The 57,671-nt window shown below is 57.6% G+C and carries 38 protein-coding genes, 2 tRNA genes and 1 other RNA gene (1 of these 41 running past the window's edge); 8 read left to right on the top strand and 33 right to left on the bottom strand.

The window, feature by feature from the left end; translation table 11 throughout:
• Positions 1 to 1,209 carry the 5' portion of a glycoside hydrolase family 97 protein gene (locus EPD60_RS00200; RefSeq protein ID WP_131445460.1) on the bottom strand. 672 nt of this gene lie to the left of the window's left edge, so the window shows 1,209 of its 1,881 coding nt (coding positions 1-1,209); it begins with the start codon at positions 1,207 to 1,209; the stop codon falls past the left edge of the window.
• Between the two features lie 158 nt (positions 1,210 to 1,367).
• Here EPD60_RS00200 and EPD60_RS00195 point away from each other — a divergent pair, with 158 nt between their 5' ends.
• Positions 1,368 to 2,888: a pectate lyase family protein gene (locus EPD60_RS00195; RefSeq protein WP_131445457.1), complete on the top strand. Its 1,521-nt coding sequence runs from the start codon at positions 1,368 to 1,370 to the stop codon at positions 2,886 to 2,888.
• Here EPD60_RS00195 and EPD60_RS00190 read toward each other — a convergent pair.
• The 18 genes from EPD60_RS00190 to uxuA form a co-directional block, all read right to left on the bottom strand.
• Positions 2,885 to 4,024: a glycoside hydrolase family 88/105 protein gene (locus EPD60_RS00190; RefSeq protein WP_131445454.1), complete on the bottom strand. Its 1,140-nt coding sequence runs from the start codon at positions 4,022 to 4,024 to the stop codon at positions 2,885 to 2,887. The two genes, EPD60_RS00195 and EPD60_RS00190, sit on opposite strands and share 4 nt — an antisense overlap.
• A gap of 10 nt (positions 4,025 to 4,034) precedes the next feature.
• The gene (locus EPD60_RS00185) at positions 4,035 to 5,615 is read right to left on the bottom strand and encodes a hypothetical protein (RefSeq protein WP_131445451.1); all 1,581 of its coding nucleotides are present in this window, start codon (positions 5,613 to 5,615) and stop codon (positions 4,035 to 4,037) included.
• The gene (locus tag EPD60_RS00180) at positions 5,612 to 8,566 is read right to left on the bottom strand and encodes an endopygalactorunase (RefSeq protein ID WP_131445448.1); all 2,955 of its coding nucleotides are present in this window, start codon (positions 8,564 to 8,566) and stop codon (positions 5,612 to 5,614) included. Before EPD60_RS00180 ends, EPD60_RS00185 begins: the two co-directional genes overlap by 4 nt.
• 51 nt (positions 8,567 to 8,617) lie before the next feature.
• Entirely contained in the window at positions 8,618 to 10,159 is a 1,542-nt protein-coding gene (locus EPD60_RS00175) for a DUF4955 domain-containing protein (protein ID WP_131445445.1), read from the bottom strand.
• 4 nt (positions 10,160 to 10,163) lie between these two features.
• The gene (locus EPD60_RS00170) at positions 10,164 to 11,759 is read right to left on the bottom strand and encodes a glycoside hydrolase family 28 protein (RefSeq protein ID WP_131445442.1); all 1,596 of its coding nucleotides are present in this window, start codon (positions 11,757 to 11,759) and stop codon (positions 10,164 to 10,166) included.
• 23 nt (positions 11,760 to 11,782) lie between these two features.
• Positions 11,783 to 13,207, bottom strand: a complete 1,425-nt coding sequence (locus EPD60_RS00165; RefSeq protein ID WP_131445438.1) for an alpha-L-fucosidase — start codon at positions 13,205 to 13,207, stop codon at positions 11,783 to 11,785.
• Between the two features lie 144 nt (positions 13,208 to 13,351).
• A complete protein-coding gene (locus tag EPD60_RS00160; protein WP_131445435.1) occupies positions 13,352 to 14,716 on the bottom strand; it encodes a polysaccharide lyase 6 family protein in 1,365 nt (454 codons plus the stop codon).
• Positions 14,717 to 14,744: 28 nt separating this feature from the next.
• Complete coding sequence (locus EPD60_RS17190) at positions 14,745 to 17,795, bottom strand: alpha-L-fucosidase (RefSeq protein ID WP_243647729.1); 3,051 nt, start codon at positions 17,793 to 17,795, stop codon at positions 14,745 to 14,747.
• A gap of 30 nt (positions 17,796 to 17,825) precedes the next feature.
• The gene (locus tag EPD60_RS00150) at positions 17,826 to 19,004 is read right to left on the bottom strand and encodes an alginate lyase family protein (protein ID WP_131445432.1); all 1,179 of its coding nucleotides are present in this window, start codon (positions 19,002 to 19,004) and stop codon (positions 17,826 to 17,828) included.
• On the bottom strand, positions 19,004 to 21,136 hold the full coding sequence (locus EPD60_RS00145; RefSeq protein WP_243647728.1) for a glycoside hydrolase family 31 protein: 2,133 nt from the start codon (positions 21,134 to 21,136) through the stop codon (positions 19,004 to 19,006). Before EPD60_RS00145 ends, EPD60_RS00150 begins: the two co-directional genes overlap by 1 nt.
• A gap of 36 nt (positions 21,137 to 21,172) precedes the next feature.
• Positions 21,173 to 23,722, bottom strand: a complete 2,550-nt coding sequence (locus EPD60_RS00140) for a glycoside hydrolase family 95 protein (protein WP_131445426.1) — start codon at positions 23,720 to 23,722, stop codon at positions 21,173 to 21,175.
• Between the two features lie 9 nt (positions 23,723 to 23,731).
• Positions 23,732 to 26,185 carry a glycoside hydrolase family 2 protein gene (locus tag EPD60_RS00135; protein ID WP_131445424.1) on the bottom strand — a complete coding sequence of 818 codons (2,454 nt, stop codon included), beginning with the start codon at positions 26,183 to 26,185 and terminating at the stop codon, positions 23,732 to 23,734.
• Between the two features lie 2 nt (positions 26,186 to 26,187).
• Entirely contained in the window at positions 26,188 to 28,407 is a 2,220-nt protein-coding gene (locus EPD60_RS00130) for a glycosyl hydrolase family 95 catalytic domain-containing protein (protein ID WP_131445421.1), read from the bottom strand.
• Positions 28,408 to 28,589: 182 nt separating this feature from the next.
• Positions 28,590 to 29,414 (bottom strand): hypothetical protein, encoded by an 825-nt coding sequence (locus tag EPD60_RS00125; protein WP_131445418.1) that lies wholly within the window; start codon positions 29,412 to 29,414, stop codon positions 28,590 to 28,592.
• Between the two features lie 32 nt (positions 29,415 to 29,446).
• Positions 29,447 to 31,036: a RagB/SusD family nutrient uptake outer membrane protein gene (locus EPD60_RS00120; RefSeq protein WP_131445415.1), complete on the bottom strand. Its 1,590-nt coding sequence runs from the start codon at positions 31,034 to 31,036 to the stop codon at positions 29,447 to 29,449.
• Positions 31,037 to 31,049: 13 nt separating this feature from the next.
• Positions 31,050 to 34,199, bottom strand: a complete 3,150-nt coding sequence (locus EPD60_RS00115; RefSeq protein ID WP_131445412.1) for a SusC/RagA family TonB-linked outer membrane protein — start codon at positions 34,197 to 34,199, stop codon at positions 31,050 to 31,052.
• A 215-nt stretch (positions 34,200 to 34,414) separates the two neighbouring features.
• The gene (locus tag EPD60_RS00110; RefSeq protein ID WP_131445409.1) at positions 34,415 to 36,805 is read right to left on the bottom strand and encodes a glycoside hydrolase family 3 N-terminal domain-containing protein; all 2,391 of its coding nucleotides are present in this window, start codon (positions 36,803 to 36,805) and stop codon (positions 34,415 to 34,417) included.
• Between the two features lie 52 nt (positions 36,806 to 36,857).
• Positions 36,858 to 38,039 carry a mannonate dehydratase gene (gene uxuA / locus EPD60_RS00105; protein ID WP_243647727.1) on the bottom strand — a complete coding sequence of 394 codons (1,182 nt, stop codon included), beginning with the start codon at positions 38,037 to 38,039 and terminating at the stop codon, positions 36,858 to 36,860.
• 254 nt (positions 38,040 to 38,293) lie between these two features.
• On the opposite strand from uxuA, the gene EPD60_RS00100 reads away from it, so the two are divergent.
• Positions 38,294 to 39,307, top strand: a complete 1,014-nt coding sequence (locus tag EPD60_RS00100; RefSeq protein WP_131445406.1) for a LacI family DNA-binding transcriptional regulator — start codon at positions 38,294 to 38,296, stop codon at positions 39,305 to 39,307.
• Between the two features lie 114 nt (positions 39,308 to 39,421).
• On the opposite strand, the gene ssrA is transcribed toward EPD60_RS00100, so the two are convergent.
• The 4 genes from ssrA to EPD60_RS00080 form a co-directional block, all read right to left on the bottom strand.
• Positions 39,422 to 39,794, bottom strand: a transfer-messenger RNA (tmRNA) gene (gene ssrA / locus EPD60_RS00095).
• Between the two features lie 141 nt (positions 39,795 to 39,935).
• A complete protein-coding gene (gene rseP, locus EPD60_RS00090) occupies positions 39,936 to 41,297 on the bottom strand; it encodes an RIP metalloprotease RseP (protein ID WP_243647726.1) in 1,362 nt (453 codons plus the stop codon).
• A gap of 217 nt (positions 41,298 to 41,514) precedes the next feature.
• The gene (locus tag EPD60_RS00085) at positions 41,515 to 42,681 is read right to left on the bottom strand and encodes a 1-deoxy-D-xylulose-5-phosphate reductoisomerase (RefSeq protein ID WP_131445404.1); all 1,167 of its coding nucleotides are present in this window, start codon (positions 42,679 to 42,681) and stop codon (positions 41,515 to 41,517) included.
• A gap of 170 nt (positions 42,682 to 42,851) precedes the next feature.
• Entirely contained in the window at positions 42,852 to 44,348 is a 1,497-nt protein-coding gene (locus tag EPD60_RS00080; protein ID WP_131445401.1) for a GH3 auxin-responsive promoter family protein, read from the bottom strand.
• A 263-nt stretch (positions 44,349 to 44,611) separates the two neighbouring features.
• Between EPD60_RS00080 and rplU the strand changes: the two genes are divergently transcribed.
• From rplU to EPD60_RS00060, 4 genes are all read left to right on the top strand, one after another.
• On the top strand, positions 44,612 to 44,914 hold the full coding sequence (gene rplU, locus EPD60_RS00075) for a 50S ribosomal protein L21 (protein WP_131445398.1): 303 nt from the start codon (positions 44,612 to 44,614) through the stop codon (positions 44,912 to 44,914).
• Positions 44,915 to 44,973: 59 nt separating this feature from the next.
• Positions 44,974 to 45,234: a 50S ribosomal protein L27 gene (rpmA, locus tag EPD60_RS00070; RefSeq protein WP_131445395.1), complete on the top strand. Its 261-nt coding sequence runs from the start codon at positions 44,974 to 44,976 to the stop codon at positions 45,232 to 45,234.
• A 104-nt stretch (positions 45,235 to 45,338) separates the two neighbouring features.
• Complete coding sequence (locus EPD60_RS00065; protein WP_131445392.1) at positions 45,339 to 45,584, top strand: hypothetical protein; 246 nt, start codon at positions 45,339 to 45,341, stop codon at positions 45,582 to 45,584.
• Positions 45,585 to 45,773: 189 nt separating this feature from the next.
• Positions 45,774 to 47,429, top strand: a complete 1,656-nt coding sequence (locus EPD60_RS00060) for a helix-hairpin-helix domain-containing protein (RefSeq protein ID WP_131445389.1) — start codon at positions 45,774 to 45,776, stop codon at positions 47,427 to 47,429.
• Positions 47,430 to 47,820: 391 nt separating this feature from the next.
• On the opposite strand, the gene EPD60_RS00055 is transcribed toward EPD60_RS00060, so the two are convergent.
• From EPD60_RS00055 to EPD60_RS00045, 3 genes are read right to left on the bottom strand one after another with little or no spacing between them, the layout of a single operon-like run.
• Positions 47,821 to 51,588 (bottom strand): sensor histidine kinase, encoded by a 3,768-nt coding sequence (locus EPD60_RS00055; RefSeq protein WP_131445386.1) that lies wholly within the window; start codon positions 51,586 to 51,588, stop codon positions 47,821 to 47,823.
• Positions 51,585 to 52,355: a nucleoside triphosphate pyrophosphohydrolase gene (gene mazG / locus EPD60_RS00050; protein ID WP_131445383.1), complete on the bottom strand. Its 771-nt coding sequence runs from the start codon at positions 52,353 to 52,355 to the stop codon at positions 51,585 to 51,587. The genes EPD60_RS00055 and mazG overlap by 4 nt, the downstream gene beginning before the upstream one ends.
• Position 52,356: 1 nt before the next feature.
• The gene (locus EPD60_RS00045) at positions 52,357 to 53,424 is read right to left on the bottom strand and encodes a DUF3667 domain-containing protein (protein WP_165871346.1); all 1,068 of its coding nucleotides are present in this window, start codon (positions 53,422 to 53,424) and stop codon (positions 52,357 to 52,359) included.
• A 102-nt stretch (positions 53,425 to 53,526) separates the two neighbouring features.
• Here EPD60_RS00045 and EPD60_RS00040 point away from each other — a divergent pair, with 102 nt between their 5' ends.
• Complete coding sequence (locus EPD60_RS00040) at positions 53,527 to 54,348, top strand: hypothetical protein (RefSeq protein ID WP_131445377.1); 822 nt, start codon at positions 53,527 to 53,529, stop codon at positions 54,346 to 54,348.
• Positions 54,349 to 54,418: 70 nt separating this feature from the next.
• On the top strand, positions 54,419 to 54,607 hold the full coding sequence (locus tag EPD60_RS00035) for a hypothetical protein (protein WP_131445375.1): 189 nt from the start codon (positions 54,419 to 54,421) through the stop codon (positions 54,605 to 54,607).
• A gap of 3 nt (positions 54,608 to 54,610) precedes the next feature.
• Here the strand turns inward: EPD60_RS00035 and EPD60_RS17085 are convergent, their stop codons facing one another.
• The 7 genes from EPD60_RS17085 to EPD60_RS00005 all read right to left on the bottom strand — a co-directional run.
• Positions 54,611 to 54,946, bottom strand: a complete 336-nt coding sequence (locus EPD60_RS17085; RefSeq protein ID WP_207896504.1) for a hypothetical protein — start codon at positions 54,944 to 54,946, stop codon at positions 54,611 to 54,613.
• 15 nt (positions 54,947 to 54,961) lie between these two features.
• On the bottom strand, positions 54,962 to 55,255 hold the full coding sequence (locus EPD60_RS17080) for a DNA alkylation repair protein (RefSeq protein WP_207896503.1): 294 nt from the start codon (positions 55,253 to 55,255) through the stop codon (positions 54,962 to 54,964).
• Between the two features lie 76 nt (positions 55,256 to 55,331).
• A tRNA-Leu gene (locus EPD60_RS00025) sits at positions 55,332 to 55,417 on the bottom strand.
• Between the two features lie 55 nt (positions 55,418 to 55,472).
• Positions 55,473 to 55,545: transfer RNA gene (locus EPD60_RS00020), tRNA-Gly, on the bottom strand.
• 110 nt (positions 55,546 to 55,655) lie between these two features.
• Positions 55,656 to 55,883, bottom strand: a complete 228-nt coding sequence (locus EPD60_RS00015) for a hypothetical protein (protein ID WP_131445372.1) — start codon at positions 55,881 to 55,883, stop codon at positions 55,656 to 55,658.
• 129 nt (positions 55,884 to 56,012) lie between these two features.
• The gene (locus EPD60_RS00010; RefSeq protein WP_131445369.1) at positions 56,013 to 57,041 is read right to left on the bottom strand and encodes a glycosyltransferase family 2 protein; all 1,029 of its coding nucleotides are present in this window, start codon (positions 57,039 to 57,041) and stop codon (positions 56,013 to 56,015) included.
• A gap of 100 nt (positions 57,042 to 57,141) precedes the next feature.
• Positions 57,142 to 57,671: IS256 family transposase (locus EPD60_RS00005; protein ID WP_165871345.1), on the bottom strand; the 530-nt coding region annotated here is incomplete at its 5' end.

Below are 57,671 nucleotides of genomic sequence, written 5' to 3'. Positions count from 1 at the left end.
CTCGTGATCGAAGAAATCGATCTTGGCGCCGGCAATTCCCAGCTCGCTGCACATCGTAAAAAAAGAGTCGCGGGAAGCGCGGGTGCGCAGGCCTTTGGAGTGCTTCCAGAGCCATATGCCAACGCCTTTGGCCCGCGAATAATCCACCAGGTCTTTCAGCTCGGCGCGCGACCAGCGGCTCCAGAACCCTTCAAGGATATTGTGCTCGAAGCCAAGGGCAGCTGCTCCATCGGTAAAGTGCCGCATTACTTCCGGCGTACCCTCGCCCCCGCCATCGAGGTACTTCCACACCGCCCGGCCAGGCCGCACCCAGGGCGTTTGCGCTCCCTGTGGAAACAGCTTCCGGTCCGGTGCTGCATTGAGGTTACTTACGATATCGTTGTTCACGAGCGTATTCAGGTTGGCACCGACAATAACCACGCGCCAGGGCGTTTGAAACGAGTTTCCCGCAAGGCGGGCGGGCTGCCGCAGGCGCATCGTATCCTCCGGGCTGTAGCGCAATTTGTAAGGGTAGGATGTGGGCTGCTCGTGCGCCAGGCGCAGGACAGCGCCGCCGCTGCCATCGCTTTGAAGGGCCATGCCCGGGTATCGGAGCAGCGCCGCTTCAGTGATCGCCGCATAATTGCCATCCGGCGTTTTAAAAACCGCCGGTGGGGCCAGCCACGCTCCTGCCGCAATTTCATCCAGCTTCTTTTTGACATGCACGCTTTCGTAATGCATGTTCAGGTCGTGATACCAGACCGTGCTGCCGGGAGCCATGCGGAAAACGGTATTCTCTTCGGGAATTAGTTCGGATGCCTTGCCCGTTACCAGGTGGCGGTAAGCCGCACCGTCGTTGAAGACCCGGATATCGAGGCTCATGCTCCATCCGCCCCGCCCCACAACCGGCACGCGCGCCCCGGTAAAGGAGTTGCTGGCCACGGCATGTGCTCCGGCGAGCTCATAGCGTTCATTACCGCGGTAAAAGGCAGCGGCACCGGTGTGCACGCCCCGGCACAGGTCCGTACCATTAACACCGAGGCCGATCGGCGAAGCCGCAACAATCCGCTGCCCACCGCGGGTAATCGAAAAGTGCAGTTGGTGCTGGCGCAGAAAGAGCTGGAAGCGCAGGTTGCCATCCGGACTTTTAACGGTGATGGTATCAGCCGCATGGGCTGCTATGCCCAGGCAGCAAGCAACGACAAAGACAGTAAGGGTGCGCAGTTTCATATAGCTAAAGCGATTTTGCTGGAGCGCTCTTGTGGCGCAAGTGAATTATTATTCCTTCATCCGCCTTTTGCGCCATTGGCCAATTATTCAGCAATTCTGGCAAGGGCGCGCGCCGCTCTGTTTTTTTACCGAACATTAATGGCACTAACGATCCGCACATGTATACACGAACCCTCGCTTCGCTGCTCCTCCTCCTGGGCACCACCGCCTTTATACGTTCCGACAACTGGCAATCGAAATGGGTACAGCAGGAAAGTTCCGGCGCCCTGCACTACACGCCCGACGAGAAAGGAAATATCATCCCCGACTTCAGCCGCGTGGGCTTTTACTCCGGCGATCGCGCCATTCCGGACGTGCCGGTAGTGGCCACTATAAGCCCTTCCGGCGCCGCGGATGACCGCGCGCGCATCCAGGCTGTCATCGACGAAGTGACCCGGCGAACGCCCGATGCATCGGGGTATCGGGGTACCGTACTACTAAAGAAGGGCAGCTATCGCATCAATGGCAGTGTGCGCATACCGGCAAGCGGCATCGTGCTTCGCGGCGAAGGCAACGGCGCCGACGGCACGCGGCTTATTGCTACCGCCCGTGAAAAAAGCGAATTGATCTCGGTTTCAGGCAGCGGCAATGCCATCGAAATACGGAACAGCAGAACCGCCATTACGGACACTTACGTGCCGACAGGCAGCTTCTCCTTCCACGTGGCCAACGGAGCCGGCTTTCAAAAAGGCGACGCCATTATCGTGCTGCGCCCCGGCACGCAAGAATGGGTCCACGACCTCAAGATGGACCAGATCGTAGAAAGAAACGGCACCAAGCAATGGCAGGCGGAAGAATTCACGTTTCGCTTCGAAAGGGTGGTGACCAAAGTGGAAGGGAATACCGTGTTTATCGACAACCCGATCGTGATGCCGTTGGAAACAAAATATGGAGGCGGCTTCGTGTATAAATATGCCTTCGACGGACGCATTCGTCATGTAGGCGTGGAGAACCTGTATTGCGAATCAGAATACGACAGCGACACCTCGGAGAACCATGCCTGGGACGCGGTGAAATTCAGCCGCGCCGAGCAGGGCTGGGTACGCTCGGTAACGGCGCGCCACTTCGCCTACTCCTGCGTCAACCTTGCTTCTACGGCCACGCATATCACCGTTATGAACTCCAACTGCTTCGACCATAAATCAGTGATCACTGGTGGCCGGCGCTATTCGTTCAACAACGACGGACAGCTGAATCTCTTTATGAACTGCACCGCTACTGATGGCCGTCACGATTTTGTTACCGGCGCCCGGGTGCACGGACCGAATGTATTTGTCAACTGCTCCGCAAAACGCACGCATGCCGATATCGGGCCGCACCACCGTTGGGCTATGGGAACGCTCTACGATAATATCGTGACCGATGGCGAGATCAACGTACAGGACCGCGGCAATATGGGCAGCGGCCATGGCTGGGTGGGCACCACCCAGGTGCTCTGGAACTGTACGGCAAAACGCGCCGCGGTGCAAAGTCCTTATGGCATTTCCGGCAACAACTATTGCATCGGCCTCAAAGGCGAGCATGGTGCCGGGCATTTCCCGGACCGCCCGGACGGTATCTGGGAAGGGCTTAACCGCAACGGGCTCACACCTGCATCCCTTTACGAGGCACAGCTGAAAGCCCGTCGCGGCGGCCATTAACGAAGCATGGCGTTGGCGCACCAGAGCAAGGGCGCCTGTCCGTGCAGGTCGCCGGTATTGCGCTTCCGGTCGAGGTAGTATTTGCGGTCGTTACGCTTATTGGTGCCTTCGCAAACGTCGGTAATGTCGCCGTCGGCATTGATGTAGCGCACCAGGGAGAGCCAGGCCTTGCGCGCGGCGGGCCCGTATGTGCGGGCATCAAGCCATCCTTCGCGCACGCCGGTAATGAATGCGGTTGTGAACATGCCGGTGCAGGAGGTTTCCTTCCACGATTCGGGATCATCGATCAGCTGGCGCCACATGCCGTCTTCGGCCTGGTAACGCAGCAGGGAGGCCATCATTTTATGATAGCCTTCCATGATCCGGGGGCGGTCCGGATTCTCCTTCGGCAGCGAGCGCAGCAGCTCGCTCATGCCCACCGCCATCCAGCCATCGCCACGGCCCCAGAAGAAAGGAACGTCGGGTGCATGGTAGAAGAGGCCGTTGGGACGCTGCAGCGTATCCAGGTACAGCACCATTTCGCGGGCTGCGCGGTTGACATAAGCCGTGTCATGGGTGGCGCGATAGGCCTGCGCCTGCACGGCGGTGATCATGAACATATCATCAATCCACATGCGGGTCTGCCAGGTCATTCCTTTGTTATAATAATGCCAGGAGAGCGCATTGGCACGCGAACCCTCGGGCTGCCCCCATTGCTTGTCGGCATAGCGCTTTCCGAGCTGGAGGTAACGGTCCTCCCCTGTTTGGCGGTACAGCTCCAGGGGCACCGATCCGAATACGGTATAATCCACGTGATCCGGCTTGGGCAACAGCGAATCGCGCGAGCCGAAGAGCGGCTCGAAGCGGTCCACCAGTCCACCCTTCAGCGAATCGTTCTTCGTAAGCTGTGAAAAGACGAGCGCACCGTACCAGGTGCAGGTTTCCGGGTAGGTGATCACGCGCGGCGGCGTGCTGCGGTTGAAATTCTGGTAGGGAACGGCCAGGAAGCGCCGCGCGATCGTCTGGCCCACCTCCTGCGGTGATGTTCCGGCAGGGAAATTGGCGAAATAGGCGGTCGTCGATTTTTTAGTGGCCGTACAGCCTGCGCCGGCAATGGCGATCAGCAGGGAGAGGCGTAGCAGGTTTCGTGTGTGCATAACAGTTATCTTATTTTCTGGTGCTTGTTTCATAACCGGTGTTGACCACCGCCTGGCGGCCGAGGCGTGCCTGCAGCTGCGCGAGGTACAGGCTCGAGGGGCTTACCCGCTTGCCATGGGCGTCATAGATCCCTTCGGGAAGAATGGGTTGTTCAAGAAAAGGGATGGCCTTGTGCTGGCGCTCGCCGCTGCTGCCGATGACCCAGTTGGCTGCTCCCGGCGGCTGCTGGTTGAGGAAGCTTCGTGCCGTACAATTCCAGGCAACAGCCCAGCCTATGGCCCAGCCATGTCCCGACCCCATCGAGCCGCGATTCATGAAATCGATACCTCCTTCCGGTACTGTGCAATTATCGACCAAAAGGCCGGTAGCCCAGCGCTGATGCGGCTGAATCCAGCCATTGCCCCGGAACGTACAATTCAGGAGCACCACCGGGCCGCTGGCCTTGGCACCTGTGCCGAAAAAAAAGAGGTTGTCGCCTTCGATGCGGCAGCGGTCGAAGAGCAACTGCTGCCCGCTGCCGTTGATATCGGCGGGTTTGGCCGCGCCTTTCGTTGCCAGCTCATGAGCGATATGGAGTCCCTGCACCGTGATGCGCCGTCCGGTGATGCTCACGCTGTTCACCGTATTGAATACTTCGATGTCGCGAAGCCAGCCGTCGGCAATGCCGCCCATCGTAATGGCACGGTGGTGGCCCTCGCTGATCGTTACCGATTGTGCCGGCGACACGATCCGCAGCCGTTCGATCCCAACTTCCGACAGTTCGCCCGAGCCGGTGATCTTTACCACGGTGGCGCCGGTGGGCCCGAGGTAGCGTTCGTCGTAGCTGTCCGTAAGCGGTACGTCGACCGTAATCCGGCTGCCGGCCACTTTTGTAATCACGCGGTCAACGCTGATCTCGCCGGTGATCCAGGTTTGCGGCTTTCCGTCCCGCACCATAGAGTCCATGCCCATGAAGTGCACCCAGCGCTCCGTTACCGGGCGGGCGATGCGCACCGTATCACCGGCTACGAACGTACGGGCGTCGGCAACCTGCAGGCTGATGCTGCCGGACGGCACATAGGCATTGGCGATCCGCACGGGAGCGCCTACCGGCCGCATGCTTACCTTTCCGCTCACCGAGATGCAAACGTGTTCTTTGCCCACCATGGTCAGTACCGTTCCCGAAGTACCGGAACCACTGCCGCGCAGCACGATGCCGCTTGCCGGGATCAGGATGGTTTTCTCGCAGGGATAATTGCCCGGCGCGAGCAGCAAGGCACCCCGGAAGCCGTTGCGGAGCGGCCTGCGGGCAAGCTCGTTGAGCGCGTCCTGTATTGCGGCGGACTGGTCTCCATCGCCCGGACCCAGAGTGAGTACCACGGGTACGTTGGGAAGGGCCACCCCGCCGCCCCGGTAGCCGGCATAGGAGAAATCAAGGATCCGGTCGCCGGCAGGCAACGTTTTATAAGTGAGCTTCCCGTCAGGGGCTGCTGTCACCCATTCACTGACCGTAGCGGCAGCGGCAACCGGCAGGTCCTGCGCGGAGCTCAATTGCGTAAGGGTGGTGAGCAGCGCAACAGCGACTGCCGACCGTAGTTGTACTGGATTCATTGTATCTGCGAAGTAGTTACGTTTTTACTTTTCGCGGCGGCGGGACGACGCGGCGGCACTGGTTCATGTTCCCGCTGCTGCACGTTGGCAACCGGGCGCTGCACCTGCAGGCCCGTTGTCTTTTTCATCCCGATAGCGGAGGGCAATGCACCGGATTTTTCCCAGGCAACGCCGCTGAAGCGGGCCCCGGCCACATCATCGAGGTATATAACATAGCGGCCGTCCTCCTTCTCATATTTAAACGAGCAGTTCTCTACTGCAAGGTTCCGCACGTGACGGGCCCAAAGCCCGTACGAAGGCTGCACCTTCAGGTTGGAGACATTGTACTGGCCCACACCCAGCTCCGGCGGTACGGCGGCGGTATCGCTCGCCGGGTGTCCGCCTTTCACTGTTACCCGCACATCGGTGAAACGGATATTCCGCACCGTTCCGGTATGCCGGCCATCAGCCAGGCGGAAGGGCAACCTGCCGCCTGCAACCTGGCTGCTGTCGGGCAGCGCGTAGCCAGCCACGATCGGGGTGGCGCTGCGTTGCTTGCCATCGAAAGGCTTCCACCGTGCACCGGCATCGCCGAAAGAGCTGCCCCCGTATACTTCGCTCACATCAACCCCGTTGATGAATACATTTTCAACAATTCCGATGTTGATGTTATTGATCAGCAGCTCGTCGTGAGCAACGCCGTCTTCGGTGAACTGAACGCGTGATGCCTTTGCACCAAGCACCCGGCCACGGTTGGAGATGGAGATAAAAAACGGCGTGGTGGTGCGGCGCATCTGCGAGCGCGCATGCAGCGGGCCGGTGTGGCCGCAGTTCAGGTGAATATCGCTCACGCGGGCCCCGTCGTTGGCGGAAATCGAAAAGCCTGCTTTGTTGGCGCCCAGCACGTAGATATTATCCACGCAGGCATCCCGGATGTCGTCGGCGGTTTCCGACCCGACCTGGAACAGGTTGCAATTGGTATCGCCGATAATATTACGAACCCGGAAGCGGCGCGCCGGCCGGGTAAAGCCCAGCGAGCAGTCCGACCCGGGCTTCACAATATCATCCGAGCTCACCTTCGAATAAATATTGGCGACGGTGACATCATTGCATTGCATGAAGTCGTAGATGTCACGGGCATTGCCGCTATGGGCTTTAGCGAAATAAGTATCGTGAACGAAGAGACTATCGGTGCCCGTCGCCAGCAGCGCGAAGTGTCCCGCCCGGTCGATGTGCAACATGTTCTCCACTTCAAAATCTTTGTTGCCGTTCTTCCCGATATAATAAGGCGCATCCTTTGCCTCATCGTACCAAAGGTCTTCAGCGCGTGCGAGCCCGCCGATCTCGACGTTCGTGCACAGCTTCAGCGCGAACATCTTGTCGCAGCGGTTATCAGGCGCATTATTCATCACCTTGTCGCTCGTCACCAGAACGCCGGCCCCGGTGATGCGGCCATTGCCGACGATCTTTACATTATCGAGCCGCTCACCGAAGAACATGCTGTTGCGGAAATAGTGATGCCCCACATCCTGCTTTGTAAGCCAGTTGTCGGGTTCCTCGTAAGGACCTGCATCGGTAGGCGAAAGGCCCGAGCGGTATTTGCGGTCGCTGAACCAGGTTGCCTCGGGCGCATCGCCGCCCTTTATTGCCTGCAGCGTGGCGTCACTGGCTATATAAAGGAACACATTGCTCCGGAGCTGCACGGTACGCAGGCGATAGGTGCCGCCGGCAAACAGCAGGGTACCGCCACCTAATCGGTAGAGGGAATCGATCGCAGCATTCACCGCCCGCGTATCGTCGAGGGTATCGGCGCCATCGGCGCCGAAGCGGCGCACGTCTAACTTTCCGCTGAAAAAGCGCACTTCGTTTGAGTAGCCTTTTTGGGGTCCGTCCTTAATATAAACTCGGAAACGGTAAAGTCGGTCCGGTACAAGGCCGGAGATATCAGCTGTATTTCCCCGCGTATTGCGCACATTTTTTACGGGCGTCCACTCCCCGCTCCCATCCACTGATTGCTCCACCACAAAGGGTCCGGCAGCGCCGCCCCAGCGCAGTCGGGTGCTGGTATAGAAGCCCGGATCTTCCCGGTAGCGTTTCGGTGCTTCGGCAACGCGCTCCAGGTCGGAAATGCTGCTGGTCACAGTCATTTCGGCCGTTTCACTGCCGGCGCCCGGGCTGCTATACCGGGCAGGTTCCGCCGTTTCGTAAACGGCTCGGAAGGTATACGTACCCGGGCGACCCATCCGTACGCCGGTAATACGAAGCACGATATCCGCCCCGTTTGCCGGACGCAGGTCGAGGTGACGCAGGGTCAGCACGGTGCTTCCGTCACTTCCGGGCCCAAGCACAAAACTGCCGACACGCTTGTACGAGTAAGCCGAGCCGGCGCGCCCGATCGATTGCGTGGGAAGATCGCGTAAAAGCACCTCGCCGCGCCCGATAACATTGATGTAGGTATTGTTGGGCGTAACGCGGATGCCGGCCGGTATGCTGATGCGCACTGTAGCATCGGGCGTGCGCTGGCCCGCCGTAAACAGGAGCCGGATCGGTGCAGTTGCGGATGCAGTGCGTTTGGATTGCTCCAGTTGCAGGGTGCCGCCAATGGCAGCCGGAGCCAGGGCAAGCACATAGCTGCGCAGTCTTCCGCCGGAAGACTGCAAAAGGCGATCGCCACGCTGCACCGCCCCGGTGCGTACGGCGCCGGCACGATCCAACAGGGTAACCGTACCCGTGCGCGCATGAAACTGCGCAAGCAGGGCGGCTGCCGTTGGAGTGGTGGATACAAGCCCCTGCCCTTCCTTCGTATCGACGGTGTAGGCGTAAGTGCTGCCACTCACAACGTAGACAGTGTCTTCTGTTACGCGGAGCACGTGTGTGGCGCCCTCGGAAACAGTAAGCTGCGGGGCGATCTGTGTGTAACCTTTGTAAGCCGCAGCAAAAAGAATCGTAAAGAGGATCGTGCGCTTCATCATAGCCGGGATTGAGAAACAGGGCGATTGATAATCGATCGATGCGAAAAAATATCATTTGCTTTTCGGGGAAGCGATGTCCTTCCCGGTCAGGCGTAAGGCGAGCTGCGCCTCAAACAGTGATCGCGGCATCACTTCCTTGCCTTGCTCTTCGTTGACCTGATAGTTTTCGAAGGTCACCGGGTTGTCGGAGCGGAAGCCTACCATCAGCGGGGCAGCAATCGTGTAATTACGGCGCCGCGACATATCCCAGAAGTTATAATGCTGCTCCTTGGCGGAACTGTGCTGAAAATTCCAGAGCACCAGGTATTTGCCGTGGTGCGGATGGCCCGGCTCCGGCCCACCCAGGTTGTAAAAAACGCCGCCCTTGATATCATCGTACAGGGTAGCATAGGGCTGTCCCGAGTGAATGTCGAAGTTCTGGTCGGTGCCGAGGCTGCATTGGGTAATGACGGTGCCCACGGCGCTGTAGCCGGTGCCGGCTCCATGATGCTGGGCCCCGTTAAAGCTGCAGTTCTTTACCAGCACGCCGTAGCCGGTGCGGGCATGCACCGAAGCGTGCCCTTTCTTGCCGCGGAAATGCGTGTTGGTCACGGTAACGCCATAGCCCGAGCGGATAAAGATGCCTTCGTTCCAATCCTCGAATACGCAGTTACGCACCCAGCTGTTCTTTACGAACTCCATGCCCACGGCTTCGTAGGCATAGTCGTGGATCTCGTTCTTGTGGTGGATGAATTCCTCGGGATAATTTTTCCAGTTGCTGGTGAAGCGGATGTCTTCGATACCCACTTCCTCGAGTGCCGTATATGGTACCAGCTCCCAGTTGGCGCCGGGCACGAGGCGCACGTCGAGGTGCAGCGGGTTGCGGAACGTTACCCGGTTGCCTTCAATCTTTTGAATGGTGTGGATCTCGAAGATCTGCATGCCGCCCTTTTCGCCGAAGAGGCGCGTCCATTGCGGCTTCAGGTCGAGCGGGGCAAAATACAGGCGCGTGAAGGCCTCGCTGCGGTGACGCAGCACTACGTCCTGCCCGGTCTTCAATTTGCCCGCGTCCTGTACTTCTACGGTAAAGGTTTCGCGCCCGGCGTCCTTTGAAAGGATCGCAAGGGCGGGTGATGGTGTGTCTTCCGGACGAAACAGGAACTGCCGCCCGTTGATGCGCATCGTTACCTGGTGAATGACGGTACCACCCGTTTCTGCTCCACTTCCTTTAAGCACGATGCCGCTTTTGGAAATGCGGATCTGCTTTTTGTTGTTGCTGTCCGGGGCGATCAGGAAGCGGCCGGGCGCAAAGAATACCACGCCACCGCCGGGGTTTGCCTCCGCAGCGTCAATGGCTTTCTGAATGGCCTCGTCGTCGAACACGTCATCATCAGGCTTGGCACCGTAATCAGTAACGTTGAATTGCTTTTTCCCGCGCAGATCGGGCAGGGCCTTTTCCGAAAAATGATAGCCGGCGTAGGAGAAGTCCGGAAGCACCGGCGTCTTGCCGGTATGCTTTGCCGAAACAAAGTCCTGCCACAGGGGCGTTACGGACTGTGCCCGTGCCGTGAGTGCCGAAGCGGGCAAAAGGAGCAGGAGTAGAAACTGTTTCATGATATTAGGGGCGGGCAATCCCGGCAGCAGTGCCGGTTGCCGTTGCTGTTTTTTGTGAGATACCGGGCGCTTTGATCTTCGACAGCTTCACGTTGCTGCTGCGACCCTCCAGCCGCACCACGGAGCCTGCCGAGCCACCCACCTGCACTTTCGAGATGCGCGCGCCGCTAACATCCTGCAGTCGGATAATGGTTTCTGCTCCCTCTGTTTCCGGAAGGGTCCAGGATTGCAGTTCAATGTCCGCCCCGTCCTCGCAGACAAAGGCAGGGCGCAGGTCGTTCTGCTTTATCCGGAAGGTGATATTCTTCATTTTCAGGCCGCGTACATGGCGCGCCCACACACCATAGGCCGGGATGATCGGGCCAAAGGTTTTCACTTCAGGGTATTGGTCGATCGCTTCGGGTACGGCATGGCGGGAAGCCTCTTTGTCACCGCTTCCGAGCAGGTCGATCTCGATGTTTTCAAGCGTCAGCCCGGTGATGTAGTGCCCGGGAATGCCGGTGATGAGGATCCCGGAAGGCGGCTTCAGCTGCGCCGAGTCGGCGGCTTTTGCCTTTACATTGCGGACTACCACATTTTCGAGGGTCCCGATGGGTTGCTGCGTGTCCTGTCCCTTGCGGAAAACGCTCAGCCGGGCACCCAGCCGGAAGAGCATCGGCGTGCGCACGTTATCCATGGTGATATCGCTGATGATGACATTACGCAGGTGCGCGCCGTCTACTGTCAGCAGCTTGATGCCCCCGTTGCGGGTGTCGTAGATATAGCAATTGGAAATGCGGATGTTCTCGAAAGGCGCCATCGATTCGGTGCCCATCTTGATGCCGGCCTGGTTGCTTTTAAGCCGCAGGTCTTTCACCTCGATATTGCTGCAGGCCATTTTGCTCGACGTTGTCTTGAACACGATAGCGTCATCGCCGCTTACGATATCGCAGCCGCTGATGCGCATATCCTGGCAGCCATCGATGTCGATACCGTCGTTGTGCGCTACGCCCACGCTCTGGATTTTTATGTTGCTGATGCGGATATTGCGCGACTGGAAATAATGCGAGGTCCAGGCGGCAGCATAATTGAGGGTGACATCCTGCACCCGCACGCCCTCGCAGCGCACGATGCGCAGCAGGAAGGGTCGGCGCCCCCAGCGCTTTCCTTCGGGACGGGTATCCTTCAGAATGTGTTCTTCTTTGAGCTTGGCACCCTGCCCGTCAATGATGCCTTCACCCTCGATGGCGATGTTCTTCAGGTCTACGGCAACCAGGAGGGCCCAGCCCACATCGATGCCCAGACCTTCGGTGAACGGATCCAGGTTGCGGTAGTCTTCAATATTGGTGCTGCCGAGCAGGCGGGCGCCTTTATTGAAGTGGAGGGTCACGCCGGAGCGTAGTGCGATAGTGCCCGACAGGTAGTTGCCTTCGGGAAAGAAAACGGTGCCGCCGCCCGACGCGCCGCAGGCGTCGATCGCGCGCTGCAGGGCATCGGAGGTCAGTGTCTTTCCATCGGCTATGGCACCAAAGTCCGTGACGGTTACATCGGTGGCTTCTGCCTGCACCAGGAGCAGGCTGCCTGTGCAAAGGGCTGAAAGGCGTTTCAGAAATGGGATCATCGGATAGTATTATCAGGGACCACTTAATCGAGCGCCCCGGTTTTCATCTTTTGTTTGCCCGGCAGGTTCACGTTCTCAAACTGCCCGCGGAAGGTAACGCGAATGACGGAGGCTACCGGGTCGGGTGCTGTAGCAGGCACTTGCAGCTTCAGGCCTTCCGGGGTCAGCTCGGTTTTTACCTTACCGCCGCCCAGTATGCTTGCCGAAACCACCTCCTTGCTGATGCCGGGCACCAGCAGGCGCCCGTCCTGCGGCCAGTCGAATACGGAGAAATAAAGAGTTGTCGTTTTTGCACCTTCCTTTCGCGTCACGCGGCCCCAGGGCAGCGGTGCAAGCGGGCTGGCCTTGGAGGCGTAGATCGCTTCGCCGTTCACCTTCATCCAGGCACCGATTTGCTTGAGGCGGCCGATGCTTTCCTGGGGTATGGTACCATCTTCCTTCGGGCCGATATTAAGCAGGTAGTTGCCGCCTTTAGAGGCAATATCCACCAGGTTGCGAATCAGCGTTTCCGTCGGCTTCCACTTGTCGTCCCAGCTTTTGTAGCCCCAGCTGCCGTTCATGGTCATGCAGGTTTCCCAGTCCTGTCCGTCGAGCTCGGCCTGTGTCGGGATCTTCTGCTCCGGGGTTTTGGTATCGCCCGGGAAGTTGGGGCGCTTCAATCGGTCGTTGGTAATGATCATCGGCTGAGAAGCCAGGGCGGCCTTCAGCTTGCCGGCGGCCTCATCGGTCATGCCGGTGGGCGTATCCCACCACAGCACGGCTACCTCGCCATAGTTGGTCATGAGCTCGCGTACCTGGGGCACCGCCACTTCGTCGATGTATTGCTCGAAGCTGCGGGTCTCCTGCGCGGGATCCCAGTGCCCCTTATGGGCGGCCGTGTAGGCATCGATGCGGGCAGAGTCGGGGTTGGCCCATCCCTCGCGCATTTCCTTACGCGCCACAGAGCCCCCGGGGTTGTTCCAGTCCTGTGCCTGCGAGTAATAAAATCCGAGCTTCATACCATGACGGCGGCAGGCTTCTGCCAGCGGCTTCAGCAGGTCTTTGCCATAGGCGGTGGCATCGGTGATGTCCCATTTGCTCGCTTTGGAATTGAACAGGGCAAAGCCGTCGTGGTGCTTGGCGGTGATGATGATATACTTCATACCCGCCTCCTTGGCGAGGCGCACCCAGGCGTCGGCATCATAGGCCGTAGGGTTGAAGGAGCGTGCCCGCTGCTGGTATTCGGCCACGGGAATTTTGGAGCGGTTCATGATCCACTCGGCACCACCACGAGCCTGCTGGTGGCCGTGGTATACACCTGCCCACTGCGAATACACGCCCCAGTGGATGAACATGCCAAAGCGCGCTTCGCGCCACCATTGCATGCGGGCATTTTTGGAGGTATCCTGTGCGAGCGCGGAAAGGCTCAGGAAGAAGAGGCCGCTGACGGCGAGCAGAAATTTTTTCATACAGCATTGCATTTTACCCGGACCGAGGAAGCCCGGCTGCCAGGTTGCAACTAACTACTTTTTACTGCGATGCAGCCGCAGCAGATTGGCCGTTTATTCAATGATTTTAACGCCGAGACGCGATGACGGCAGGAAAAACGGCTTTTATTGGAAAGATGCGCCTACTTCGGATGGCTGCAGCATATGGGCCGGCTTCTCCCCTTTGGCCACTTCATCCGCGCCGACGTCATAGCGTCCCTCGCGTCCCTGGCCATCCATATCGGTGGCCACGCGCTTATTGGCTTCGGCTGCATCAATGGCGGGACTCCCCTTGCGCAGGTGCCAGGTACCGTTCTTGTCCTGTTCGAGCTTCGGATCGGCAACGCGGAAGGATCCTTCCGGCATGGAGCCCGGCGCCGTTTCAAAAATCAGGTTGCCCTCCCAGGTATGGTGGTCTGCAGGCCCAACGATCGAGGCGGCGACCGGGCCGCCCACAATCAGGTTGTTCACCACCGCGATATAGGTTGATCCAAGGCCGTCCTTACGCGCCGTCTGCACGATGTTGGCTTTATTGTGCACCAGCGTATTGAAGGCGATCAGCACGCGGTCGGGGCGATCGTGTGAAGTAAGAGGCGCACCATCGGCCACCTCGGCGCCGCCATTGCCGATATTGATTCCCATGGAGCAGCTGTCGAAATAATTGCTGTGTACCAGGTGATCGTCGCCGAAGATGCGGAGGCCGGGCGTATGGGTGAAGTAGTTGCCATATACCTCGTTGAAGTTGCCATGGCGCAGGGTGAACTGTGCCGGGCAGTTACGGATGGTATTGTAGCGCAGCACGATGCCGGAAGCTTTGATCGAAATGAGCTCGTTCTCACCGGCGCACTCTTCGAAAAGATTATGCTCCACGATGCTTTTGCTCAGCGACAGGCTGAACCCGCTGAGTCCGAACTGCAAGGTCTCCGCACCATTCTTACCGCCCTGGTCCGCTTGTCCTTTGAAATAATTGTGGTGGATCCAGAGGCGTTCGGCGATCTGCTTGCCGGCGCCACGGATCGCCAGGAAGCGCCCCATGGCGTGCTTGTTGCGGAAGGTATTGTGGTCAACTTCCGTGTCGTTGCCGGCGATGGTGAGGTTTTCACCGTCCCCGGGTGTTTCGAAAATATTCTGTGTCCAGCGGCAGAAGCGGCTGCCCGCGTCCGAACGCGCTTTGGAGGCGGCATGCGTGAACCGGAAGCCGCTGATTACGATATAGCGCGCGGCGCTGTCAAGACGGAATCCGCACTTGCCGGTAATCTCCGCCGCACCGGCCTTGGCAGCGGCAATGTTAATGCGTCCCTTTTCGGTGCCGGCGGCATGTACCACGATATCGGCATTCGCATCATAGACGCCGGGCTTGAGTAACACTACATCGCCGGGTGCCGCGTGATCGATGGCAGATTGTAATTCGGCCAGGGAGGCCACGGTGATCGTGCGGGCAAAACAAGGTTGCATGCCGGCGAGGAGGAGAAGCGTTAATAGTTTCTTCATTGTTTTTCGGATTGTGGTGGCTGATGAATCAGAAAAGTTTTTTGCCCTCCTGCAGTTTCTTCCGCCGCAGGAGTGCTTCGAGATAATAATAGTCTGCGTAGTTGAGGGGCACATCCACCTCGCTGTTCGAGGGTTTGGACCCGGTGCTGTGCAGCAGCAGGAAACCGCGCGCGGTGCCCACCGGGGCGCGGTAGCTGCGCGTCAGGTTTTCTACGATCCTGTCCGCGGCGGCGCGATACTTTTTACCGTCTTTGCTGTAGGTGCTCAACTCGTATAGTCCCGAGGCGATCACGGCTGCCGCCGAAGCATCGCGCGGCTCGGCCGGAATAGCCGGTGCATTGAAGTCCCAGTAGGGCACTCCGTCTTCAGGCATATTGGGATGCGACAGGATATATGCCGCGATCTTTTCAGCCTGCTGCAGGTAGCGCGGGTTGCGGGTTTCGCGGAAGCACATGGTGTAGCCATATAGCCCCCAGCCCTGTCCGCGCGCCCAGGCAGAAGCATCGGCGTAGCCCTGGTGTGTTGTCTTTTTGTTGATGCGCCCGAATGCCGTGGAATCGTAGTCCACTACATGGTAAGAGCTGTAGTCGGGGCGGAAGTGATTCTTCATCGTATTGTCGGCATGGCTCACCGCGATGCGGTAAAAAGAGGAGTCGCCGGAAAGACGGGTGGCGGCAAAAAGCAGTTCGAGGTTCATCATATTGTCGATAATCACCGGGAAGTCCCACTTCTGCTTGCTGTGGTCCCAGGAGCGGATCACGCCGGCGGTCTTGTTGAACCGGGTGCTGAGCGTGCGTGCCGACTGCAGGATCACTTCTTTGTAATGCGCATCGCCCGTGAGCGCGTACCCGGTACCGAAGCTGCAATAGACCTTGAAGCCCATGTCGTGTGTGGTGGCGTTGGTCTTTTCTTTTTCGATGGGAGCTGTAAAGCGTGCTGCGACAGCTTTCCATTCCGGCTTTTGCGTGTAGGCATATAGTTGCCACAGCACGCCGGGAAAAAAGCCGCTGGTCCAGTCGCGCGCCGTAACGAGGCGGAGGCGCCCGCTGTCGAGGGTGCGCGGCGACACGAGGTCGACACCCGCGCTTCCCGGCGTGCCGCCTGTTGTGAGTGAAGAGCGTGCTGCCTGGGCCCTCGGAATCTCGCCGAGCATTACGCGCGTCTGTGCTTCCGCATCGGCAAAGACTTTCGGCAGGCTGAAGGCTTCCGCTACCGGCTCGAGTTGCAGCTCGAGGGGTTTCATCAGCTCGCTGCCACCGATTTGTACCGGCTTCAGCTCAATGCGGTTGAGGCCGTTCTTCAGCCACAGGTAGCCCAGGTCCTGCGTGACCACACCTTTGGACGTACTCACCGCTTGCTGCGTATAAAAGTCTCCGCCGGTAAGGGCATAGGTGCCGCCGCTGGTTTCTGCGGGAGCAAGGTAGCGGATGCGCAGGTGGTAGTTAGCGGCTGTGGGTGTGCGGAAAGTCCAGCTGAGCCACTGGTCCTTGCTTTTCCAGCCCTCTACGTAATAGCGGTCGGTTTTGCCGTCGCCGAAGGAAAATCCTTTGCCCTGCTGCCCGGCATCAAAAGCCAGGAGCCGCGTGCGCGCCACATTCGGGGAAAGGTACCGAACCGTATCAGCAGCGGGCTTGCCCTTGAAATCGAGCACGAGTACTGTATTTATACTGTCGATGGGCAGTGCAGGCAGTGAAATGACCAGACCGTTGTTCGTGCCGCGTGCCGTGAAGCTTTTCTTCGGGTCGGCCAGCAGCGACACGCGCGTGGGAGCCGTACGCAGGCCACCGACTTCGAGCTGTCCATTGCGTGGCCATTGGAAAACGTGCAGGTAAATGCGCGACCCGCGTGTTGTAGACACGCCCCAGCTTTGCGGGGCAATGCTGCTTTTTTCGGTTCCGTAAATGCTTTCCCCGTTCCGCTTCAGCCAGGAGCCGATGCCGGCCAGGATGCGCTGGTCCTTGTCATCGATGGCGCCGTCCCCTTTCGGGCCGATGTTCATCAGCAGGTTGCCGCCGCGGGAGGCAGCGCTGGCCAGCAGCTGCACAAAGTGGCCAACAGGCTTATGGCTGCTGTCGAACTTGTGGTAGCCATACGATTCGTTGGTAGTGGGAATCGCTTCCCAGTCGCCTTCTACGGGAAAGAACTCGGCGGGACGGTCGGCGGTGTTGCGGTAGTCGCCGAGGTTGGCGCCCGCGGTACGTACCAGGCGTCCGTTCACCACCACGTTCGGGTCGATGGCGCGGATGGCTTTGAGGATCCGGATGTTTTCCGACAGCGGCAGCTTTTGCGGCGTGTCGAACCAGAGGATGTCGGGATGGTATTTCGTCAGCAGCTCGCGCAGCTGCGGGATAACCTTTTCATCCACATAGTGCCGCGCCTTTTCGAGCATATCGGGATGCAGGTCGTACCAATCGCGGCCGCCATGCAGGTTCTTATCACCACCGGGATTATTGTATTCCCAGTCGTTGCCCGGCGCATCGGGATGCTCCCAGTCGAAGGCGTGCGAGTAATAAAAGCCGAAGCGGATCCCTTGCTTGCGTGCCGCCGCAGCCAGTTCGGCCATCGGGTCGCGCTTGAAAGGCGTGCGGTCCACGATATCGAAATCGGAGACTTTCGAGTCGAACATGGCGAATCCATCGTGGTGCTTGGCGGTAATGATGAAATAGCGCATGCCGGCGCCCTTTGCCTGGCGGATCCACTCGTCGGCATTGAAGCGCACCGGGTTGAAGTGGCTTGCCAGCTCCAGGTAATCGGCGCGCGAGATCTTTTCCTTGCGCATCAGGTGCTCGGCATAGCCGCTTACACGCTGCCCTTTCCACTCGCCGCCGGGCAATGAGTAGATGCCCCAGTGCATGAACATACCGAAGCGTGCTTCGCGCCACCACTGGATGCGTTTATCATGCGTCTTCATCGACACAGGCCACCAGGTCTGCTGCGCCTCATCGAGCGCCTGCTGGTCGCGGGCACGGCCGCGGTTGAACATTTCCTTGTCCTCGTCACCTACTGGTGTTGTCTGCGCGCCAACGGTCAGGCTGCCGCAAAGCAGGGCGGCCATCGCCCATATAAATCTCTTCATCATTGCCAAAGCTTTTCTATTAGAGTGTTCGTTTTATTCCATCCAGATCAGCGGGTGCCGTACCGGCAGGTTCCGCAATACTTCTTCCACCTGCGGCGCGTGGTCGAGGCGCTGCCAGGTGCTGAACCAATGTTGTTCGTTGTAAGCCGCCGCCCCAAAGACGAGCGCCGGTTGTGCCACCGGCCACTGCTCCCAGTACATCACGTCTTTCTGATAGGGCCACCGGCCCTTATCGTCGATGTAGGGAAACAGGAACGCAATGCCTTTCCGGATCGAGCGGCCGTCCGTAGTCGTATAATTCCAGAGGTTATCTTCTTTTGTCGAAAGCACCTGGCAAATGGCGGCCATCGCGTCAAGATTAAACAGTGAATACCCGTAAGGCTTTGTACGACGCAGCTCGCGCGGGAAGCTGCCATCGGCGGCCATCTGCCCGGGCAGCAGCACCTGCTTGTAGCGGGTGCGGCAAAAGTCGAGCAACTTTTCGTTGCCGGTAAACCGGGCGAACGCCGCTACCTGCATCACCCAGCAGGTGCCGTGGTTGTTCTCCGCATTCATCTCGTCCTTCCCGTATTTATGCGTGGTGAGCCAGGTGAGGTATTCACCGAACCAGTTACGGATAGCCACGAAATCACGGGGGGCCGCGCCTTTGGCGTGCTCCATACGCAGCAGGCCCTGCACCACTTCCATAAAATGGATCGTATCGATGATGCCGATGCCGCGCCCGGTGAAGCGCCCTTTGATGGCTTGTGCATAGAGCAGGCTCGGGTTCATGCGGGTGGCCGTATCCACAAACCAGGCACGGCAATGCTTCAGCGCGTGCTGCACATAGCGTTCATCGCCCGTTAGCAGGTAAGCCTGTGCCAGCGCGCCCACGATGCGGCTGAGGCGCATGACGGCCTGTCGGTGCGCCACGAAGTTGTCGGGGTTGGTAAGACCATCCTTCTGGATGTAGGGACTATCCGGGCTCGCCGGATTGGGCCACCAGTAATCACCTTCCGAAAAGAAATCATGACGACCTCCTGCACTGCGCGGCGAGCTGTGCGCCGTTACGGTTTCCGGTTCCTGCGCCAGCGCCCAGGCCGCTTCGGTGAGGGTCGTGCTGCGCAGCGTCGCGGCCGCTTGCTCCCCGATCGATGACGGAGTGCTTCTCCCGGCACGCTGTGGCGCGCAGGAAAAGAAGGAAAGGACCGCTATCAGAAAAAAAGTACGCATCAGGGCTTAGTCATAAAAGTGAAGCGCACGTTACCAACCGTATTGGGCTTCCCGGTCACCGGCGCCGAGATGCTGCCCTTAAGGCTTCCATCGGAACTCCGCTCCACGCGGATCTCGCGCCAGCTGTAGGCACCCTTTTCGTAGTTGAATGTTTCGCCGTCGTCGTCATAAAGCTTATAGGCAGAAGGCGCCGTTCCGTAGTGCCGGATTTCCAGGTCGACCTTTTCGCCAGCGCCGGGCGCATGCAGGCGGGGCGTCATCATCGGGATGATACCACCGTCCTTCACGTATACCGGTATTTTATCACGGCCGGGGCGCACGGTAAGTACGGTGCCGTCGCCGGCGAATTCACCCGTATAGAAGTCGTACCATTTCCCACGTGGCAGCACCACCTTACGTACCGTGTCGCCGGTAAAGAGCGGCGCCACCAGCAGGTATTCGCCCGCCATATACTGGTCTTTGATCTCGCGCGAAGTAGCTTCCGCATAGGGGTTTTCTTCGAGGTTGGCGGAGCCTGCTTCCTTCTTCACTTCCTGCTTGAAGCCGGCTTCCAGCGCCATACCGCGGAAGGGCGGCGTGCCCTCGAAATGGTATTTGGCAAACTCGCTGTACCAATACGGCATCATCCGCATGCGCAACAGCGCGAGCTCCTTCACCTGGTCAGCCACTTCCGGATACGACCAGGGCTTCGTACCGCTCGACCAGGCATTGATCATGGCCATGGGCGAAAAGACCACGGTCTGGAAGCGGCGCAGCCACTCCTCTCCTGTCTTGGAGGCCCGCACTTCGGGTGTCCACAGAACGCCCGCGGTGCCGCTGTTGATCAGGGCCGTAATGAAATCCTGGTGGTTGTAATAATCATTGTAGATCACGTAAGGCAGCGATACGCCGCCACCGTTGTTGGCACGTACGAGCCCGTAGGTACGCTGGTTCTTTTTGCGGAACATATCTACGCTGTAGCGCATGGCCAGCATACCGAAGGTCTGGCGCATCTGCTCGGCGCTGGTACCCGAGGGGAACGTAGCCACATCAGGCCACAGGTAATGGTCATATCCATCCACCTCATCGATCTTATAGCCGCTCACGCCAATGTCCACCTGGTCTTTTTGCAATTGCCCAAAGAAGGCACTGCGTGCCTGCGGCATGTTGAAGTCGGGCACTTCGCCCGTCCATACCGTATGCGAGCCCGTGTAGGGCTTGATGGCGGGATAAAACGAAGCGGCCTTCGAAACGTAGGGGTTGATCCAGAGGTTGAGACGAACGCCCTTTTTGCGCATAGCGTCTACAAAGCTGCCTGGGTTGGGATAACGGGTTTTGTCCCATTCAAAGGTGCCGGGATAGGCGCGGCTTTGCCAGCCGGGCTCGAGGCCCACGAAGTCGAGCGGGAAGCCCTTCTCTTCAAAGAGGGCCACTTCTTTTGCCACTTCATCGGCCGTGTAGAGCGAGCGCACACGCTGCGTGAAGCCAAGGCCCCAGCGCGGCGGCAGCGGGCCGCCGCCGTTGAACAGGTTGAAGCGGCGAACGGCGTCTAACGGTGTAGGACCAGCGAAAACGTATACTTCCACGCCACCCGCGGGAACCAGCATTTCAACGGCGTCGGAATAAGGCCGCGAGCTCCACGACTTATCCGTGTTGCGGTCCTTCTCCACCGGCGGGTTCTTGCTGTCTTTGCGCACGCCGCTGCCGGCATATACGTTGAGGTAGCGTGCCGTGTTTACAAATACACCATACCCGGCCGAAGACACATAGAAAGGCGTCGGGGCATGGGTGCGGCCGTTATCCTTGCCACCATAGTGGTCCATGTGCAGCTGCAGGATCTTTCCGCGCTGGTGCACCGTCTGGAAGTTGAGGCCGAAGCCATAGAGCTGCTCGTCGCGCTGCAGCGGAAAGCGCAGGTAGGTCTTGCCATCGGCTACCTTACCGGCAATCTCGGATTGCTGCAGCGGGAAGGCACCTTTCGGAAGCCGCGCAAGGGCCTCGCGCGCAGGCTGTGCGCCGGAGGCCTTGATGAGGTCATAGGCTTCGGGACGTCCGGCCACGCCCTTCCAGACGCCAGGCGCCACTTCGGTCCAGGTAATGCCCTGGGCGAGTGCAGCGCGGGAAGCAAAAAGACCAACTAACAGGAGAAGCAATGAGGTTATTTTCTTCATGAGAATCACGTTCAATGGTTATTGGGGTACGATCGTATAGGTCTTTCCTTTTTCAGTTTGTATCGTCACGGAATAGCGGGTCGGAGCCGAAAGTGGCTCCAGCGAAGCAGCCGGGTCTTTGCCGTAAGGCGGCTTGGGCACCGGAAGCTGGAGGACATTGGCGGCCGCTCCCTTCAAGGTTGCTGCCTCCCGTACGCGGATGGGCACCGGAGCGCTGATGCGGCAGGGCCCGCCGATGGCGGAGAAGATTCGGGCTTCGGTAAGCTTCCCTGCGGCCCAAATCATATTCACGGTAAAGTTGCCGCGTGCCTTGATGCCGGAGACGGCTCCGCGTTGCCATGCTTTCGGAAGTGCAGGAAGCAGCGCCAGCTCGCCATCGTGGCTTTGCAGCAGCATCTCGGTGATGCCGGCGGTGGCGCCGAAGTTGCCATCAATCTGGAAGGGCGGATGCGCGTCAAAGAGGTTGGGATAGGTGCCGCCGCCACCCATCACCTCCCGTTTAGCCTTCGGGTCGATGAAGGTGAAGGCGGAGCTGAGAATGGAGTAGGCATGCTCTGCATCGCGCAGCCGCGCCCACCAGTTGATCTTCCAGGCCATCGACCAGCCGGTGCTTACATCGCCGCGGTGCTGCAGTGAGCGCTTGGCAGCCGCAGCCAGTTCGGGCGTGCGGTCTACCGAGATCTGGTTGCCCGGGTAAAGCCCGAACAGGTGCGAGAGGTGGCGGTGCTTGTCGGCCGGATCATCCCAGTCTTTGAACCACTCCTGCAGCTGCCCGTGCTTGCCGATATGAAAGGGATAGAGCTTCGCCAGTGCGGCCTGCAGTTCCTTCCGGAAAGCGGCATCTACTTGCAGCACATCAGTCGCCCTGACGGTTGCGGTAAAGAGCTCGCGGATGATCGACATGTCCATCGTGGATGCGATACTGAGCTGGTATTCCTTGCCGTTGATCTTGATCGTGTTTTCGGGCGAGGTTGCCGGCGCGGTGACGAGGTAGCCGGTAGTGGGATCTTTAACCAGCCATTTCAGCAGGAATTGCGCGGCGCCCTTCATCAACGGGTAAGCCGTATCGCGCAGGAAGCGGGTATCGCCGGTGAAGCGGTAGTGCTCCCAAAGGTGTGTACTGAGCCAGCCGCCGGCCATGGGCCAGGCCGACCAGCGGGGCATTCCTTTGGGGTCATCCCAACCTTTGCCACCGGGCGGCGAGGTTTTGGCCCAGAGGTCGGTGTTGTGGTGCGCCACCCATCCCTGATTGATGCCGTAGTTGGTGCGCGCGGTCACAGCGCCGTTCACGGCGAGTTCTTTGAGGAAATCGAACAGCGGCCGGTGGCACTCGGAGAGATTCGTGTTCTCCGCCAGCCAGTAGTTCATTTCGGTGTTGATGTTGGTAGTATAATTACTGCCCCAGGGTGGCTGCACCTGGTCGTTCCAGATGCCCTGCAGGTTGGTGGGGCGTCCCCCCGGCCGGGAGGAAGCGATCATAAGGTAACGGCCATACTGGTAGTACAGGGCCACCAGCTGTGCGTCGGGGTTCCTCGCGAAGTTGCGGAGGCGCACGTCGGTCGGCCGCTTCAGGGCTTCGGCGTCCGACCCAAGGTCGAGGTTCACGCGACCAAATAGGCGCTGGTAGTCCTGCTGGTGCCGCTGCCGCAGATCCGTATAACTACGGGAAAGCAGGGCGGTCATCGCGGCCCGGGCAATAGGTGCAGGATCTTTTCCGTCGAGACCGGGCGAGCGGTTGAAGCCGTTGAAGCTCGTGGCTTCAGTAAGATACAGGGTTACTTCATCGGCACCGCTTACCACAAGCCCGCTGTCGGCAGCCTGAACCGAGCCGCCGCGTGCAACCAGGCGTACGTGCACCTCGAAATTCATACCCTCCCCTTTCCAGTCATCGTAACCAACCTGTATGGGCTCGTAATCGCGGTTGGCTACATATTTCGGAGCCTTGCCGCGCAGCACGAGGTAATTGCCTGCCGGGGCCGATACGCGGTAGTGAAGCTTGCTGGTAAGGTCGGTGCGGAAGTTCAGGGCGCCCTTGCTGCTGGCGCTGAGGCGCACCACGAGTGCTTTGTCGGGATAGCTGATGAAAGACTCGCGCTGATAACGCACGCCGCCGGCTTCGTAGCGCACGGTGGCAACAGCGGTTTCAAGATCGAGGTCGCGGTAATAGTTTGTGGCGGCAGAATCTCCTGCCTGCTTCAGCCACAGGTCGGCCAGGGGCAGGTAGCGCGCCGAGTAGGGCCCGTGCATTCTTTTCCAGAGCCGCGTGGCGCTGTCCCAGTTGGACGCAAAGAGTTGCCTGCGCACCTGCTCCAGTATCTGCGGACCTTCGGGCACATTACCGGGATCGGGAGCGCCCGACCAAAGCGTATTGTCGTTAAGCTGGAAGCGCTCCGTGCCGATGCCGCCGAATACCATGGCGCCGGTGCGTGCATTACCCAGCGGAAGGGCCTCTTCCCAGGCCGCGGCGGGACGCTCGTACCAAAGCTTTAGCGGCGTATCGGTGCTCTTTTGCGCCGATGCGGACAGGGCAAGCGCGCTGCAGAAAAATGAGAGAATATAGTTTCGCATGGGTATAGATCAAAGATTAAGGAATACGGTTGGAATCGTTTCTACCTGCGCACTGGCAACCGAGCGGCCCTTGCGCATGTCCACGCGGATGATGGCGCGCCCGTTGTACAGCTGCACGTAGCGGGAGCCCGAGGAGGTACCGAGATCATCCAGTAGGAGGCCATCGCCGGTGAGACCAAAGCGGATCCACAGCGCGGCATCGAGGCAGAGCACGTTCTTATCATCGAGCAGGCGGGCCTGCAGGGTTGCGACACCGTCTTCCTCGCCGATCTTTTCAAGTACGAGGCGCGCAGGCTTACCCCACTTCGCCGTCTGGTATTCAAAACTCACGCTGTCCTGCACCACTGTCTTTCCATTGCGCGCCTGCACGCGCACCTCGTTGCGACCGGGCTGCAGTACGGCGTTCCAGCGGAGGCCGGCAGCGGGAAAGTCCTGCGAGTTACGCTTTTTCACACCCAGGCTCCTGCCGTTCAGGAACAGCTCGGCCTCGGGGCAGTTTGAATACACCTTGATCATCTTGGCTTCACCTTCATCTCCCCAGCGCACCGGCATCGAATGGCCATAGAGATGCACCATCGGCTTGTCGGTCCAGAATGACTGGAACACGTAATAGGCTTCTTTCTTTGTGAGGTCACGCTCGACCACACCTTTCTGGTTCATGTAAGGAATCGGGTTGTCGGGGCGCACCGGTGTCGAAAAATCTTTGAAGGGCCACTGGGCCGCGCCGGTGAGCCAGGGCATCGTTACCTGTTCTTTTAAGTGCCAGTCCACAAGGTTGCAGATATAGGATTCGCTCCAGTCGCCATCCTTTGATACCCGTGCTGCGCCACCAAAAAGGGAGGCATCACCGGCACGCTCGTCGGCAGCACCCTGCGCCTTGATCTGCTGCAGGGCCTTGTCCGGGCTTTCCGAATGGCGTCCTGCATGGCTGTCACCGCCCCATTCAACGTGCAGGAAATGATCCACCTTATCGAATTCCGCTTTCGTTACATCCTTGTACTCGGTATAAATACCGCGATACCATCCGGCCCAGATAGAGGGCGAATACACATCCACAATGTCCTTGCAGAAATCGCAGCGACGGATGGCCGTTTTGCGTGCCCCGTCGAGGCGGTGTGAGAGGTCGTTAAGCTCACTCATGTAAGCGCGGATGCTGTCTTTGTCGAAGGTCGTGAAGTCGCCCGGCCAGTCGTTCTCGTTGCCAAGCCCCCAGATGATCACTGCAGGATGATTGTAATGCTGCTCGATCATGTTGGTAAGCATGCGCCGTCCTTGCTCCCGGTATACCCGACCGCCAAGGCCGCCGCGGCACCAGGGAATTTCTTCCCACACCAGAATGCCAAGGCTGTCGCAGAGATCCAGGATGATGCGCGACTGCTGGTAGTGACCGAGGCGGATGAAGTTGATACCCATCTCTTTCATCATGATCATTTCGCGGCGCATTTGCTCTTCGGTCATCGCGGCGGCTACGCCCGCATGATCTTCATGCCGGTGCGTGCCGCGCAACAGCAGGCGCTTTCCGTTGAGCAGGAAGGGGCCTTTCTTCACAAAAGTGAAGTTGCGGAAGCCCACACGCTGGCTGTCGGCAGCCGGCGCGCCGCCTGCGTTTACGGTAGCTACCACGGTATACCGCACCGGGTCGGACACCTGCCAGAGGCGCGGTGCCTTGACGCGGAACCGGGCCAGCTGCTGGTCTCCGGCAAGGGATGCCAGCCGGGCTTCGGTGCGCTGTACCACGCGCCCCTGCGGATCTTTAAGCGCTACAGTTACCGTTGTTGCGGTGGTACCGGCCGGCGCATAAAAACGCCCGCGCACATCAAGGGTGGCCGACTTGCCTGTACTGTCTACGCGTGCATCGATAAAGAGTTTATCTACCGACACGGCAGGCAGGTAAACGAGGTTGAGGTAGCGGTAGATGCCGCCATAGACGTTGAAGTCCGAAAGGTCAGAGGGCATCATCTCAAGATCGCGGCTGTTGTCGGTGCGGATCGAGATGGGCACTTTTCCGTAGAACTGTTTCCGGAAAACATCGGTCTTCTGGAAAGCAGCCACCGCGTCGGTGATATCGACCGAGAATTCATCATAACCGCCCACGTGGCTGCCTACGCGTGTTGTATACACATAGACGTCGGTCTTCTGGCCGGCGCCCTCAAAATGCAGCACCGTGCGGCCTCCGGCATAGGGATTGGCAACGGCAAGCTGGGTGCGGTACCAGGCGGGTCCTTGGTAGTAGTTCACATCCGGATCAACGGCGTCTTTAGCATTAACGCAGTGGGGCAGCGATACCGGTGTCCAAAGCGGAACATCCTCGGGGTTGCCCTGCTTCACGGGGCGCACGGCCTCCCAGATGCCGCCCAGGTCCTGCCTTAAAAATTGCCAGCCGTCGTTAAGCCTTGTCCTTTGCTGCGTTCTTCCGGCAATACCGGACAGAAGCAACAGAAAAAAGAAAATACAGGATCTCATAGTTATTTCATAGGGTGAACGCCCCAGTAATTGTTTCGGTCATCGCCGTTGACGCCGCGCGCCAAAAGGCTGGCGGGTCGCTGGCCGGAATATAGAATCACTTCCTGTCCTTTTTTAAGCGACACGGAAAGCAGGCCATCCGCGCGGGGCTGCAGCTTTACAGTTCCAGGCCCGATCATTTTCACAGGTCCCGCAAAGCCGGTGCGCAGCAGGCAGGGGCCGCCGGCGAGGCTGCGGATTCGGACAAAGCGGGTGACGCCACCCTGGCGCACCGCGCTCACCTCGAAGGCGCCGCGGGCCAGCAGCTTATCAAATGACACGTCGCTCCAGGCCGCGGGCAGCGCCGGGAAAATGCGGATAATGCCGTTATGGCTTTGCAGCAGCATCTCGTTAAGGGTCGTCACTGCCGAAAGCGGTGTTTCAATGACGGGACCTGCCTCCAGGTACATCGTGTTGGGCTGAATGGCAAAGCGGCCCTTCATCATCTCGTTGAGCAGCTTCCAGGTGGAATCGCCCTCGCCCATCAGGGCATGGATCGAGCCGGAACCCGTGTAGGAATAGCCGCGCCAGGACTCGTCGTTGCGCTTCCACTGCTCCAGTGAGCGGCGGATCAGGTCACGATCTCCCGGGCGGTCCCAGCTGATATCGTGGATCGGGTACACCATCAGCAGGTGCGAGTAGTGGCGGTGCGACAAGGTAAATGCGGCATCGCGCCCGATGCGGAAACCATATTGATCCTTCGGATAATCGGTGAGGTTATCGAGCAGGTCCTTCCAGGCACCGGCGAGCGTGTCGCGGTAACCGAGCGTGCGGTTGGCATCCAGGAGCGTACGCAGGCCCCAGCGCAGCACGGATAGGTCGTAGTTGGCGTCGCGGGTAATGCCTTTCGGGTATTCGGGCGAATAGGTATAAGGCAGGTGATAGCGGCCGTCGGGGCCTTTCTCCACGATATTCCGGTAGTAGTTGACCGCGCGTGTAAGCACCGGGTAGAGGCTGGCCTGGATGCGGTGATCCATCGTGTGCTCATAGGCCTGGTAACAGACATGCAGGAGCCAGGTGAGGTTGCCCAGTTCCATCGAAGCGGAGCTGCCGGTGCTGTCATTGCCCTTCGTCACCCGGACGGGTGATACCATGTCGTAGGGCCCGGAGCGTGCAAGCGCAGCGGAGTTGTGCTGGTAGGGAGCCGGCGCATTGCGCGAAAGGTTGTCGATATTGCCCGTTACCATATCGAGGAGCGGTTGTACCAGCGCCACGTGGTTGGAGGAAAAGAACGGGTAATAGGTAAGCTGGATATTGAGGTTCCACCAGTACTTCGGCCACGGCGTAATGCGGTACCAGGGACCCATCAGGTCGATGGGCAGCGCCCCGGGGCGTGTGGCGGCACCCATCTTGTATTGCTGTATCCACCAGAAGCTCTCCAGTCGCTTGTCCGGTATAGAGATAAAGCTCCGGGCATAGAACCGGTGCCAGTGTGCGCGGTGCGCATCTATGATGGAGCGGATCGCCGCTGGTTGCAGGCTGCGGAGTTCGATGAGTGCTTTGGATACCGAAGCATCGGTGCCACCTGTTGTGTTCTGTGCTAACGCGTTTGATTGACCATGGTCACCAAAGCCTTTGAATTCGCGGGAATTGGTGAGCGCGACGGCCTTCCATTGCCAGTTGCCGGCGCTTATGCTGCGCCAGGCGGTTGTATGTCCTCCGCCGGCCAGCAGCGGCTGCAGGTGATAGCTGGCTCCTTCAGATTGCCCGCTTTGTGCAGGCGGGTTGGGCGGGTACTTGCCGGCACTGTCGCGCCCAAGGGTCAGGAAGGGACTAACGGCCGGCTCGGGCTTCCATTGCCAGCGCACGGTTTCGGCACCGGAAGTCTCCGTACCAAACAAAATAAGATCGCGGGTGGCGGCCACCAGGGCGCGGAGGCGGATGGTGCCCTTTGCTGTTGTGAGTGTTCCGGAGAGTTCGGCATTCCAGAGATCGAGTCGGAGACGCACTCCGGTGATCGGCGCCGATGTCTCCAGCAGGAAGCGGCCGATAGGCAGCCGGGCGCGGCCGATCGAAGGATTGATGCCTTCGCGATGGTCGATCACATCGGTGCGTCCGAGATCAAACCGAAGGGCATTGGGTGATTCCCGGTAGACCATTACGCCGAGCAGGCCATTGCCCAGGAAGGCGCCCTGCTCCCACTTGCCCGTCAGCGAGTCGAAGAGAAGGTCCTGCTTTGCCATAAAAGCGGAATCTGCCTGGGCCCGGGCACTCGCCACGAGAAGAGAAAACAGTGCAATAAAGTAAATCCGCATGGTGTTCGGTTAACCGGATCGGTACCGGTTGAATTAAAGAAAGCCGGCTTGTCACAGCCGGCTTTCGAGTAATGATCTATGATCAAGCATGGTACGAAAACCCGCTGCAATTAGTAGCTGTAGCGGAACGGGTGAACCGTCTTGTCGTACACATGCACCTTGCCGTTGGTTGCGATATATCCGGCGGTGCGATCATCTGTGCGGTCGTTCACATTGATCGGTGCGTTCTGGTTGTTGATCAGCTTCAGGTTGATCTTGCCTTCGGGATCGAAGCCGGTGCCGGTAGCCTGGTTGAAGACAATGATGGATGCAGAAGCGGCATCGGGATTCGGTGTCGTCCTTGTTACTACCCATCCGAGCTTGGAATCATTCGGGTTAGCCGTTGCACCCGGCGCCAGCAGCGTCGGAACAGAAGTATTGTTGACACCCAGGTTATCGAAGGAGTATTCACCCTGCAGGATCAGGTAGGAGAAATAGTTCTTTACCAGCTGCTTCGGGTAATCGCTCCAGGTCAGTGCCGGACGGACAGAGTCGGCGGTCGGGTCGATCAAAGACTTGATATGGTTGCCCAGGGCATCTTTTACATAGATCGGGTAGTCGAAGAAGAAGCCACCGCTTACCTTGAGTGTGGCACCGCTGCCCGAAGTAGCGCGGATAGCGTTGTTGTGCAGAAAGATAAAGGTCCGGCCGGGGCGCTCGAACTCGGCGAGATCGATCTCGGCGTATTCAAGGCCCAGCTGCATCCATTTGAAAACGGAGTCGGAACCAGCGCCTGCTACGCCACGGGTAAGCAGAAAATCCTTCGCCGACATATTGATGGAGGGATCGAGCGTGGAAGGTTCGTATTTGTAGTCCTTCTGCAGCTTGTAGCAACCCGAAAGGGTAACAGCGGCGATCAGTATAGCAGAGAAGAAAGGAAGGAATGTCTTTTTCATGCGTAAGTTCTTAAGAGATGATTGGGGTCGCCTTATTCGGAGTAAGGCGGATTTTGCACGAGGAGGGGGTTTGCATTCAGCACGTTGCGGTGCAGGGGCCACACATAACGACGCTTGTCGGTTCCCCAGCCGATCTGGGTGGCGCCGGCAGCAAGCTGACGGTCCTTTAACAGTTGGTCCATTGCCTGGAGTACCTTATGGGTACGGGTCAGGTCAAACCAGCGCTTTCCTTCTGCAAACAGCTCCCAGCGACGCTCGTCAAGAATGGCATTCTCCATCTGGTCTTGCGTCGTGAGCTGTGCCGCTGTATATGCCGGCAGTGTTGCGCGCTGGTGCACCAGGTTGAGGTAACGTAATGCGTTGGCAGCGTCACCTGTTTTGTTGAGTGCCTCCGCATACAGCAGGAACATGTCGGACAAGCGGTACACCGGCACGTAAACAGGCTTATCGGTACCAACCACGGCATCCGACTGGGCACGTGTGAGGTAGGTGGATTTGGCGTTGGTATAACCGGAGGGACCGTACCACTTCAACACGCGGTCGAAGTTGTCGCTCTTGGCCGAGTCGATGCTTTGCTTGGCACGGATATCGAGGCCGGCGCGCAGCCAGGAGGAGGTTCCGGTGTAGAGTGATTTCTCCGTGCGCATGGGCGTATTGTTCACCGTGCTGGAAACACCCATCATACAGGGGCAGCCATTGGCGTTTACGTTCCAGTGAATGGTCCAGATAGTTTCGATATTGGCAGCCGGGTTGGTAAAGATCGACTTCCAGTCGGCAGTCGCAGCAATGTCGGCACTGGTGCCACCGGAGCCGGTAGTGGTGGTACCGGAAGCATTATAGGTGCGGCCGGTAGGGCCTTTCGCCTTGAACAGGTTCTTGAACCAGATTATGGCGTTGGGATAATCGGGCTGGATCGCCTCATCATGACTGCGCCACATGTATACGTCCGCCATCATCGCGGCGATAGCACCTTCGCCAATATACCAGGTGGTGGAAGTAGCTCCCTTTGCCGTAAGGTCGTAAGCCTGCTGCAGGTCGGCGATGATCTGGGCGCGCACTTCGGTTTTCGGAGCACGGGGGCGCGCAGCATTTTCGGTGAGACTCAGATAAGGAGTTGTCCAGATCGGTGCATCACCCCATACGCGCAGGATGTAGAAGTAGCACATCGCACGCATAGCGTAGCACTGGGCGAGGTAGCTTTTCAGCGTAGTTTCGGAGATACGCTCGCTGGCGCCCGCGTAATTATTGATCTCCGGGAACTTCGCGATGTTGAGGTTCGCACGTCCGATGACCGTGTAGAGCGGGCCCCAGTCGGCGAACGTGTTGTTCGGAGTGAGGCTGTTGAAATGGATCTCGTTTGAGTTGTTGTTCGGCGTGCTGTTCATCATATTGTCCGAACGTGCATCGCCCCAGTAGGTGATCCGGTTATTGAACTGCGATTCCCCGATCATGGTTGTCTGGAAAGCGCCGTACATACCAGCCATGGCCGCATCCGCATCGTATTTGTTGCGGAAGAACTGTTCGAGTGTGCCGTCGGAAAGCGGTTTCTCATCCACAAGCTTCTTGCAGGCACCGAGTGTCAGCAATAGCACAAAGCTGGTAAAAGCAAGTATTTTCTTCATTGCAATCGTTGTTTTAGAGTTGAATGTTTAAACCGAGGCCGAGTTCGCGGCGCTTCGGATAACGGCCGTTATCGTCACCGAGCTGAAGCGCGTTGCCGGAGCTGAACTCAGGATCGTAGCCGGAGTAGTTGGTCCAGGTGAGCAGGTTGATGCCATATACATACAGGCTGGCATTATTCAGGAAAGCCTTCTTGGCGGTTGCTGCCTTGAAGCGGTAGGTCAGGCGGGCGCTCGACAGGCGGATGAAGGAGCCATCTTCCAGGAAGTAGCTGTTGCCGCTGCCACGCTGGCTGCCGCGGGTATCCTTATCGGGGAAATAGGGATAAACGGCACCTTCCTGTCCCTGACGAACCCAGGCACCGTAAATAGCCTCGGGCAGGGCCGGTCCGTTGGAGGAGCTGTTGTTCGTAAGACCCTGCTTAAAGCTGTTGAACACCTTGCCGCCAATGGTGGCATTCACGATTACGTTGAGGCTCCACTGCTTGTAGGTGAACGTGTTGATCACACCCAGGTAAAAATCGGGCTGCGCGTTGCCGATGATATGACGGTCTTTATCGTCGATCACACCATCGTTGTTGAGGTCTTCCCACTCGGTATCGCCGCCCAGGAGCACAAGGCCATTGCCGCGTTTGCGGTAAATGCTGTCGGTGTAGGGCTTGCCGTTCAGCTCGTAACCCTGCACGGTAACAGTAGAATTACGGGGAGTCGATCCTTGCACGATCGTCAGTCCCACCGGGGTCAGCTTGTTTCCGTTCTGGTCGTATGCATTGTGTGCGTCTGTGGGATATACACCCAGGTTGGTCCAGCCATAGAAGTTACCCAGACGGCCACCTTCTTCAATATACCATTTGCCGGTGATGAAAGGCTGTCCGCCGCCCAGGCTCTTGATACGGCCACGCTCGAAAGCGATATTGCCATTCAGGTTCCAGGTGAAGTTGCGGGTAGCTACCGGGGTTGACATGAGCTGGAATTCAAGGCCGCGGGTTTCGATCGTACCGATGTTCACCTTCGTACCGCCGCTGTAGCCCACTTCAAAAGGCAGCGCTTTGTTGTAAAGCAGGTCATGGGTGGTCTTGACGTAGTAGTCTGCAGTCAGGCTGACGCGTCCTTTCAGGAAGGAAAGATCCAGCCCGAGGTTCTTCTGCTCGGTGGCTTCCCATCTCAGGTCGCGGTTGCCAAGGGTACCGCTGAGCGAGGCGCCGGCCACACCGTTGTAGCTGTTCGCACCCTGCGTCATGATCTGGAGGTAATCGTAGTTTCCTACGCGGTCGTTACCGAGCTGTCCCCAGCTTGCACGCAGCTTGCCATCGGTGAGGTAGTTGCCGGCCCAGTCCATGAAGCGCTCGGACGAAAAGCGCCAGGCCAGTGAGCCGGAGTAGAAGTTACCGACGCGGCTCTCATCTGCGAAACGCGAGGTGGCATCGCGGCGGAAGTTGCCCTGGACGATGTATTTGTCGCGGAAGCTGTAGATAAGGCGTCCGAAAGCGGAAGCTGTCGATACGGTTGCGGCGGTTGCGTTCTGCTTGGTAAGGTTGCTGATAAAGGCGCCCTTCACATAGTGTGCGGTCTCGATGACGAAGTCTTCTCCTTCCATGTGTAAGAGATCGTCTTTTTCGCGCTCTTTCGATACACCCAAAAGACCCACAATGCTGTGGCTGCCGAACTTCCTGTTGTAGTTCAGGTAGGACTGAAGCATCCAGTCAAAGCTCTTGTTCAGATCGTTGCGGCCGATATTCTCATTGCCGTTGTCATCCAGAAAACGGGGCATGAAATAGAAGCCCTGGAAGTTCGTCAGCTGGGCGTTGAACGCCGTAGTGAACTTAAGGTCTTTGTAGATCTGGAAGTCGATCTGGTGGTTCATCTGCGCCTTGAAGGTTTCACGGGTATTGTCTTCCATGAGCGCATTGGCAACCGGGTTACGCTTTGAGTTGAGGTAACTGGTCAGGCTGCCATCCGGGTTGTACACCCGTAGGTAAGAGGGACGGTCAAAAACGGGCTTTAGCGAATTGTTGATGCTGGTGAAGTTGCCGAAGGACCAATAGAAAGACAAGTTGGTGGTGTACTTGAATTTCGGCGAGGCCTGGAACTCCGTATTGATACGCGACTGGACCGACTTGTTCCAGGTATTGAGCGCAATACCCCGGTCGTTGATGAAGTTCATGCTCGCGTAGTAATTCAGGGTCTTCTGCGCACCGCTGATGCTCATCTTGATGTCATCGCGGTTGCCGGTATTGCCAAGAAGGAGGTCCTGGTAGTCGTTATCCGAGTTGAACGAAGGATTGAGCGAATCGGTAAAGGAGCCGCTTGTTCCGTTCAGGTTACCGTTCTGAATTTTGCGGTAGTAGCGCAGTTCGGAGGCATTTGCCGCCGGCAGCTTATGCGCCAGCCAGCCAAATACTTTGGAGTACTGCACGTCGAGACGGGCTTTTCCTTCCTTACCACGCTTGGTGGTGATCAGGATAACACCAGCTGCAGAACGGGCACCATAGATGGATGCGGAAGCCGCGTCCTTCAGGATTTCCACGCGCTCGATATCATTAGGATTGATGGCGGCTGCGTTGTCGGTGATCACCCCGTCAACAACATAGAGCGGGGAATTACCGTCCGCGCTGAAAGTATTGGCGCCACGGATCTGGATAGAGCCCTGTGCGCCCGGCTCGCCGTTGTCATTCATTACCAGTACGCCGGCAGCCTGTCCCTGTAATGCGTCAAACAGGTTGATCGGCTGGCGCTCCTGGATCTGCTTGTTGCTCACGGAAGCGATCGAGCCGCCGATATCGCGCTTGCGCACGGTCTGGCCGTAACCGATCACCACCACTTCGTCGAGGTTGTTGGGCTTTTCTGTCAGTGTCACATTCAGCAGGCGCCGGTCGCCGACAACCTGCTCCTTGTCAACCAGGCCAACGCCGGAGAAGACCAGTACAGAGTTCGTGGAAGGAACGGCAACGGAGAATGCACCCAGCGAGTCGGTGGTGCTGCCCCCATTGGAGCCTTTAACCGTCACAGAAATTCCGGGAAGGCGATTGCCCTTCGAATCACGAACCGTGCCCCCGACCTGGAGACTCTGGGCCGAAACAGACCCGGTTAGCAGTAAGAGGACAAAAAAGGCCAGCCAGCATTTAATGCGCTTTGCCGGCGCAAGGTTGACACGTAGTCTTTCCATATAGCAATCCGTATTTGAAATGATTAATGAAAGCAGTTAGTATGCAGACAGGGAGGTTAGCAAGTGTATGCAAGTAACATCCTAAAAACGGCGATGTGATTCCGGGAATTGTCAAAGTGTTAAGCTATTTTAACATTGCTGGAAACAACTGATGCGGACGCAAGGAATAAATAGCTTAATAAGTCCTGAAGTGCCCCGGCAAGGCTGCTTCGCGGCTACCTGATCTCGAATCGTTGCTTCTGCCGGATGTCGACCGAAGAACTTCCCACCTGCACTTCAAAGGTCCCGGGCTCCACCCGCCAGTTCATATCCTTATCCAGCAGGGCCAGGTCGTCGGGATGCAGCACGAAGCGCACCTGTTTTGTTTCACCCGGCTGAAGACGCACGCGTTCAAACCCACGCAATTGAAGCTCATAGGTCGTTACGCTGCTGACCAGGTCTTTCAGGTACAACTGCACCACTTCGTCGCCGGCACGCTTACCGGTATTGGCGACATCCACGAAAACCTCGATATCGGACTCGCTTCCGGGCGCTATTTGCCGCACCTTAAGATTGGAATAGCCGAAAGTGGTATAGCTAAGTCCATAGGCGAAGGGATATAAGGGGCCGTTCACATGGGTCTTTCCATAGCCGTTCGGGTCGGCACTGACCGACTGGCCGGCGTGCGATCCGGGTTTGTAAGGAAAATTGAGCTCGATCTGCCCCACTGTCTTGGGCCAGGTCATGGTGAGCTTGCCTCCGGGATTATAATCCCCGAAAAGCGCTTCTGCCACCGCCCTGCCGCCCGAAGGACCGGTAAATCCCGCCTGCAGGATGGCCGGTACAAACCGGTTCGCCCAGTTGATGGTGAGGGGTTGCCCGTTCACAAGTACCAGCACCACGGGCTTACCCGTAGCATAGAGCGCCTCGAGCAGCTGTTGCTGGCGGCCCGGCAGGTCGAGCGAGGTGCGGGAGAGGCTCTCCCCTACTGTTCGCTCGTCTTCACCCAGCACCGCGATGATCAGGTCGGCATCCTTGCCGGCAGCTACGGCACGGGCAATGCTATCCTGCTCGCCTTGAGAAAGCGGGGTTGGAATGATCTCCGTTTCGGGCCAGCCGGCATTGGTTACCGTGCAGCCCATTTCATAGGTGACCGATGTACCGCTTCCCGCCACCGAGCGCACGCCTTCCAGCACCGGGATAATGGGATTATTATTGGGACCATAGCGGCTTACGGAGTAGCTGGCGTCGTTGGCCAGCGGCCCCGTTACCAGGATGCGGCGGTAGCGTGCTTTATCCAGCGGAAGCAGTCCATCCGCGTTTTTCAGGAGCACCAGGGATTCGCGGTTCAACCGGGCCTCGAGCGAATCGCCGGCGGCGCCGTGTACCGTGCGGTCGGCTTCTTTCGGATCGGCAACATAAGGCCGGTCAAAGAGCCCCAGCTGGAATTTCACACGGAGCACCTCGCCTACCCGCTCGTCGAGGCGGGCCATGGAAAGGCGGCCTTCACGCACCAGCTCGCGCAGGGGCTCTATGAATACCTGCGGCATCCGGAAATTGGTGTACACGTTCAACCCTGCTTCCACGGCCTGGCGGATGCCATCCTTGAAGTCTGCCGCAACATGATGCTTTTCATGCAGGAACTCCACGGCGCGGCTGTCGGAAACCACGTAGCCGTTAAAGCCGTATTGCTTCCGCAGGAGCTCTGTCAGAAAATAGGGACTTCCGGTTACGGGCATGCCGTCCCAGTCATTGTAGCTGCTCATCACGCCCAGGGGCTTTGCCTCCCAGATTACGCGGCGAAACGGGTACAGGTACAACTGGTGCAGCTCGCGGGGCGCCACGTGCGGGTCGGTGCGCGCCTGGCCGTCGCGCCCGCCTTTGGGCACGCTGTATACTGCAAAGTGCTTCAGCGTGGAGGCAACACCCTGGCTCTGGATGCCCAGGCACATTTGCTTGCCGAGTTCGGCAATGAGAAAGGGATCTTCGCCATAGCATTCCACTACGCGTCCCCAGCGCTGATCGCGCGCCGCATCCAGGATCGGTGCATAGATGTTGGTATAACCCAGGGCGCGGGCTTCGCGGCCCACGGTTTCGCCGGCCTGGCGTACCAGGGCGCGGTTCCAGGTAGCACCAATGGAGATCGGCGCAGGTAATGGTGTTGCTTTTTCATGGGTAAGGCCATGAATGCCTTCATTGGTAAAGTCAACGGGAATGCCGAGGCGCGTTTCCTCCACAAACCAGCGCTGCACCGTATTGATCGCCTCCCCGTGCTTCCGGAACGGGTAGGAATGGGCGGTCTTTTCTTTCTGGCTGCTCAGGTGCTCGTCGATATTGGCGATGCCGTCCTTCCAGATCTCGTTCTTCCAGGCGGGTGTCGGCAGTTCGTCCTTCAGCACGCGCCCGTATCCGTAAAGCGTGGCCAGCTGGCAGGTCTTTTCCTCCAGCGTCATTTGTGCCAGCAGGTCTGCGACACGACGGTCGATGGGCTGTGCCGGGTCTTCATACACGTCACGGGTGCCGTTTTTATTGAAGTCAATCCACCCCTTCCGGTAAATGTCTTTCTGGGCCATGGCGGCCATTGTCATCAAAGAAAAGGGAACAGCGAGCAGTAGTCTTTTTCGCATAGCAAGGGCATTTGTAACAAGGGAAGCCCGGAACCGCCCGGGCATATCTGTTTTAGTCAGCCAGGCTCCGGAGAATACCGAGCTCCAGGCCGCGCAGCTCCGCGAGTCCGCGCAGGCGGCCGATGGCCGAGTAACCCGGGTTGGTTTTTTTCCGGAGGTCATCGAGCATCTGGTGGCCGTGGTCGGGACGCATCGGGATAGCGGTGCTTCGGTCCTGCATGATTTCCGTAATCGCCTTTACAACCGCGTACATATCCACATCGCCTTCGAGGTGGTTGTCTTCAAAAAAGTCACCGTTCTCGTTTCTGCGCGTGCTGCGCAGGTGCAGGAAATGAATGCGGTCGGCAAAGCGGCGCACCATAGCCGGCAGGTCGTTGTCGGCACGCACGCCAAAAGAGCCGGTGCAAAAGCAAAGTCCGTTCGCCGGCGAGGGTACCGCTTCGAAAAGGGCGGCAATATCATCGGCGGTGCTCACCACGCGGGGCAATCCGAAAATGGGATAAGGCGGGTCGTCGGGATGGATCACCAGCTTTACGCCGCAGGCTTCGGCCACCGGTGCCACCTCACCCAGGAAAAGAATCAGGTGCCGGCGCAGCGCTTCCGCATCGATGCCGTCGTAGGTGTCCAGCGCCTGCTGAAACTGTTGCAGGGTGAAGCTTTCTTCGCTGCCCGGCAGTCCGGCGATTATGTTGCGCTGCAACAGGCTGCATTCTTCTTCGCTCATAGCGTCCAGGCGCTTCCGGGCACGGGCTTTTTCAGCCTCGCTGTATTCCGCAGCCGCGCCTTTGCGTTGCAACAGCAAGGCGTCGAAGGCCACGAAGGCATCGCGCTCGAAGCGCAGTGCCCGGGAACCGTCGGCAACCGAATAAGACAGGTCGGTGCGGGTCCAGTCGAGCACCGGCATAAAGTTGTAGGTGATGATGCGCACGCCGCAGGCTGCGAGGTTGCGGATGCTCTCCTTGTAATTTTCGATATAGGTGGCAAAGTCACCCGAACGGGTCTTGATGGCCTCGTGCACGGGTACGCTCTCTACCACGGGCCACGTAAGCCCGGCGTCCCCGATCATTTGGAGGCGGGTGCGGATCTCCTCCACGCTCCATGCGGTTCCGTTCGGGATATGGTGCAGCGCGGTTACCACGCCGCTGCAGCCGGCCTGCCGGATATCCTGAAGGCTTACCGGATCATTGGGTCCAAACCAACGCATGGTTTGTTGCATCTGAAAGAAAGTTTTCATAATCCTGGGGCGGTTTAGAAGCTAAAGCGAGCGGTCCGGCTTTCGGGTATTTTCCTAAAGCCACCCGCAGCAGCGCGATGGTGTTCAACATGAGACACGGCGGGAAGTTTCTGGTGTCGCCCGCTATCCGGCCACACCTGCTCTTTGCTTCACCCGGGTAAATTGCTTTTTTTTTCTTCCCGTAGCTTCCGCCTGCGCAATTATTTTTACGGAATCGTTCCCGAAACCGTTTTCGAACCAACAGGCAGTATCAAATGGACCCGATCAATATCCGACAGCTGGCAGAAAGACTCAACCTGTCTGTTTCTACCGTATCCAAAGCCTTCCGAAACAGCTCGGAAATCAATTCCGCAACCCGGGAGCGCGTACTGGCCATGGCCCGGGAGCTCAACTACCAGCCCAATCCGGCCGCGGCCTCCCTGCGCACCCAACGAAGCAAGACCCTGGCGGTGATCATTCCTGCCATTGACAATACGTTCTTTGTCCAGGCGTTGAAAGGCATTGAAACGGTAGCGCGCGAGAAGGGCTTTCATGTGCTCATTTATCTCAGCTACGACGATCATGAAAATGAAGTGCTGCTGACGCAAAGTCTTCAGCGGGGCCGTATCGATGGCGTGTTGCTATCAATTGCCGACGGCGGCAAGGACCTGGGTCACCTCGCCGAGCTCGGGGCGAAAGGGATACCCGTGGTTTACTTTGACCGGGTTTATGAAAACGAGGAATACTTCCAGGTTACGAGCGACGACCACCAGAGCGGGTTTGCGGCTACGGAACATCTTATCGGACTTGGCTGCTGCAGGATCGCCCACCTGACGTCCGACCGGACGCTTTCCATTGCTACCCGGCGCCGGCAGGGCTATCTGGATGCATTAAAGAAGCAGGGCATTGAACCCGACGCGGCACTGCAACTGGCTTGTTCGAATGACCCGGAACAGAGCTACCAGGCAATCCGCGCCCTTTTGGAAAAGGAAAAGCCGGATGCGGTATTTTCTTCTTTCGAAAAACTGGCCCTGCTCTGCTACCAGGCCTGCCACGACTTGTCGCTCGCCATACCGGAAGCCATTAAGATTATCAGTTTCTCCAACCTCGAGATTGCGCCGCTGCTTCGCCCGTCCTTAAGCACCGTCCGGCAGGCAGCTTCCGAGATAGGGGCCGCCGCCACATCGATCCTGATTGCGCAGATCGAACAAAAGCCCCTCCCCGCTTCCCGGCAGGTGACATTTGCCGCAAGCCTGCAGATACATGCTTCAACCGTCGCGCCGGGTTGATATCATACTTGCTCGGGAATTGTAACCCAATCCCGGGACCGGATACCTCCTATGAACGGAGGTTCCGGGCATAAAAAAACCGGGCAGATCTTCAAAAATGAAGTCTGCCCGGTGATGTGGAGGTGACCGGAATCGAACCGGTGTCCAAACAGGACATTCAAAAGCTTTCTACATGCTTATTCCTCGGATTAATTGTCGGGATCGTGCAGGACCAGGACAAACCAACACGTTCCTTAGCTGGATGATCTTAAGCGACCGGCACAGCCTGTGGTCGCAGCATTCCTTCTTCTTTTTAAGTCGGCGGCGGCGATTGGTGAAGGACTAACCCCCGCGGCGGCCCGAATGACTAACTAATCACTGATTAGGCAGCCATGGCATACTGAGTATTGCCATTTGTGTTTTGAGTATTCAGATTAACGGGCTAATTACCCAACGCCCGGCATGCTTACACCTTCAAAGATCTCTGCTGTCAAAACCAAACACCCCCGGTTTGGTCGCTTTTGAAAGCGTTGTAAAAGTACGAAAAAGGGTCTTAATACCTTGTAAAAGGTTCTGAGGTTATGGGTTCTGAGGTTCTGAGCTTAGCAGCTCAACCAACGCTAAAAACAAAAACCATAAAACCCTTGCATTAGAAAATGTTCTTCACGATCCGCCAGATATCGAGGCCGAGTGCATAGGCCATCAGCGCCAGCAGCAGCACCATACCCACCATCTGCGCGTACTCCATGAACTTGTCGCCGGGTTTGCGGCCGGTGATCATTTCGTAGATCGTAAAGAGCGCATGGCCGCCATCGAGGGCCGGGATAGGCAGCACGTTCATAAAGGCGAGGATGATCGAGAAGATAGCGGTCAGCGTCCAGAAGCTCTGCCAGTCCCACTGGCTGGGAAAGATGCTGGCAAAGGAAAACACAGAACCCACCGACTCATTGGGATTGGCCTTGCCGGTGAAGAGTTGCTTGAGACCGGTGGTATACATACGCAGCGTGTTCCAGCAGCGCTTGATGCCGGCGGGTACGGCTTCGCCAAACGAGTAGGCGCGGGTTTCGCTCCTGAAGCCGATCTCTTTCAGCGGTGCGAGCGCCAGGCCGATGGTCCCGTCTTTGGTCACGGCCACCGGGATGCTGAGTACCTGGCCCTTCCGGTCTACCCGTACTTGTACGGTTTTGTTCCTGCGATCGCGCAGGGCACGCTGAAAGTCCTGGAAAAACGGTGTCGACACCGAGTCCACGCCAACGAGCTTATCGCCCTTCTGCAGGCCGGCTTCTTTGGCATTGGACTTCTTACCGAAATCGCCCACCACGCCGGGTACGCGCAGCGACGCGAAGTTGGCGCCCTTGCTCGAGTTGAGCGCGCGCACCATGCCTTCAGGCACCGGCAGCTCCTGCTCCGCGCCGTTGCGGAGCACGGTAATATGTTTTGCTTCCAACGTGATGATCTGCGGCGTTACGCGCAGCTCGTCCTTCACCGGAACACCATTTACTTTGGTAACGACGTCCCCATCGACAAGTCCCATGGAGCGTCCGAGGCTGTCGGCCGTAAGACCGTAGATCGCGTTCTGCGGCGGCAGGTATTCCTCGCCCCACTTCCAGGTGATGCCGATGAAAATGACGATGGCCAGGAGCACGTTGACCGTAACTCCGCCCAGCATGATGATCAGCCGCTGCCAGGCCGGCTTGCTGCGAAACTCCCAGTTTTGCGCCGGCAGCTTCATCTGCTCCTTGTCCATGCTCTCGTCAATCATTCCGGCGATCTTCACATAGCCGCCGAAAGGAATCCAGCCGAGGCCGTATTCGGTTTCACCCACCTGCTTTTTGAAAATCGAAAAACCCGGGTTGAAAAAGAGGTAAAACTTTTCTACCCGGCAACCGAACCACTTGGCCGGCAGGAAATGTCCCAGTTCGTGCAGCACCACCAGGATGGAAAAAGAGAGAATCAACTGGGCGGCCTTAATGCCCACCACGGCCCAGTCTATTGCGAGTAAATGCATCATGCGCGTTTGGTCAATAGGGACAAATATCCTGTAAAAAGGTTACGGAAGCGCACCGCGGGTGGAATTAGGGAAAGATTAAGGAGGAGCCGGGGAAAGAAAGAACGCAGATTTTTATGATCGTTTATGATGCGCGCGGATATTAGCAGCGACATCCGCGTAAATCATAACCAATCTGCGTATCCCGCCTGCGGGATTAGCGTTCTTTCTCTATACGCTCTTACAGTTTGGCAAACTCGCTTGCATACAGGCGCGCCTCGCCGTCGGCCTCGTAATATTCCTCAATGGACGGCTTTTCGATCCACGATACCTTCTGCATCGTTTGCTCGATCACATCGGTCATTTCCAGGAAGCCGAGGCGGTTTTTCAGGAAGGCCCAGACCGCGATCTCGTTGGCCGCATTGAGCACGCAGGGCAGGTTGCCGCCCTTCTTCAGGGCCTCGATGGCGAGGGTGAGGTTGCGGAAGGTGCGGTAATCGGGCTCGTCGAAATTGAGCGTATTGAACTTTTTAAAGTCGCAGCGCGGCCAGTTGTTGGAGAGCCGGTTGGGAAATGCCAGCGCGTACTGGATCGGCAGCTTCATATCGGGAAGCCCCATCTGCGCCTTGATGGAGCCGTCCTCGAACTGCACCATCGAATGCACCACGCTCTGCGGGTGGATCAGCACCTGGATCTGGTCGGGGCGCAGGTTGAACAGCCATTTTGCCTCGATCATCTCAAGGCCTTTATTCATCAGCGTGGCCGAGTCAACGGAGATCTTGGCGCCCATGTTCCAGTTGGGATGCTGCAGGGCGTGCTCGCGCTTGACGTTGACCAGGTAATTCGTTTTGCGGCCGAGGAAGGGGCCGCCCGATGCGGTGAGGATCACCTTTTCGATGGGGTTGCGCTGCTCGCCCACGAGGCACTGGAAGATCGCCGAATGCTCCGAGTCTACCGGGATCACCGGAACGCGCTTTTCGAGGGCGGTCTGCATCACAATGTCGCCGGCTACAACGAGCGTTTCTTTATTGGCCAGCGCAATGGCCTTACCGTGCTGAATGGCGGTGAGCGTGGGCTTGAGGCCGGCATAGCCCACGATGGCCGCCAGCATCAGGTCGTAAACGTCCATCGCCGCCACTTCGGCAAGTGCCTGATCGCCGGCAAACACCTTGATATCGGTGTCGGCAAGGGCATCGCGCACCTTGGTAAACTTTGCGTCGTCGCCGATCACAACAATGTTGGGCCGGTAAGCGCGCGCCTGCTGTACCAGCAGCGTGTCGTTATTGTTGGCGGTGAGCACTTCCACGGAGAGAAGATCAGGATGGGCCGCGATGACCTCGAGGGCCTGCGTGCCGATCGATCCCGTGGAACCGAATATAGCAATGCGTTTAACTGGTGGCGTGTTCATAATGGACGGTGGTAATCAAAAGTAGGGAGAATAGTTAATTGGATAATTGGTCTGTCGGTTAATTGGTATCGCGATTTGCGAAAAGCCATTACTGTCTCGCCAGGCTTTATCACGAAGGGGACTCCTACCGATTAACTAATTAACTGCTTAACTAATCAACGGCCGCAGGCCTACTCCGCTTTCCACTTAACAAGTTCGTCGGCGATCCGCCGGTCGTTGCTGAGACGGGGCACTTTGTTTTGCCCGCCCAGCTTGCCGATCGACTTCATGTAATCGATAAATCCATTCTTGCGCACGGGCGTGATCCGCAGCGGAAGCAGGATATTGCCGCGCATCAGGTCGTCGTAGTAGATATTCTTCTGGCGCAGGTTGTCGTTCACCTTTGCCGCAAAGCCTTCCATGTCGGCGGGTGCCTGCTCGAATTCCACGAACCACTCGTGGTAGCTGTAGCCTTTGCCCTGCTGCACCATGGGTGCAACGGTAAATTCGGTGATGGCGATCCCGCTTTCTGCCGCCGCCTTCAGCAAAGACTGTTCCACTTCTTCGCCGATGACGTGCTCGCCGAAGGCGGAAATGAAATGCTTGGTGCGGCCGGTCACCACGATGCGGTAGGGATCGGTGCTGACAAACTTCACGGTATCGCCGATATTATAGCCCCACAAGCCCGCATTGTTATTGATAATGAGCGCGTAGTTGACGCCCACCTCCACCTCGCGGAGCGAAAGCCTTGTTGGCTTTTCGTTAAAGATCTCGCCGGCCGGAACAAACTCGAAAAAGATCCCGCTGTTGGTGTTGAGCAGCAGCCCTTCCTCGGTTTGCGTATCCTGGAAGGCGAAGAACCCTTCCGAGGCGGGAAAGGTTTCGATGGTATGCATCGGCCCGCCGATGCTTTCGAGCAGGCGGCCTTTATAGGGCTCGAAGTTGACACCGCCGTGCACCAGCACCGAGAAATTCGGGAACAGCTCCCGGATCTTCTTGCCGCTCCGCTCCTGCAGCCGGTCAAAATACATCTGCACCCAGGGCGGGATGCCCGAGATGAGGGTCATATCCTGGTTGATCGTCTCCTTCACGATGGCTTCCAGCTTTGTTTCCCAGTCTTCGATGCAATTGGTCTCGTAGCTCGGCAGCTGGTTGCGCCGCAAGTATTGCGGCACGTGGTGGTTTACGATCCCGGAGAGGCGCCCGGTAGGAATCCCCCCTACCCGCTCCAGTTCGGGCGACCCCGAAAGAAAGATGAGTTTGCCATCGGCGAAGGCGGTGTTGCCGGTTTCGGCCATATACATCAGCAGGGCATTGCGCGCCGTATTGATGTGATTGGGGATCGATTCGCGGGTGATAGGTATGTATTTGACACCGGAGGTGGTGCCGGAGGTTTTGGCGAAATAGATGGGCTGGCCTTTCCAGAGCACGTTGTGCTTACCCGACTTGATCTTTTCGATCCAGGGGCGGAAAGCCTCGTAGTCGCGCACGGGCACCGCCTCGCGGTAGGCAGCATAGTCGGTAATGGCATCCAGGCGGTGCTCCTTTCCGAAATCGGTGGACTTGCCGGTCTTCACGAGGCTGCGGAGCACCGCGTCCTGGTCGGCAAGGGCCGATCGGGCGGACTTACGGGTCTGGTTATATATATAAGAAGCAAAAGGCCTGGCGAGCAATGATTTCAGCTTCATGGGAGCATATTTGGGCTGCCTTCGTTCGGAGGGCGGGTCCGCCTGAACCGGAGCACGGGCGGGATTCAAAGGCTGGCTACGCCGGCAAATATAGACCCCTTCTGAAGGGATTCCGTGTGGCGTTCAGGTCAAAATTGAAAAGTAAAACGTCAAAAAAGGCTCAAAATGGACGAAATTCGCGCCCCGGGTGCGTTTATTTTGACTTTTGCCATTTCAATTTGCACTTAATTCCCTACCTTTGCACTCCTAATTTTAGAACCGTTATGTTCGCAATTGTATCAATAGCCGGAAAGCAATTCAAGGTTGAGAAAGACCAGACTCTGTACGTGCCCCATATCGGAGGCAATACCGGCGATAAAGTAGAATTCGGCGATGTGATCATGGCCGACAACAACGGCAACCTGTCGTTCGCCAAGTCGGTAACCGTGAAAGTGCAGGCCGAGATCATCGACCATGTGAAGGGTGAGAAAGTAATCGCCTATAAGCAAAAGCGTCGTAAAGGCTTCCGCAAGAAGAAGGGTCACCGCACCCAGTACACCAAGATCCGCATCGCCGACATCGCGTAAGCATTATTGGTGTAACAAGTCACAAATCAGAAATTCTCAAATCTCAAATCCTTTAGATCATGGCACATAAGAAAGGTGAAGGTTCCGTAAAGAACGGCCGCGACTCTCAAAGCAAGCGCCTCGGCGTAAAGATCTTCGGTGGCCAGCCCGCCGTTGCCGGTAACATCCTCGTGCGTCAGCGCGGTACCGTTTATCATCCTGGTAAGAACGTAGGCGTTGGTAAAGACTGGACGCTCTTCGCACTCACCGACGGTGTTGTTGAATTCCGCAAAGGAAAGAACGACCGCACGCAGGTATCCGTAGTAGGTGTTGAAGCATAAGCGTTAGTGTGGATTTCGGGTGAGTAACAAAATTTGGTAGTTAAAATTTTGGCATTAATTTTACTACTGTTATTTCATTACTAACCCCCTAAATTCTACACACAATGGCAACAGCAAAAAAAGCTGCTCCGAAAAAAGCAGCAGCTAAGAAAGCCGCACCGAAAAAAGCAGCAGCACCCAAGAAGGCCGCCGCCGCTAAAAAAGCAGCTCCGAAAAAAGCCGCCGCTAAGAAAGCTGCCCCTGCAAAGAAGGCCGCTGCTAAGAAGGCTGCTCCTGCTAAAAAAGCCGCTGCCCCCAAGAAGGCCGCTGCTAAGAAAGCTGCCCCCAAGAAGGCCGCTTCTAAGAAGTAATCCTTTAGCAACTCTATTTTTAAAACCCCGATTCGTCGGGGTTTTTTTATTGGTTAACTGGTCTATTGGTTAATTGGTAACGCAGGACCTACCATCTTCAATTCCGGTAGTCCAGCTTGACTCCAGACTTGCGGAGATCAAGCCTTTTTACCAATAGACAAATAGGCCAATAGACTTTACCTTGCAGGCATGGACAACTACGCCATTGCCGAACAGTTTTCACTCCTCACCCGCCTCATGGATATCCATGGCGAGAATTCCTTTAAGAGTAAAAGCTATGCATCCGCCGCCTTCGCCCTCGAGAAGATGGAGGTGGAGGTGAGCACCCTCGCCCCGGCCGCCATCGCGGGTATCCGCGGCATCGGCAGCAGCACCGGCGCCAAGGTGCAGGAGTTGCTCCAGACCGGCCGCCTCGCAGCACTCGACGAGCTCATCGCCCGCACGCCCGCCGGTGTGCTGGAGATGATGAACATCAAAGGTCTCGGCCCCAAAAAGATCTATACCCTCTGGAAAGAAGAAGGCATTGATACGATCGCGGAACTGCAGCATGCCTGCCAGGAACACCGCATCGCGGCCATAAAAGGTTTTGGCGAAAAGACCGAGCAGAAGATCCTCGAGGCGATCCATTTTCACCAGAAAAATGCCGGCGTATTTTTGTATGCCCAGGTGGAACCCTTTGCGCTGGCCTTCGCCGAAAAGCTCCGGCTGGCACTTCCCGCCGCCCGTATTGAAATCACCGGCGACTTCCGCCGCCAGTGCGAAGTGGTGGACCGTCTCGAATGGGTAAGCACCGCCAGTGCGGCCGATGCCCTGGCCTTCTTTAAAAAGGAAGACCTGCCGGTTCTGTCGGAATCAGCACACCTGCTTGAAAGCGAAACCGCCGACGGCCTGCCGCTGCGCCTCCACCTGTGCAAGGAAGCTGATTTTGCAACAGTGCTCTTTCGCAGCACCGGCAGCGCAGAATTTCTCGGCAACTGGCAGCGGGCAGGTTATGGCGACACGGGCCCGGACGAGGAAAGCATTTTCCGGACTGCCGGGGTCAGCTTTATCCCGCCCTTCCTCCGCGAAGCAGGATCCGTGCTTGACAAAGCGAAGCAACAAACCTCCTTTACCGTTCTCCAGGAAAGCGACATCAAGGGAATCATCCACGCGCACAGCAACTGGAGCGACGGCGCGCATACGCTGGAAGAAATGGCTCAGGAGCTGATCCGCCGCGGCTATGAATACCTCGTGATCTCCGACCACTCCAAGGCCGCCTTTTATGCAAACGGGCTCGACGAAGCCCGCATCCGCGAGCAGCATGCGCTGATCGATGAGCTCAATGCCCGCCTCGCTCCTTTCAAAATCTATAAAAGCATCGAGTGCGATATCCTGGCCGATGGCTCGATGGATTACTCCGACAATATTCTCGCCTCCTTCGACCTCGTCATCGCATCCATCCACAGCAACCTTGACATGCCCGAAGAGAAGGCGATGATGCGCCTGATGGGCGCCATCCACAACCCGCATGTCCGGATCATGGGCCACCTCACCGGGCGCCTGCTGGCCCGCCGCAAAGGGTATCCCGTAGACCACAAGGCCATCATCGATGCCTGCGCCGAAAACGACGTGGTGATCGAGATCAATGCCAGCCCGCATCGCCTTGATATGGACTGGCGCTACGTTGACTATGCCCTGGAAAAAGGGCTGTTACTGTCCGTTAACCCCGACGCCCACTCCTTCGATGACCTCGGCTCGCTGAAGTATGGTGTGAAGGTGGCCCAGAAAGGCGGGCTGACGAAAGAGCGGAACCTGAGCTCCTTTTCACGGGATGAATTTGAAGCTTTTCTGGCGAAGAAAAAGTAGTGAGTCACCTCATCCTCCTGGTTTCTTCTCGCAGAGTTTGCAGAGCGTTTCGCAGCGGGCACGGAGGCTTTTTCTACGATTACAGTTTGGGGAGGCAGTTTTACTGGCCGGGTAATGTCCTACAATTCACGACAGTGAGATGTGGGAGCTTTGCCTGCCAGCGGCAGGCCTCCAATCATTGAGACATAAAGGTGGAATCAACATCGGTAGTTAATGTATTACCAAAGTGCACACCGGGTGCCCCTGGGCGCCCGGCCCCGCTTAGCGCCTTCCGCAACATACAACTAAAAGAGTCTCACTACTTCCGGAAGCAGCGGAGTGAATGCACGCGAGGACAAATCCCTAAAATATTCTTAGCGTAAAAACTCATCGCCGTCAGACAAATCCGACATCAAACATCAGCCATTCCCCCCGCTTCTCCATCTGCCAGCGGCAGCTCCACAAAGAATGTTGTCCCGGCTCCTCTTTCGGTTTCAAACCAGATGCGTCCGCCGGCCTGCTCGGCAATACTCTTGCACATGGCCAATCCAAGGCCCGTTCCGGAAGTTTTTGTGGTGAAGTTGGGAGTGAACAGGCGGTCGCGCATTTCTTCGGGGATGCCCTCACCGTTGTCTTTCACCGAAATGCGGACCATTTTCTCGAGTTGCACCTCGCCTACTTCGATCCTGCAGTCGGGCCGCGCGGCGCAGGCTTCAACGGCATTGGTGAGCAGGTTCGTGAAGAGGCGTACCATATGGGTGCGGTCGGCATACACCAGCAAGGGCTCGGGCAGGCGCCGCCATTCGAAATGCACTTTCGGGTTGGTCACATATAAACCTTCGAGGCTTTGCAGCACGGTATGGATGTCGAAGAGCTCGGGCCGGCCATTGCCGATATTGGCAAAGCGCGCGAAGTCGCTGGAAATCTTCGCCAGGTGATCGATCTGCTCGATGAGCGTCTTTGCCACACTGGTGGTCAGCTGTTGCACATTGGGTTGGTTGGTGCTTACTGCCCGCTGCAGGTACTGGATGCTCAGCTTCATCGGCGTCAGCGGGTTCTTGATCTCGTGGGCCACCTGCCGCGCCATCTCCCGCCAGGCGCCTTCGCGCTCGCTGCGGGCAAGGGCCGTGGCGCTCTCTTCCAGCTGCCGTACCATGCGGTTATATTGCTCCACCAGCACGCCGATCTCGTCGTTGCGCGGCCATTCAATCTCTTCATTCTGCTGCCCGAGGCTGATGGCGCGCATCTTTTCGCCAATGAGCAGGAAGGACTCCGTGATGCGGTTAGTGATGAACAGCGCAATGATACCTGCGATCAGGAAGATGAACGCGTTGAGGTTGATGATGGTGACGAGGAAATTGGAGATCTCCTGATTCAGGTCGATCTGCGACAGGAAGTAGGGTACGTTGAGGTACGCATACACCTCTCCTCTCTTGTTGGTGATGGCCGCATAGATGCTCATGTAGCGCAGCGAGCTGAGCGATTCTTCCTGTACATACTGCACCTCGCGCATTCGCGACAGGTGGTGCCAGGCCACCGGGTGCATGCGGGTGTTGAGAAGGCCGCGCTTATACACTTCCGGCTCTGAAGACAGCTGCAGCCCGCCGGAAGGATCATACAGGTTTACGTCTACGTTGTGGATCTCGGCCACCTCGTTTACCAACACCTGCAGGCTGCCCACTGAATCTTCATCGCCCAGCGAGGCGCCGATCGGCTTATCGGCCAGCACCCGCTGCTGCATCTCTTTCACCACGATGCCGGCGGTGCGGCTGAGGCGCTCCGTGTTGTTGCGCTGGTAGCGGTTGACAAAGAAAGAAATCGTAGCGGCGCCGATCACCACGAATGAAAAGATGCTGATGAAGATGATGGTGCTGTGCACCTGCGTGCGGATGTTGAACTGCCATAGCGAGCGCCGCCGCCAGGTTTCGCCGGCACGGAGCAGGAAGAGCGCAAAGCGCATCAATCCCACCAGGAAAAGAAAAGCGCAGAACAGGTAAGAGAACAGGGTGATGCTCTCCAGCAGCGTATCGCGTTTCTTGGCGATCACCACTACTTTGCTACCCGTGGCGCGGTACCAGAGCTCGTCGTAGGCGCCGTTTTGCCGTCGCTCATACTCGGTCTTCGGGATCTCGCCGCTTGCCAGGCTGATGCGGAACGAGTACTTATTACTCGAGCGCACCAGCAGGCGGTTCTTGTAGATGGCATAGGCATAGGGCGAATTCTCACTGTCGGTTTCACCGGTGCTTCGGAACAGCTCGGGGTAAAGGGCCTCCGAATTGTACCGCCGCGGCGTACTCACGATAAAGAAAGTGCCGAGCACGCCGCTGCTGTCGCTTACGCGCCGCCGGGTGATATAAGTGAACTCGTTGTAAGAGGTTTCGTAATAAGAAAGATCGGGCACCGAGGTGGCCTTACTCTGAACGGAGTAGAGATTATTCAGTTCGGTAAACGTTGCAGGTTCGGTATTGTTGACGGGGTCGTTGTTGGCGTCGAAGAGAAAGATGCGGGTGTTGTAGCGATTAAGTGCCCCCATGATGTTTTCACTGATGATGCTGTCGCGGAGCAGGCGGCTTTGCTGTGGATCGCGGAAGCGCGGAAAATTGGCGGCGAGGTATTCATTGTCGAGGTACACCAGCGCCATGCTCAGGGTATGCTCGCCGGAGGGATCGGTGAGCGCATCGAACTTCGCTGCGATAGCTTTCCGCTTTTCAAAATCCTTTTTCCGGTTTTCACCGAGGATGACGATTGCGAGCGAAACCGAGAACACAAAGATCCAGAAGAGCGCGCCGGCGACGCTGATGCGGAAGCGGTTGATAAAAAAATGGCTCCGGCTGACCACCGCCGTATAACAAAGCAGCCATAGCAGCACCGGGAGGTGAAACAGCACCACCTCGTTGCCGGTGCGCAGGGTAAGAAATACAAGTCCCATCAGGGCAAGGGCGAAATACAGGTAAACCGTATGCCCCGCGAAAGCCGGGAAGATGACTCGGTACAGCACGCGGGTGAAATAGTAATAGGTGAGCGTCAGCAGGGCCAGCACCAGGAAGCCTGCCACTGAATACACGTCGAGGCTGAAGAAATCGATGACGTTGAACGAAATGATGGAGTCGGCCACGAGGGAGCGCACCACGTTGGCAAACTGGAAGGTGCCCCACATCAGCAGGAAGAGCGCGGCTACCGCGCCCCCTAGCAGGCGGCGACGCCCCGAAAGGAAGGCCGGCAGGCGCCCTTCGGGGCCCATCTGGTGCCAGGTGAACACCGTGAGCCAGCACCCGAAAAGCGCGGTGATGAACAGGTCGCCAAGCGAGCGCAGGAAAGGATTGTAATAGTTGCCGTAGATCTTCGGATCGAAGAGGGTGAACTGGCGCAGGGAGAAAAGACCCGGCAGCAGGAGGAGCAGTACCCGGATGGCGAGCAGCGTCACCAGCAGGAAGGCGATGCCACGAAGGGCGCCCCGGTCGCGGGTAACCCGCTCGGCCACGAAGTGGAGATAGGCCAGCACCATGATAAAGGCCAGCAGGCGCAGGATCGAGGAGACCGCGTCGGGCCCGTTGCCGGGCAGGTCGTTGCGCGGCGCGATGTGAAACAACTTCTGGGTGCTTTTGTCGCGTATCGCATACGGCGAGGGGCCGGCCGACACGCGGATGCGCTTATAGGCTTCCTCGTCGTGCGCGAAAGTCGTTTTCAGGTAGGACGAATGACTATAGTCGTAACGATAGAGGATCGGCAATACGGCGATCACGGTAATGGGGCCGCGGGCCGCGGGCACGGTGGCGGTGCGCCGCATAGCAATAAAATAACCGTTGGCCAGGTTGACGAACTGGTTGCCGTTCCGACCCGAAATCACCGCCGGGGGTGGCAGCATCCGCTGGCTGTTCCAATAGCGGATGTTACTGCCTTCGTAAATGAACAAGCCAAAGGGCTCGGACAGCATCCGTTCGAATTCGGGGTTTGTCTCCTGCTGCAACAGCAGGCGCTGCAGGAGGCCCTTGTCGTCGAGAACCTGAACAAAGCGGTCCTCGGCGCCGTGGATATAGCGTTCCAGGCGGCGCTGCTCGCGCTCCATGGACGGCTGCTCGTGGAAATAAAGAGCGGTGATAAAGGAAAGAAAGAGCAACGCCGCCGCGGCCAGCAGCAGGGTACGTTGGCGAAAAGGTTCCTGTTCGTGGGTACCGGTCAAGTTCGTTCCTGTTTGATCTCGTTCCAGAGGGCGTCCATCTCGGCGAGGGTCATATCGTTCAGCGAACGGCCTTTCCTGGCGGCACGTTCTTCCATCTGTGTAAAACGTGATGTGAATTTATTATTGGTGACGGCAAGTGCGTTCTCCGCGTCCACGTTCAAAAACCGTGCAAAGTTCACGAGTGAGAACAACAGGTCGCCGAACTCCTCTTCCACCTTTTTGGGATCGCCCCCGGCGGCTGCTTCCCGCAATTCTGCGAGCTCCTCGTCCACTTTTTCCCAGACCTGCTCCTTGTGATCCCATTCAAACCCTACCTGCTTTGCCTTTTCCTGCAGGCGCATGGCCTTTACCAGGGCGGGCAGTGTTTTGGGCACGCCGGCCAGCACCGACTTCTTGCCTTCTTTGAGCTTGATCTGCTCCCAGTTCTTTTTCACGTCATCGGCGTCATTCACTTTCACATCACCGTAGATATGCGGGTGGCGGGTGATCAGCTTTTCAGAGATGCCGTTGATCACTTCTTCAAGCGTAAAACGTTCCTGCTCCCGGCCGATGCGGGCATAAAATACGAGGTGCAGCATCAGGTCGCCCAGCTCCTCGCGGATGCCCTTCCAGTCTTCATCCGTGATGGCGTCGGCGAGCTCGTAGGTTTCTTCGAGCGTCATCTGCCGGAGACTCTGGATGGTCTGCTTCCGGTCCCAGGGGCACTGTTCCCGGAGTTCGTCCATAATGGTAACGAGGCGACCAAAGGCAATCTGTTCAGGGGTCATATCAATGTATTTGGCTGGCGGAGATCATGATGAACACAAGAAACAGAACAACCACCATGAAAAACGCCATCAGGTTAAGGAGTACAAACTTAAGGATGGTTTTGCCGCGGCTTTGCTCGTAAAATACACGCATCCCCTTGTAGAGATAATACATTGCATAAAGCATGAGCGCGAAGTTGATCCAGCCAAACAGCCCCCAGCCGGTATAATCCCCGGCCTCTGCGGAAAGCATCACCAGCAACAGCAGGATAAAGCTGAAAATATAATGGTAGAGCGTGAAGATCAGGTGATCGCTGTAGAAGTAATTCTTGCGCCGCCGGAAGTACAGCATCTTCAGCAATAACGCGAAAAACGGCAGCGAAACGAAGAGCAGGTACGGCAGGCGGTGCAACACATCGTTGAAGATGAGCGACTGCAGCGTTTCATCGCCCCGCTTGACCCGCTCCTGGATCGCCTCCACCCTGCTGCGCGTGTAGCGCTGCAGCCAGCCCTTGCCCTTTAACCAGTCGCTATGCCCGAACTCGAATGAGTCCGGACGCGATAAAAACCCGTAGCGCTCGCCGCGGAAGGTTACCAGAGAGTCGGGGCTGCTTCGCTTCAGGGGACGGAAATAGACCAGCCGGGTGGTATCGAGCGATTCGCGCAGCACGTAGCGCGAAAAGCTGTCGGCGCCGGACTTTACCGATGCCGCAAGCGCAAACCGGTTTGCCGGCGAAAGCGGTCCCGCGGTGAGGCTGTCGTCGCGAAACTCAATTTTCTTGATCCCGAAAAAGATCAGGAAGAAAACCGCTGACGTGAACAGGTACATCCGGATTGGATCGAGGTAGCTTTGCCGCTTGCCGGAAACATAGGCCAAAGGAACCCGGCCGGGCCGGAAGAACAGGTATTTGAGGGTTTCGAAGAACTTGCCGTCGAAGTGGAAGATATCGTATACGAAGTGGGTGATCAGCGCCCAGGCGCTTTGCTTGTTGACGATGTTTTCCTGCCCGCAATTCTGGCAGTAGCGGCCCGCGACATCGGTCCCGCAGTTGAGGCAATTCGTTTCGGTGCGTAAAGGCTGGTGCGACACGTAAATGATTTCTTAAAAAATAAAGAGACCCGGCGCTTGCAACATTTTGTTACCGGACCCTTCGCAAAGCAAGGTGTATTTTTGGGAATGAACAAAACCCCGATGAAATTCCTGTTCACCGTTTTGAGCCTTCCGTTTGCCCTCGCCGCGTCGGCGCAATACTATTACAAAGACATCGTGGGCACCCGTGAATCGAACGAGCAGCTGCAGCGTTACCGCGCGGCGGGTGTGCGCAGCGTGACCCTCGCCAGCTATGATGCCGACGGAAGCCGCAGCACGGCGCTTGACGTGCAGCAGCGCTTTTCGGGCGACGCACTGACCACCACGACCGTGCTCGACTCCAACAGCTCCGTGCTCCAGTCCTTCCTTGACGGCCAGGGCCGCGTGACCCGGACAATCGACAGCAGCGACGCAAGCGTGAGTACCACCATCTATCAATACGATGCACAGGGACAACTCGGGCGCGTGGAGAATACTACCCGCGACCTGGCGGGCAGGTTCGTACAAACCGAGGTCCATGCCTGGGAATGGAACGGCGGCAAGCCCGCACGCATGTGGCGCATCAAAAACGGCCGCGACAGCGTGGCCGTAACATTCATTGCCGACGAGCGCGGAAATATCGGCGAAGAACGCACCCAGCGGCGCGGCCAGGAACCCGATGTGGTTTATTATTATTACGACGCCAGGGGACGCCTCAGCGATATCGTTCGGTTCAACCAGAAAGCAAAACGCCTGCTGCCCGAGTACATGTTTGAATACAACGATGCCGGGCAGGTGGTACAACGCATCACCGTGCCGGCCAACAATTCCAACTACACCATCTGGCGCTACCAGTATGATGAACACGGTCTCAAGATCAAGGAAGCGCTTTTTGACCGCTACAAGCAGCAGTCCGGGAAAGTCGAATACCAGTATACATTTTAAGATCTCGGATCTCCGATGTCCGATCTATTATTAAATCGGACATCAGAGATCGGAGATCCTTACATTTTCCATGGAGTATCGTTACCTCGGCGACCGCAACACCGACCCGGCACTGAAAGGCGCTGCCTGCAGCGCCGTGCGCCGCGCCGACGGCAAATGCATCCGCGGGAAGAACGGGTCGATGCTGGTGCGGCTGGAGGATGGAAGGAAAATGGTGGTGATCGGTCGTTTGTTGCGTAGACAAGCGTCCCCGCGCTGAATCTCACTTCTTCAGTTTGGAAACCTGGATGGCAATGAAATCGGGCAGATAGCTCGGAGTGCAGTTCTTACCGACAACCTCGTCGCGGAATAAGCCGGTCCGCTCGCCGAGCGCGATACAACGGGAACGGTATTCGGGCTGAAAAACGCCGATCTGACCCGCGGTGAAGTTCATTGCCCATTGAACCTCCGGTTTTTCCTTTTCGATCCGATCCTCGATAGCGCCAAGCAGGTGCTCCGTATTCGGAGGAGGCGCCTGCCCCACCCACCGGAGGCGCCCCTGGTAATACCAAAAGGTGCGTCGCTGGAGCGCAGACGGGCTGTTTTCCCAGGATTGCATCAGGGCAATCGTTCGTTAATCTTTTGAAAGCTGATTGGCTAGCAGCCAATCGATCAGTTGCAACCTTTCTTTCGTTGGGTGCTGCTGCATGTCCTGGTCAAGACGGTCAGCTACTTCCTGCGTGATCAGTTTCAGGTACATGATCAGGATCGCCAGTTGCCGCAACAGGTAGCTCTTGGCGGCCCACAACTCCATTGCGAGTTGATGGTCCTTCCCGGTATCGCTGGCGATTTTCCGCAAATCACCCAGCCGCGTGGTGCCCGGGGTAATCTGCGCACAGAGCATTTCTGCTTTCGTTGACAATTTCATGCGGATTAATTAGCGGTGGCCCCGGCATAAAAAAGCCTCATAAGCATTTGACTTATGAGGCTGCTGCTTCTTTGTGTGCCCCGGGCCGGAATCGAACCGGCACTCCCCTTGCGGAGAACAGGATTTTAAGTCCGGCGTGTCTACCAGTTTCACCACCGGGGCCCAACGGCAAAGATGCCGTAAATGAAAAATCCCGACGTTTCCGTCGGGATCTTCGAGCGGAAGACCGGGCTCGAACCGGCCACCCCGACCTTGGCAAGGTCGTGCTCTACCAAATGAGCTACTTCCGCTTGATTTTCAGTTTGTTATCACTGATTTGTTAAGAACTTCGGGTTGCAAATATAAGGGCCTTTTTTCTTTACCGCCAAAATATTTTTTAATTTTTTTTGGCGGTGGCCGCTTACTTATACTGCGGGGTGTACTGGGTGCTTCCCGGTACAGTGGCTTCTACCTTCGTCTTCTCATAGCGCTTGGTGTACAGCTTGTAGCAGCTACCGAAAAAGAAAGCAAGCAGGCAGAAAACCGACAGGTAGAACAGGAAGGCCGAAGACGATACCCAGCTATGGGTGAAGTCGCGGTCCTGAACTTTCTGGAGTTCTTCCTGGTATTCTTGCTGATGGTCGATCATACCTGAAAATTGTGGTGCAAAAATAAGGGGGGCGTTTAATTCCTTCCAAAAGAAAATCGTGCTTGTGGAAAAAGTTTTTTCGATCACCGCTTTTTTGAAAAACAATCGATGTGCTGTTAGCATACCTGATCAAAAACGCCCGACGATTTCCGAGAACTTCTTCTTGCCTTTTACAAAATGATCCCAGATCACATTTCCATGATACACGCCCTGCATCGTGCGCAGGCGCGGGCGGGGAAGGCTGCTCCGCTCCTTCTTTGAAAAGCACCATTTATAAAATGCAAAATGCGCCCGGTTAATCGCGACAAAATAACCGCTGTCGCCGCCGAGCAATCCCTTCAGGGCCGCTACCTGGTCGAGCAGGATACGGTACGGGATGCGCCACCAGCGTTCTGCCGGGGAAAGGTTCTTCGCCAGCATGATGTGGTTGTTGCGGAAGTTGAGAAAGGTCTTGCGCGAGTTGCCCTTGGGCAGCGTGCCGCCGCCAACGTGGTACACCACCGACTGCGGGCAGCAATACGCCGTGTAACCGGCACGCTGCAGGCGCCAGCACAGGTCGATCTCCTCCTGGTGCGCAAAGAAAAAATCATCCAGCCCGCCGAGCTCATGGTATACCGAAGCGCGTATAAAGAGCGCCGCACCGCTGGCCCAGAACACCGGCTGCACCGCATCATACTGCCCGTTGTCTTCTTCGGTTACATCGAAAACGCGCCCGCGCGAAAACGGGTACCCGAAGTGATCGAGCCAGCCGCCCGCGCCGCCGGCATATTCAAAATGATCGCGCTGGTGAAAGGCAAGCAGCTTCGGTTGCGCCGCCGCGGCTCCCGGTGTTTGCTCCAGCAGCCCGACCACCGGGGCGATCCAGCCGGGCGTTACCTCCACATCAGAATTAAGCAAAACGTAATAGTCGCTCTGCACCTGCCGCAGCGCCTCATTGTAACCACGGGCAAAGCCGTAGTTCTGCGGAAGCTGTATTATTTCCACCGCAGGAAACCCGGCCCGCACGAAAGCCACCGAGTCGTCGGTGGAGCCGTTATCGGCCACGATAACGCGCAGGTTGCCCCACTGCGACGCGAGCACCGAAGGCAGGAATTGCGCGAGATGATGTTTTCCGTTCCAGTTGAGGATAACGACGGCGACTTGCGGGAGAGCGGTCAAAGCAGCGGGTATATTTCGCCAAAAATAAGCGAACCGGAGAAAAAGGAGGAAGAGGTTCAGGAGGTTGTTCCTTGTGGTAGTGCTCAGTTAAGTGTGTCATTTATTTATTCAGCCTGTCTGCGTACTTCAAAGTTAGCTCTGTACGGACGGTTGTCCATCCGAACATGGTGCCTTGCCACCTGGTGTTAGCATTTATGGTGGCCAGGTAGATTTGCTTGACGATAGCATCTTCGGAAGAGAACGCGCCTTTTGTCTTGGTGACTTTGCGCACCATGCGGTGGTAGCTCTCAATGGGATTGGTGGTATAGATGATTTTTCTGATAGCAGGCGAGTAGTTGAAGAACGTGCGGAGCCGCTCCCAATTGGTTCGCCAGCTCTTGAAGATGACGCTGTATTTGCTACCCCACTTCTTCTCGGCTTCCTCCAGGTAATGCAGGCCCATGGCTGCATTGACGGCCTTATAGATCTGCTTCAGATCGCGCACAAAAGGCTTCAGGTCCTTCCAGTTCATATACTTCATCGAGTTGCGCATCTGGTGCACCAGGCACAACTGCACTTCGGTCTGAGGGAATAAGTCTTCGACGGCCTCCGCAAAACCCTTGAGGTTGTCGATGCAGGCAATCAGGATGT

Source organism: Flaviaestuariibacter flavus (genome assembly GCF_004337505.1).
Classification (GTDB): Bacteria; Bacteroidota; Bacteroidia; order Chitinophagales; family Chitinophagaceae; genus Flavisolibacter; species Flavisolibacter flavus.
Note: the sequence above shows the minus strand (reverse complement) of the source record. Positions and strands in the feature narration are given on the sequence as shown.

Excerpts from the sequence above, each read along its gene's own strand:
- EPD60_RS00160 (WP_131445435.1), bottom strand. The coding sequence starts at position 14,716 with ATGAAGAAACTATTAACGCTTCTCCTCCTCGCCGGCATGCAACCTTGT.
- EPD60_RS00170 (WP_131445442.1), bottom strand. The coding sequence starts at position 11,759 with ATGATCCCATTTCTGAAACGCCTTTCAGCCCTTTGCACAGGCAGCCTG.
- EPD60_RS00185 (WP_131445451.1), bottom strand. The coding sequence starts at position 5,615 with ATGAATCCAGTACAACTACGGTCGGCAGTCGCTGTTGCGCTGCTCACC.
- EPD60_RS00040 (WP_131445377.1), top strand. The coding sequence starts at position 53,527 with ATGAAATTCCTGTTCACCGTTTTGAGCCTTCCGTTTGCCCTCGCCGCG.
- EPD60_RS00190 (WP_131445454.1), bottom strand. The coding sequence starts at position 4,024 with ATGCACACACGAAACCTGCTACGCCTCTCCCTGCTGATCGCCATTGCC.
- EPD60_RS00130 (WP_131445421.1), bottom strand. The coding sequence starts at position 28,407 with ATGGCAAAGCAGGACCTTCTCTTCGACTCGCTGACGGGCAAGTGGGAG.
- EPD60_RS00180 (WP_131445448.1), bottom strand. The coding sequence starts at position 8,566 with ATGATGAAGCGCACGATCCTCTTTACGATTCTTTTTGCTGCGGCTTAC.
- EPD60_RS00080 (WP_131445401.1), bottom strand. The coding sequence starts at position 44,348 with ATGAAGCTGAAATCATTGCTCGCCAGGCCTTTTGCTTCTTATATATAT.
- mazG (WP_131445383.1), bottom strand. The coding sequence starts at position 52,355 with ATGACCCCTGAACAGATTGCCTTTGGTCGCCTCGTTACCATTATGGAC.
- rplU (WP_131445398.1), top strand. The coding sequence starts at position 44,612 with ATGTTCGCAATTGTATCAATAGCCGGAAAGCAATTCAAGGTTGAGAAA.
- uxuA (WP_243647727.1), bottom strand. The coding sequence starts at position 38,039 with ATGAAAACTTTCTTTCAGATGCAACAAACCATGCGTTGGTTTGGACCC.
- EPD60_RS00140 (WP_131445426.1), bottom strand. The coding sequence starts at position 23,722 with ATGCGAAACTATATTCTCTCATTTTTCTGCAGCGCGCTTGCCCTGTCC.
- EPD60_RS17190 (WP_243647729.1), bottom strand. The coding sequence starts at position 17,795 with ATGATGAAGAGATTTATATGGGCGATGGCCGCCCTGCTTTGCGGCAGC.
- EPD60_RS00195 (WP_131445457.1), top strand. The coding sequence starts at position 1,368 with ATGTATACACGAACCCTCGCTTCGCTGCTCCTCCTCCTGGGCACCACC.
- EPD60_RS00120 (WP_131445415.1), bottom strand. The coding sequence starts at position 31,036 with ATGAAGAAAATACTTGCTTTTACCAGCTTTGTGCTATTGCTGACACTC.
- EPD60_RS00115 (WP_131445412.1), bottom strand. The coding sequence starts at position 34,199 with ATGGAAAGACTACGTGTCAACCTTGCGCCGGCAAAGCGCATTAAATGC.
- EPD60_RS00065 (WP_131445392.1), top strand. The coding sequence starts at position 45,339 with ATGGCAACAGCAAAAAAAGCTGCTCCGAAAAAAGCAGCAGCTAAGAAA.
- EPD60_RS17080 (WP_207896503.1), bottom strand. The coding sequence starts at position 55,255 with ATGAAATTGTCAACGAAAGCAGAAATGCTCTGTGCGCAGATTACCCCG.
- EPD60_RS00060 (WP_131445389.1), top strand. The coding sequence starts at position 45,774 with ATGGACAACTACGCCATTGCCGAACAGTTTTCACTCCTCACCCGCCTC.
- EPD60_RS00165 (WP_131445438.1), bottom strand. The coding sequence starts at position 13,207 with ATGAAAAAATTTCTGCTCGCCGTCAGCGGCCTCTTCTTCCTGAGCCTT.
- EPD60_RS00135 (WP_131445424.1), bottom strand. The coding sequence starts at position 26,185 with ATGAGATCCTGTATTTTCTTTTTTCTGTTGCTTCTGTCCGGTATTGCC.
- EPD60_RS00100 (WP_131445406.1), top strand. The coding sequence starts at position 38,294 with ATGGACCCGATCAATATCCGACAGCTGGCAGAAAGACTCAACCTGTCT.
- rpmA (WP_131445395.1), top strand. The coding sequence starts at position 44,974 with ATGGCACATAAGAAAGGTGAAGGTTCCGTAAAGAACGGCCGCGACTCT.
- EPD60_RS17085 (WP_207896504.1), bottom strand. The coding sequence starts at position 54,946 with ATGCAATCCTGGGAAAACAGCCCGTCTGCGCTCCAGCGACGCACCTTT.
- rseP (WP_243647726.1), bottom strand. The coding sequence starts at position 41,297 with ATGATGCATTTACTCGCAATAGACTGGGCCGTGGTGGGCATTAAGGCC.
- EPD60_RS00125 (WP_131445418.1), bottom strand. The coding sequence starts at position 29,414 with ATGAAAAAGACATTCCTTCCTTTCTTCTCTGCTATACTGATCGCCGCT.
- EPD60_RS00175 (WP_131445445.1), bottom strand. The coding sequence starts at position 10,159 with ATGAAACAGTTTCTACTCCTGCTCCTTTTGCCCGCTTCGGCACTCACG.
- EPD60_RS00110 (WP_131445409.1), bottom strand. The coding sequence starts at position 36,805 with ATGCGAAAAAGACTACTGCTCGCTGTTCCCTTTTCTTTGATGACAATG.
- EPD60_RS00035 (WP_131445375.1), top strand. The coding sequence starts at position 54,419 with ATGGAGTATCGTTACCTCGGCGACCGCAACACCGACCCGGCACTGAAA.
- EPD60_RS00015 (WP_131445372.1), bottom strand. The coding sequence starts at position 55,883 with ATGATCGACCATCAGCAAGAATACCAGGAAGAACTCCAGAAAGTTCAG.
- EPD60_RS00085 (WP_131445404.1), bottom strand. The coding sequence starts at position 42,681 with ATGAACACGCCACCAGTTAAACGCATTGCTATATTCGGTTCCACGGGA.
- EPD60_RS00150 (WP_131445432.1), bottom strand. The coding sequence starts at position 19,004 with ATGCGTACTTTTTTTCTGATAGCGGTCCTTTCCTTCTTTTCCTGCGCG.